A 41,896-nucleotide genomic window follows, 5' to 3' on the forward strand; every position below is an offset into this window, starting at 1 on the left:
TCGCCTATGGGGCAAGCTTCATCGAATGGTTCGCCGAGGAAGCCCGTCGCGTCTATGGCGATATCATTCCCGGTCACCAGAAGGACAAGCGCATTCTGGTGATGAAGCAGCCGATCGGCGTGGTGGCCGCCATCACGCCTTGGAACTTCCCGAATGCCATGATCACCCGCAAGGCCGGTCCTGCCTTTGCCGCCGGCTGCGCCATGGTGCTGAAGCCGGCTTCGCAGACGCCGTTTTCGGCAATTGCGCTCGCGGTTCTGGCCGAACGTGCCGGCCTGCCGAAGGCGCTCTTCAGCGTGCTCACCGGATCGGCCCGTGAAATCGGCGCCGAGATGACGGCAAATCCCGTGGTGCGCAAGCTGACCTTCACCGGATCTACCGAAGTGGGCGCAGAGCTTTACCGCCAGTCGGCCCCGACGATTAAGAAACTCGGGCTGGAACTGGGCGGCAATGCGCCGTTCATCGTGTTCGATGATGCGGATCTTGATGCGGCCGTCGAAGGTGCCCTGATCGCCAAGTTCCGCAACAATGGCCAGACTTGCGTCTGCGCCAACCGGCTTTACGTCCAGGACGGTGTTTATGATGCCTTTGCACAGAAGCTTGCAACCGCTGTCGGCAAGCTGAAGACCGGCAATGGCTTCGATGAAGGCGTGGCGCTCGGTCCGCTGATCGACGAGGCGGCGCTCAAGAAGGTCGGCGAGCATGTGGCGGACGCCGTGTCCAAGGGCGCCACGATCCTGCAGGGCGGCAAGCCGCACGCGCTTGGCGGCACTTTCTATGAAGCGACGGTGCTTGCGAATGTGACGCAGGACATGGCGGTCGCCACCGAGGAAACCTTCGGACCCGTTGCTCCGCTGTTCCGGTTCAAGGATGAGGCCGATGTCATCGCCAAGGCCAATGACACCGAATTTGGCCTCGCCTCCTATTTCTACGCCAAGGATCTTGCCCGCGTGTTCCGCGTGGCGGAGGCGCTCGAATACGGCATGGTCGGCGTCAATACCGGCCTCATCTCAACGGCGGAAGCGCCGTTCGGCGGGGTCAAATCCTCGGGCCTTGGACGAGAAGGTTCCAAATACGGCATCGATGACTTCATCGAGATCAAATACGTTTGCCTCGGCGGTATCCAGTAAAGGAAGCCCATTCATGACCCATCCCCGTTTCGCCAGCTTTTCCACGTCCAAACGGACGGGCTACGGCCTGATCGTAGATGAGGGCGTCATCGATCTGTCCCTGCGCTATGGCGATCGCTATGCGACGCTGCGCGAGGTGATTGAAGCCGGACAGCTTGGCGCCCTTGCAGAGGCTTGCCGTGATCTGCCGGTTGATTATCCCTTGAGCGAGATCACCTATGAAATCCCGGTTCCGGCTCCCGAAAAAATCATCTGCGTTGGCGTGAATTTCCCCGACCGCAACGAGGAATACAAGGACGGGCAGGCAGCACCCAGTAACCCCTCGCTGTTCATTCGCTTTCCGCGCTCCTTTACCGGCCATGACCGGCCACTTATCCGTCCGCCGGAAAGCCACCAACTCGATTACGAAGGCGAAATCACCATCGTCATCGGCAAGGGTGGTCGCCGCATTCCGCAAGCCGAAGCGCTCGACCATATCGCGGCGCTGACGCTGTGCAATGAAGGCACGCTGCGTGACTGGGTGCGTCACGCCAAGTTCAATGTCACGCAGGGCAAGAATTTCGATGCCTCCGGCTCCATCGGCCCCTGGCTTGTTCCTTACACAGACGAAAGCCAGCTTGCCGATATCAAGCTTGAAGCCCGCGTCAATGGCGAGGTGCGCCAGAGCGACCGCACCAGCCGGATGATTTTTTCGTTCCGGAAAATCATCAATTACGTGTCCACTTTCACGACGCTGGTTGCCGGCGATGTCATCGTCTGCGGCACGCCGACGGGCGCCGGCGCGCGCTTCGACCCACCGATCTGGCTGAAGCCGGGCGATGTGGTGGAGGTGGAAGCCGAAGGTATCGGACTGTTGCGCAACACCATTGCCGACGAGGTGCTGTGACATGCTGACGAAGGACCAGATCGCCGCTGCTGCCGGGAGCCTGGATGAGGCCGAGCGGACACGCATTCAGACCGGGCTTCTGTCACTGAAGCACCCGGACATCACTATGGACGACGCCTACGCCATTCAGGCCGCCTGGGTGCAGAGGAAGGTGGCAGCGGGTCGAAAGGTGATCGGCTGGAAAATCGGGCTGACCTCCAAGGCCATGCAATATGCGCTGAACATCAATATCCCGGATTCCGGCGTGTTGTTCGATGACATGGTCTTCGAGGACGGCGCGACCGTGCCGAAGACCCGCTTCATCCAGCCGCGCATCGAGGCGGAAATCGCCTTCGTCATGAAGGCACCGCTGAAAGGACCCGGCGTCACGGTGTTCGATGTGCTGAACGCCACCGATTACGTGACGCCGGCGCTGGAAATCCTCGACACACGTATCCTGCGCATTGATCCCGAAACGAAGAAGGCGCGCAATGTCTTCGACACGATTTCCGACAATGCCGCCAATGCCGGCGTGGTCACCGGTGGCCGCGCCGTGCGGCCGGACCAGCTCGACATGCGCTGGATGGGCGCCATCGTTTCGCGCAATGCGGAAGTGGAAGAGACCGGGCTTGGCGCCGGCGTTCTCAACCAGCCGGCCCGCGGTGTGGCCTGGCTTGCCAACCGGCTTGCCCAGTATGGCGATGGCATAGAGGCCGGGCAGATCGTGCTGGCAGGCTCCTTCATCCGGCCGATCGAGGCGCGTCACGGCGATACGATCACGGCTGATTTCGGGCCTTACGGCTCGGTCAGTCTCTATTTCGAATAGGAGTTTGTTGCATGCCCGCACCCGTCAACCGGTTCAAGCAGACATTGAAGGAAGGGCAGGTGCAGATCGGCCTGTGGCAGGCGCTCGCCAATCCCTATACGGTCGAGATCTGCGCCGGCGCCGGCTATGACTGGCTGCTGCTCGACGCCGAACATGCACCGAACGATATTCCGCTTCTGCTGGCGCAATTGCAGGCCATGCAGGGCTCACCCAGCCATCCAATCATCCGCCCGCCGATCGGCGAGACATGGATCATCAAGCAGTTGCTGGATATCGGCGCCCAGACGCTGCTGATACCCATGGTGGAAAGCGGCGCGCAGGCGGCGGATCTGGTGAAAGCCACCCGATACCCGCCGCATGGCGTGCGGGGCGTTGGCGCAGCGCTCGCGCGTGCCTCGCGCTTCAATCGCATTCCCGATTATCTGCAGACCGCCAATGATGAAATCTGCCTGCTCTTGCAGGTGGAAAGCCGCGCCGGGCTTGCAGCCCTCGATGACATTGCCGAAACCGACGGCGTGGACGGTGTCTTCATCGGGCCCGCCGATCTTGCCGCCGACATGGGTTTTCTTGGGCAACCCGGTGCGCCGGAAGTGCAGGCGGAAGTGGAAAAAGCGCTGGCAAGAATCCAGTCGCATGGCAAGGCCGCCGGCATCCTGATCGGAGATCTGGCGCTGGCCAAACGCTATGTGGAGCTTGGTGCCACCTTCGTCGCCATCGGCAACGACGTCACACTCTTCGCCAATGCCACCAACAAGCTCCTTGCGGATTTCAAGTCCGTGCAGCCGATCGCTGCATCCTGGGCGGGAGGGCAGGTTTACTGACGCATACGGGGTGCCGCAAGCGTCGGCGGCAGACCGGATATCATCTCTGACGGCACTCAAGCATGATGAATTTCTTGACATGTAACATGGTAGTTGTCACAGTTTGAGCCTGGGATATTCAGGGCATTCCGCTTTCTGAGGAGGGGGTGGAAATGTCCAAAGCCGGGTCTCAACACAAAGTTTCACAAGGGAGGAAGACAATGAAGATCATTTCCAGTGTGGTCGCCGCCACAATGCTGATGGTGGCAAGCGCCGCTCAGGCCGCGCCCGTCAAGCTCAAGTTCGCGCATTTCTGGGGTGCAAATTCTGGTCCGCACCAGGATTTTGCACTCGGCTGGGCCGATCAGGTCACGAAGTGCTCGGGTGGCGAGATTACCTTCGAATTTTACACCGCCGGTACGCAGCTCGGCAATGTGACGAAGCTCGAGGACGAGTTGCGCGCCGGCCTCGTGGATCTGGCGCATGGCCTGAACCATTTGCCGCGCAACCGCTTCACGCAGGCGACCATTATCGATACGCCGCTTCTGTCGAAAAGCGCCTATGCCAATTCCATGACGCTCTGGACCCTTTTCAAGGAGGGCGCGATTTCCAAGCCTTATGAAGGTCTGCAGGTGCTGGCGCTGCATGCGCATGCGGCGGGTCTCATCCACACCAAGGGCAAGGCGGTTCGCCTGCCGGAAGATCTGAAGGGCATGCGCATCCGTTCGCCATCGCCTGCCGCTGCATTGATGTTGCAGGAACTGGGGGCCGTGCCGGTTGGCCTGCCGCCGGGCGAGACCTATGAAGCGATTTCCAAGGGCACGGCGGATGGCACGATTTTCCCCTGGGAAGGCGTTGCCGGCTTCAAGCTTGCCGAAGTGCTCGACTATTCGTCGGACCTGAAGCTCAACGCCGCATCCTTCTGGTTTGCGATGAATGAGAACAAATACAAGTCATTGAGCGATACACAGCGCAAATGCGTTGACGAGGCCTCCTATGAGCCGCTGGTGAAAAAGGCCGGCGATTACTGGGCCAAGTGGGACAAGCCCGGTCTGGAGCAGACCAAGGCTGCCGGCAACGAGATCATCGAACCGGATGCCGCAGCCCAGGCTGCCTGGCAGACGGCGATGAAGCCGGTGATTGCGAGCTACCTGGCATCGCTGAAGAAGGACGGCTTTGCCAATGCGGACGAAGTCTACCAGCGGGCGCAGCAGCTCGTGCCGCAATACGAGGCGGAATATCTCTCGCGCAAGTAATGGTCGCCGGCGGCATGGATCCTATCCGTGCCGCCTTTCTCACGCTCCATTGAAGAAGCTGTCCCATGAGGATTTTTGATTCCGTTTTCCGTTATCTCGCCTTGCTCGGCGCGGGTTCGTTTGCTGTTGCCACCTGCATTACCGTTGCCGATGTCGTCTTGCGCCAGTTTGCCAGCGGTGTTCTGGGTGCCGTGGATTATGTCCAGCTTTTCATCATGTCCGGCGCATTTCTGGCCATGCCCTATGCCTTCCGCGTCAATGCGCATGTGACGCTGGATCTGGTCTCGGCGCTGCTGTCGCTGCGCGGCCAATGGCTGCTGGGCATCGTCGCCTTGTTTCTCACACTGGCTTTTTGCGCATTGCTGGCCTTCTATACCTCTGTGTCTGCCGCCGATATGCTGCAAAGCAGCGATATTTCCATGAATATCGGGCTCCCGATGTGGCTTTACTGGGTGCCCTTTGCGCTGGGCATGGTGGCATCGACGCTCGCGGTTGGTTTCAACATCATCGATACGCTTTCCGCGCAGGACGCCGGCAAGGCAGGTGTTGCATGAGCACGCCCGTCATCGGACTTCTCGGCTTTGTCGTTGCCATGGTGCTGACCTTTGCCGGCGTGCCGGTCAGCATTGCCATGGCGATTACCGGCGTTGCGGGCTTTGCGCTCATCAACGGCACGGATGGTGCCATCTATGTGCTTAGCTCCGCACCCTTCGAGGCGGTGTTTCCCTACAGCCTTTCCGTCATTCCGCTGTTTGTCGCCATGGGCGTGTTTTCCTCGCATGCCGGCCTTTCCGCGAGCCTGTTCGGGGCGATGAATGGGTTGTTCGGGCGGTTTCGCGGCGGTCTTGCCATGGCCTCTGTCGGTGCATGCGCGATTTTCGGCGCCATCTGCGGCTCGTCCCTGGCAACGGCGGCCACAATGGGGCGCATCGCCGTGCCGGAAATGATCCGTGCCGGCTATAAGCCAAGCCTTGCCGGCGCTTCCGTGGCGGCTGCCGGCACGCTTGGGGTTCTCATTCCGCCCTCTGTGCTGATGGTGATCTATGCGCTCCTGACGGAAAATTCCATCGGCCAGTTGTTTGCCGCAGCGCTGTTTCCCGGCCTGCTGGCAACCTTTCTTTATATCGCGGCCGTCGTCATCGCCGTCAGGGTCAACCCCGAGCTTGCCCCGGCGGTCAACAGAGGCAAGGATGCGCCAAAGGCCAAGCTCGACAAATCCGTCGTGGCGGCCATCTCGCTGTTTGTCATCGTTATCGGCGGGCTCTATTCCGGCTTTTTCTCGGCCACGGAGGCTGCAGCCGTCGGCGCTTTCTGCGCGGCCATTCTTGCCGTCATCATGAAAACGCCGATGAGCGGCATGATCGAAGCATCGCTGGAAACCGCGAAAACCTCGGCCATGATGTTCATGATCCTGATCGGGGCCGCACTGTTCAACTTCTTTATCGAAGGCACAGGGCTTGCGAGTGTGATTGGCGACTGGATCAGCCAGTCCGGCCTGTCGCCAACGATGATCATGATCCTCATCATCGTCTTCTACCTGATCCTTGGATGCTTCATGGATTCGCTGTCCATGATTCTGCTGACCATCCCGATCGTCTATCCGATCGTCATCAATATCGGCTACGATCCCATCTGGTTCGGCATCATCATCGTTTCGGTTGCCGAAATCGGCCTCATCACGCCACCGATCGGCATGAACCTGTTTGTCGTGCAGAATGTCGCGCCGCAAGTCAGCCAGAGGGACATCATCTTCGGCATTCTGCCATTTGTCATGGCAGACGTGCTGCGAGTGTTCCTGTTCCTGGCTTTCCCGGCCATCGTTCTGTTCCTGCCGATGATGATGCGGTGAGGGCGCAGTGATGATGCACAATCCGCCGCCCGTCCTGGAGCATGCCTGCGATCTCACCGTCGAACTCGGCCCCATCCGCGAGATGGGCCGGGGACGCGATGGCATGCGGCGGATTGTGCCGATCATCGGCGGGCATTTCGAGGGGCCTCTGCTCAACGGCCAGGTGCTAGGCATCGGCGCCGACTGGCAGACCGGTTGGGCGGATGGTCTGTCGGAACTCGATACCCGCTACGGGCTGGAAACCCATGACGGGGCAGTGATCGAGATCCGCAATTACGGCTATCGCCATGGCTCGCCGGACGTGCTTGCAGCACTTGCGCGTGGCGATGCCGTCGATCCATCATCCTATTACATGCGAACGCAGGCGCGGCTGGAAACCGGCGACGACCGCTATCGCTGGGTCAATCGCACAATCTTCATCGGCAGTGGCCGGCGTCTCGCCTCGGCGGTCGTCGTCTCGCTGTTTGCTCTTCGGTAACCGGGTGCCGGTTTTCAACCGCCGTCCGCACTGCCGCCCGTCCATTTTGGGAGAATGACCATGAGCTATCACCTGTATATCGGCGGAAAGCCGGTCGCGACGGCCCGGAGTTTCGATGTGATCAATCCGGCAACCGGTGCCGTCGTCGCTGCATGCCCGCTGGGTACACCGGACGATGTGGACGCGGCTGTTTCTGCCGCCAAGGCGGCATTTCCCCTCTGGTCCGGCCTTGCCGACGAAGCACGCCGGGACGCGCTTGGCCGGCTTGCCGATCTGATCGAGACCCATAGCGCTGAGCTTGCCGCTCTCGTCACCGCCGAACAGGGCAAGCCGCAATCAGGTCCCGGTGCGCCTTTCGAGCTGGGCGGTTGCGTCGCCTGGACGCGTGTGACGCAGGCGCTCGATCTGCCGGTGGAAACCCTGATCGATACGGCCGAGGAGCGGGTTGAGCTTCACCGCGTGCCGCTTGGCGTGGTGGCCTCCATCACGCCATGGAACTGGCCGCTGATGATTGCCATCTGGCACATCATGCCGGCCATCCGTTCCGGCTGCACCGTGGTGATGAAGCCATCGCCCTTCACGCCGCTCTCGACACTCAGGCTCGTTGAGTTGATCCATGAGGCGGGCATCCTGCCGCCCGGCGTGCTGAATGTGGTGACGGGCGATCAGGATGTGGGCGACCGCATGTCCAGCCATCCCGATATCGCCAAGATCGCCTTTACCGGGTCCACAGCCACCGGCAGGCGGATCATGGAGCGTGCGGGCTCGACGCTGAAGCGCCTGACACTGGAGCTTGGCGGCAATGATGCAGGCATCATCCTGCCGGGCACGGATCTGTCGAAGCTGATGGACTCGCTGTTCTGGGGCATTTTCATCAATGCCGGGCAGACCTGCTCCTGCCTGAAACGCCTCTATGTGCATGAGGACGATTACGACGCGGTGGCAAGCGCATTGGCCGCCTATGTCTCAAGCATTCCCGTCGGCGATGGCGCAGATCCCAAGACCCTGATCGGGCCGCTGTCCAACCGCATGCAATATGACAAGGTCTGCGCTCTGGTGGAGGATGCGCGTGAAAAGGGCGCCCGTATCCTGACCGGGGGCATGCCGAGCCACGGTCCCGGCTATATCTACCCGCTGACGGTGATCGCGGATGCCACGCCGGATATGCGGGTTGTTGCCGAGGAGCAGTTCGGGCCGGTTATCCCGCTCATCCGCTATAGCGATCTCGAAGAGGCCATCGCGGCTGCAAACGGGCTGGAGGTTGGGCTTGGCGCCAGTGTCTGGGGCAATGATCCCATGCAGGCAGCTGCCGTGGCAAAACGTCTGGATGCCGGCACGCGCTGGGTCAACCGGCATGGCGTGCTGAACCCGACTGTGCCGATGGGCGGCGTCAAGCAGTCAGGCATCGGCGTCGAATTCGGATCGGAAGGCTTGAAGGAATATACCAGCGTCCAGATCCTCAGCATTGCAAAGTAAGCGCCCGATTGTAGGGCAAGGAGATATCATGGCCAGACTGACAACCGGAGACCTGATGGCCAGGTCGTTGATTGCCAATGGTGTGGATACCGTGTTCGGCATTCCCGGCGCACATATGTATGATTTCAACGATGCGTTGGCGCGCGAGGGCGACAAGATCCGCTTCATCCATACCCGCCATGAGCAGGGCGCCGGCTACATGGCCTATGGCTATGCCAAATCCACCGGTCGCACAGGTGTCTATACGGTTGTGCCGGGGCCGGGGCTGCTGAATTCGGGTGCTGCCCTCTGCACGGCTTACGGCGGCAATGCGCCAGTGCTCTGCGTCACCGGCAATATCATGTCGCATCTCATCGGTCAGGGCCGCGGCCAGTTGCACGAGCTTCCCGATCATCTGGGCACGCTGCGCGGCCTGACGAAATGGGCCGAGCGCATCAACCATCCCAGCGAAGCGGCTGACATCATGCGCCAGGCGTTTTCCGTCATGCATTCCGGGCGCAAGCGCCCCGTTGGCGTGGAAGCGCCCTGGGATGTGTTCGGCATGAGCATCGAGGCGGATGAGCCTGTGGCCGCCGAGCCTCTGGCGCCGCCGCGTCCTGATCCGGATCTGGTGGAAAAGGCCGCGCAGATGATCGCCGGCGCCAAAAACCCGCTGATCATGGTCGGTTCCGGCGCCATTGATGCCAGTGCCGAGGTTCTGCGGCTGGCCGAACTGCTGCAGGCGCCGGTTACGGCCCATCGCAGCGGCAAGGGTATCGTCAGCGATGACAATGACCTGGCGATGCTGCCGCCGGCCGCGTGGAAATTCTGGCCGCAATGCGATTTGTTGATCGGCATCGGCAGCCGGCTGGAGCTGCAATATTTCCGCTGGCGCTGGTTCCCCAAGGGGCTGAAAGTGCTGCGGATGGATATCGATCCGACCGAAATGGTGCGCTTGAAGCCGGATCTCGGGCTGGTGACCGATTCCAAGGCCGGGCTCACGGCCCTCATTGCCGCACTCGAACCGAAGCTTGCCAGGCGCGAGAGCCGCACAGGCGAGTATCGAGGCTTGAAGCAAAAGGCTGAAGAAGCGCTGGCGACCGTGCAGCCGCAGGAAGGCTATCTGAAGGCCATCCGCCGGGCGCTGCCCCGCGACGGGTTCTTTGTCGAGGAAGTCTCGCAGGTGGGTTTCACCGCGCGGATGTGCTTTCCCGTCTATGAGCCGCGCCAGTATGTGACCTGTGGCTATCAGGACAATCTCGGCTTCGGCTTCAACACGGCGCTCGGCGTCAAAGTAGCTCATCCCGACAAAGCGGTTGTCTCGATTTCCGGCGATGGCGGCTTTCTGTTCGGCGTGCAGGAACTGGCGACCGCGCGACAGTTCGGCATCAATGTTGTCGCTGTCGTGTTCAACAATAATGCCTATGGCAATGTGCGACGCGACCAGCAACAGGTCTATGGCAACAGGCTGCTCGGCGCCGATCTCGTCAACCCGGATTTCGTGGCGCTGGCGCAGAGTTTCGGCGTCGAAGCCATTCGTGTGGAGACGCCCGACGAATTGGAAGCGGCATTGACTGCCGCATTTGCATCCAATGCGCCGGCGTTGATCGAGGTACCTGTTGCAACGGGAACCGATACATCGCCCTGGCCGTTCATCCATCCGGCTGCGCCTGAATAATGCACAATTCATAATCAAAGGAGATTTGACATGCTGTTTGGCAGAAAACCCACATCCTCCGGCTTTAAGGCCGAGGAGGTCACGCTTGACCGGCGAAAATTCCTGACGCTGGGCTGCGCATGCTGCGCCATGCTGGCGCTTAACGTGCCGGACACAGCCCTTGCCCAGACACCGGCGGCCCAGGCGCATATTCAGGCGGCCAAGACTGCGGCTGGACAGGATCTCATGTCTTATCTGCGGCTGGTCGATGTCGTGGCCCCGGTTTCGGGCCTGCCGCCCGTCTCGCCGGAAGATCTGATGAAAATGCCGACGCCAGCCCCGGCCAAGGTGTTCGACAACCTGTATTTCGTGGGCAACAAGTGGGTGAGCTCCTGGGCGATCACCACATCCGACGGTATCATCCTCATTGACGCCATGGACAATGGCGAAGAGGCAAAAACCATAATCGAAGCCGGGCTGAAGACGCTCGGGCTTGATCCCTCGACCATCAAGACGATCATCGTCACGCATGGCCATGGCGATCATTACGGTGGTGTCGGCTATCTGAAAGGCAAATATGGCAGCCGCGTCGTCCTGTCGGAAGCCGACTGGATGATGATGGAAACCGGTCTGGAATTCGACCGGCCGGATTGGGGCCGCCCGCCCACCCGCGATATCTCCGTCGTGGATGGCAGCGTGGTCGCGCTCGGCGACACGAAGATCGACATTCTGCTGACCCCCGGCCATACGCCCGGAACCATTTCGCTGGCCTTTGACGTGATGGACAAGGGCAAGGTTCATCGTGCAATGCTCTGGGGTGGAACCGCCTTCAACTTTGGTCGGCGCCCGGATCGCCTGCCGCGCCTCCAGACCTATATCGATGCCACGGAGCGGGTCCGCGAGCTTGCCCGCCAGCAATCGGTCGATGTGTTCATTTCCAACCACGATTTGTTCGATGGTGCTGTCGCCAAGATCGATCGCCTCAAGGCGGGTGGTGCCAATCCCTTCGTCATCGGCACCGATACGACGGTGCGAGCCCTGACTGTGATGAACGAAAGCGCCAAGGCGACGTTCGAGGTCTGGAAGGCCTAAAGACTATTGTGATCGACCAGCCCGGACCCTTTTGGTCCGGGTTGGTCCTGTGCCGCTTCAGATGAACATCTTGCCCGGATTGAGAATGTTCTTCGGGTCAAGCGCCTGTTTGATTGTGCGCATCATGGCAAGCTGCGTCGGCTCCTTGCGGGCCTTCAGAAGCGCTGCCTTGCTCTGGCCGATCCCGTGTTCGGCGCTGAAGGAACCATTCAGTTCACCCAGCAGGTCAAAGGCAAATTCCGTCATCTGCGCAAGCGGCAGGCTGTCCCAGGTAGCCGGGTCGGCCGCACTGATGGCGTAGTGCAGGTTGCCATCTCCCAGATGCCCGATGGTCAGCGGGCGAAAGCCAAGCTCAGCGGCCTTCTCGTCCATGATGCGCACGAAATCGGCAACACGCGAGAGCGGCAGCGACACGTCGAGATGGTAGGCCGGGCCATGGGCATTGATCGATTCCAGAACGGATTCGCGCAGTTTCCACAGGGCGGCACGCTGGCTGTCGGAGGTGGCAAACATGGCATCCAGCACCAGGCCTGTTTCCATGAGATCGGAGAGAACGGTCATCAGCCCTTCCTGCAGGGCCTTGCCGCCATCGCTTGCCTCCTGCGCATCGTCCATGCGGCTGGAAGCGACTTCAAGCAGAATGCCGACTTCTGCCGCATCGGTCAGGGGTTGGCGGATTTGTGGTGCATGCTTGAGGATGACCTCGACCACCGGCTGTGGCACATATTCGAAGGCTTCCACCGTATTGCCCAGCCGGTCCTGCACGATATTGAGGATCTCAAGTGCCGCCGACAGCGATGCCGCCGACAGGAAGGCCGTGGCGCGTACTTTCGGCTGCGGGTAAAGCTTCAGCACGGCGCCGGTGATGATGCCAAGCGTGCCTTCGGCGCCGATCATGAGATTCTTGAGATCATAGCCGGTATTGTCCTTGCGAAGCCCGGTCAACCCGTTGACGATACTGCCATCGGCCAGAACCGCTTCGATGCCCAGGCACAGATCGCGCGTATTACCATAGCGCACGACATTCGAGCCGCCGGCATTGGTCGACAGATTGCCGCCGATCATGGCGCTGCCGCGCGCACCAAACATCAGCGGGAAGATCAGGTCATGCTCCTGAACCGTGTTTTGCAGTGCCTCCAGAATGACGCCGGCATCCACCGTTGCCGTGCGCGCGCCGATATCGATGGCGCGGATCTGGTTCATGCGCGACAGGGAGAGGATGATCGAGGGTGTGCCATCGATCGGCACGCCGCCGCCGCAAATGCCGGTATTGCCGCTTTGCGGCACGATGGCGATGGTGCGTGCGCTGCACAGCTTGACGATCTCAGCCACGTCCAATGTGGTCGAGGGCCGGATGACGGCCAGCGTTTCGCCCCGATATTTGCCTGTCCAGTCCGTGGTATAGCTTGCGGTGGACTGTTCTGTGGTTAAGACGTTACTGTCGCCGACGATCTGCCGGCAGGCATTGAGGAATTCGGCGTGATCTGTCTGGTGGTCGTCGGACTGTCGGGCAGCGGTCATGGAAAGCCTCTTGTTCCGGCACTTGTCAGCCGGGTGATCGTCGCGGTAATGTAACATGTTACATGGCAGTTTCACTGTCAAGGCAACCCCGTGCAGGGGTGGGGGAATGATGAAGGCAATCGAGATTCCAAAGTCGCTGATCGAGGAAACGATCGCCCGTATTCGCGAGGCGATCCTGAGCGGAGAATTGCCGCTGGGCTCGAAGCTTTCCGAACAGCGGCTGGCCGATATGCTGGGCGTCAGCCGCTCGCCGGTTGCCCAGGCGCTGGCCATCCTGAAGACGGAAGGCCTCGTGGAAATCTATCCGAAGCGCGGCAGTTATGTGTATCTGCCTGATGCTCGCGATGTGAGCGAGATGTGCGAATACCGGTCCATTCTGGAAACGGCGGCACTGACGCTTTCGCTGGAACGCCAAAAGGCTGGTTTGCTTTCCAGTCTGCGTGGCGCAATGCAGGCCATGGAAACGGCATTGCAGGCAAAGGATCTGAAGGCCTATTCCCAGCATGACATGGCCTTTCACCTGGCGTTTCTGGCGCATTGCGAAAACAGGCGTCTGGAGGCGGCCTATGCCCGGACGATCAGTTCAGTGATTGGCGTGCGCACCCATGTCTTCCTCAGCGGAAGCTCACATTCTGAGCGTTCCATGGCGGAGCACCGCCAGATTTTTGCTGCCTGCGAAGCGGGGAAGGCGGTCGATGCCTGTCGCCTGCTGAAGGCGCATATTCATCGGCTGGATGAGGATTTCGGCGCATCCTTGGGCGGTGCGGACAGTATCGGCTGACCGTGTGGATGACTGCGCGGGTTCTCCGACGGCGCAAATGTCGGGCGGCGGAGTGCTTTCCTCTATTGCAATGGACGCTTTCAGGCAAACTCATTGCTCATTTTTTACTTCAATTCAAAAGAAGTTGCTTCCTATACGTTCTCTTCCAGAATGAATTTTAAATTTTCAAGATATTTCTTTGAATATTTTATTTTTAGTCCCATATATCGATCAGGATACACTCGTTTTTTAGTTTTAGAGCGCCTTGGGGCGCAGACAATCACTTCCTGCAGGCATTGATATTCGGTGTGGCGTCGCCAGCAAAAGCTGACGTCCGCAGTAGGGGCGGGTGCAGGTTCACTCAGGGCAGATCTCTGCGGCTTTTTCGGCCGTCAGCGCCCGACCATGGCTTTGACCAATCGAGCCGGAAAGCAGGATGACTATGGCAGCGTTCGACTATACCGCAGGCGCGGGGCTTTTCCCCTGCAAGGCGAACAACCGCACCACCCGCATTCGCTACAAGCGTTTTGATTCGGCGGCAGAAGCGGTGCGCTTTGCCATTGAAGACATGCCCGGCGCACAGTTGCGCGGATGCGTTCTCGAAGTCGACAATGCCCGTTTCGAAGGTGCCGATATCCGCGTCCTCTATGATGCACGCGACTATCCTTTGCTGCGTCGAGAGCAGTAGGGGCCTTGCCTATACATCGGCATAGACTGCCACCGCACGCAGACCTTTGCAAAGGGGGCGCGTCATGACGCTCTTTGCCGTCCGCCACCTCACATCCTATCGCTACAAGCGCGACGTCCTGTTTGGCGAGCATCGCCTGATGTTTCGCCCGCGCGACAGCTTTGACCAGACGCTGCTATCGTCGGAACTGATCGTCCGGCCGACGCCAAGCTCCATCCGCTGGATCCATGATGTGTTCGGCAATTGCGTGGCGCTGGTCGATTTTGCCAAGCCGGCGCGGGAACTCTATTTCGAAACGACCATTCATGTGGACCATTCGGCGCATGTGCCGATCCATCTGGAAATTGACGAAGCGGCACTGACCTATCCGTTCCAATACGATCCCGATGAAGCCGTCGATCTTGAGCCAACCATGAAGCGGCATTATCCGGATCCTGATGACAAGGTGGGGCGATGGGCCCGCCATTTCCTGCGTCCCGGTGATCAGGAGATTGAAACCGGCCGCCTGCTCATGACGCTCTGCTATGCGATCCAGGAAAGCTTCACCTATGCGCGCCGCCATGAGCATGGAACCCAGTCGCCGGTGGAAACGTTAAAGCTGCGGCGTGGAACATGCCGCGATTTTGCACTGCTGATGATGGAAGCGGTGCGGGCGCTCGGAATGGCTGCCCGTTTCGTGACTGGCTATGTCTATGTGAAGGATCGCGACGGTTCCACGACACTTGGCGGCGGCTCGACCCATGCCTGGTGTCAAGTCTATCTACCGGGGGCCGGATGGGTGGAATTCGATCCGACCAACGGCATTGTCGGCAATCAGGATCTCATTCGTGTGGGTGTGGCTCGTGATCCGCGCCAGGCCGTTCCCCTGTCGGGGAGCTTTGACGGCAAGGCCGCGGATTTTGCCGGCATGTCCGTGCAGGTCAATGTCACGACCGAAGACTTTATCAGCCTACGCCAGGGATCAGCCGAGAGCCTGTGAGCATTCGACTATCCGCAATTTCAGACCAATGTCCCGCTTCATTGTTTTCAGAAGGATATGCAGATCATGAAAATTCGCGCCGGTTTTCGGCTGAGCTATGAGTGCCAGCAGGATACTGCAATGCTTCTGGTTTTGAACACCCACCCGTCACGCCGTGCGGATCTTCTGAGCGCCGATACGCTGAGCTTTGACCGCCCCATCGAGGCCTGGGGTTATATCGATGGCTTTGGCAATGCCTGTAGCCGCATTGTCGCCCCGGCCGGCGTGACCACCATCAGTTCCGATTTCGAGATCTTCGATAGCGGCAATCCCGATCCGGTGCCCTACGGCGCCTATCAGCACGAAATCAAGGACCTGCCCAATGACGTGCTGGTCTTTCTTCTGGGCAGCCGCTACTGCGAAACCGATCGCCTGGCCGATTTTGCCTGGAGCACGTTTTCATCCACGCCGCTCGGTTGGCCGCGCGTTCAGGCCATCCTGGATTTTGCCCATAACCACATTGCCTTCGATTACCAGAAGGCCAATCCGCTGCGCACAGCCTTTGGCGGCTTTACCGATCGCGTCGGCGTCTGCCGCGACTACGCGCATCTGGCCGTCACGCTCTGCCGCTGCATGAACATTCCTGCCCGCTATTGCACAGGCTATCTCGGCGATATCGGCGTGCCGACGGATGTCAATCCGATGGATTTCAGCGCCTGGTTCCAGGTCTATCTGGGTGGCAACTGGCACACGGTGGATGCCCGCCACAACCGGCCCCGCATTGGTCGTATCCTGATGGGCATCGGCCGTGATGCAACCGATGTTGCCATGTCGACCGCCTTCGGTCCGGCCAATCTCGTGCATTTCGAGGTTATTACCGACGAAATCGCCTGATCGGACTTAAAACTCCCTCTCAACAAACTTCTCACCTGCAACCTCTGCCCTGTGCTTGACAGGGCAGGAAAAACACCGATAGTGGAAATTGGTCAGACAATCTGACCGCCTGCGCATCAGGGGAGTGATGCGCCTGGGGGAGTTTTCATGTTCGTGGCTTTGGAGCCGCGCCGGCTTTATCGCCAGGTTGCGGATCAGATTCGTGCGCTGATCGAAACGGGTGAGTTGAAGCCCGGTTCGCGGCTTCCGCCTGAGCGGGAGCTTTCAGAGCGCTTTTCTGTATCGCGGCCAACGGTGCGCGAGGCCCTGATCGTGCTGGAGGTCGAAGGCCATATCCAGATCCGCATGGGGTCCGGCGTCTATATCAGCACCCGCCCGGCGCCAAGCCAGGATGTGTTGCCGAGCCATGACAGCGATGGCCCGCTGGAAATCCTGCAGGCCCGCTGCCTCATCGAAAGCGGTATTGCGGAAGAGGCGGCAAGGCTTGTAACGCCAGAAAGCCTGGCGCGGATCGATGCCATTTTGCAGCGCATGGAACAGTCGCTGGACGATTCGGCCACAGCACTCATATGCGATCGCGATTTCCACACGGCGATTGCCGATATCATCGGAAATTCCGCGCTGAAGCACTTTACCGGGCTGATCTACGATTCTCGCATGTCGCCCTATTTCAAAAAACTCGCCAGCTATTTCGAGGGGCCGCACACCTGGAGGCTGGCGCTGGAGGAACACCGTATCATTCGCGATGCCATTGCTGTTGGCGATCCCGGCGGCGCGCGCGAAGCCATGCGCCGGCACCTGACGCTGGCACAAAAGAGATTCTCGGAGAGCTTCGGGGAGGAGCCGACCAGAGAAGACTGATCGCGTCGCGGAGGTGGCGCGGTCATCCATGCAGTTCTGTTTCACCTGGGAGGAATGAATGAAACTGACACTGAAAACGCTTCTCGGAGCAGCGGCGGTCATCGTCGTCTCAACGGTTGCGGCCCATGCCGAAACCGCCTTGAAATGGGCCCATGTCTACGAGACATCCGAGCCCTTCCACACAGATTCCGTCTGGGCGGCGCAGGAGATCGCCAAGCGGACCAATGGCCGCTACAAGATAGACGTGTTTCCGGCATCGCAGCTTGGCAAGGAAGCCGATATCAACCAGGGCCTCAAGCTAGGCACTGTTGATATCATCATTTCCGGCTCCAGCTTTGCCGCACGCGATCACAAGCCGATCGGCGTCACCTATTATCCCTATATCTTCCGCGATCCGAGCCATCTTCTGGCCTATACCAAGAGCGATGTGTTCAAGAAGCTTGCGGCCGGCTACGAGGAAAAGACCGGCAACCACATTGTTGCCGTCAGCTATTATGGGACGCGCCACACCACATCCAACCGCCCCATCGGCAAATGCGCCGATATGGCCGGCCTGAAGATGCGCGTGCCGGATGTTCCTGCCTATCTGGCCATGCCGCGCGCCTGCGGTGCCAACACCACGCCGATTGCCTTTGCCGAAGTCTATCTCGCCTTGCAGAACGGCACCGTGGAAGCCCAGGAAAACCCGCTGACCACTATCGAGGCCAAGAAGTTCTACGAGGTTCAAAAGCATATCGTGCTGACCGGCCATATTGTCGATCACCTGAACACGGTCGTCTCCAAGACCCGCTGGGCCAGCCTTTCGGACGAGGACAAGAAGATCTTCACCGATGTGATGCTCGAGGCCGCTGCCCGCACGACCAAGACCATTGAGGGCCGCGAAAAGGCGCTTGTCTATGAGTTCAAGAAGAAGGGCATTTCGGTGACCGAGGTCGACAAAGCCGATTTCGAGAAGAACGTCGTCGCCAAGGCGAAGTTTGAGGACTTCGGCTACGACAAGGCCGATTGGGAAGCCATCCGCGCCATCAAGTGATGACGCCAGCCCCGGTGCAGCTTGCGCCGGGGCATCCTTTGCCAAGCCCTTATCCATGGAGCCGTTCAATGACGGAGCACACGCACGCGCCGATCAGCGTGGACGAGATGGCGCATGCCTTCGAGGAAGATGCAGCGCCGGTCGATCTTTCCCCTTATGCCATCGAAGACTGGCTGACGCTGATTGTCTTCTGGGGCATGGGACTGTCTGTTTTCCTGCAGTTTTTCACCCGCTATGTGCTGAACGACAGTTTCGCCTGGACGGAAGAAATCGCCGCCAACTGTCTCGTTGTCGTCGTTTTCCTCGGCTCGGTCATGTGCGTGCGCACCATGCGCCACATTCAGGTCGATCTTCTCTATCGCTTCCTGCCCAGGCGCGCCGTGCGGCCGCTGGAACTGCTGGTCGATATGATCGGCATCGTCTTCTTCGCCTATATTGCCTGGCTGATGTGGCGCTATCTGGAGATTGTCGGCGAAGAGCGCATGGTCACTGTCGACCTGCCGCGCGGTATCGTTTTCTACACGGTGTTTGCTGCTTTCGCGCTGATGTTCGCGCGCTCCGTCCAGAACCTTGTGAAGGACCTGAAAGGTCCAAAGACCGTGCGCGAACTGGCGCAGGACGAACTTCATGCCGGAGGAATTTAAGCCATGCTGCTTCTAATTGGTGCATTTCTTGTGCTGCTGGCCATCGGTACGCCGGTTGCGGTTTCCATGGCTGTCGCGTCGCTTGCCTACCTGATCATCTATGGCGTGGCACCTGATATCATTGCCGCACAGCGCATGATTGCCGGTGTCGAAAGCTTTCCGCTGATTGCTGTGCCCTTCTTCATCCTGGCCGGCAACCTGATGAACATTGCCGGCGTGACCGGTCGCATCTACAAATTCGCGCTGTCGCTCGTTGGCTGGATGAAGGGCGGGCTGGCGCAGGTCAATATCATCGGCTCGGTCATCTTTTCCGGCATGTCCGGCACCGCACTTGCCGATGCGGCCGGCATCGGCACCATCGAAATCAAGGCGATGAAGGATCACGGTTATCCGGTGGAGGCCGCCGTCGGCGTCACCGCCGCCTCAGCCACGCTCGGCCCGATCTTCCCGCCATCGCTGCCCTTCGTGATCTACGGCATGATGGCCAATGCCTCGATCGGCGCGCTGTTCATGGCCGGTATTATTCCAGGCGTCGTGATGACCGGACTGCTGATGGCAACGGTCTATATCATTGCCAGACGCAAGGGTTGGGGCTCCGATACGCCCTTTGAACTGAGCAAGATGCTCGCCGCGTCGCTGGAAGTCATCATCGTTCTGGCCTTCCCGGTTGCCATTTACCTTCTGATCCTGGCCGGGTTGTCGGTGAATATCGCGGTGCTGATCGGCCTTGCGGTTCTGGTGGCGCTCGACTGGTATTTCGATTTCTCCGCCGTCATGGCGCTGATGACGCCGGTGCTTCTGATCGGTGGCATGACCATGGGCTGGTTCACGCCGACCGAGGCTGCGGTGGCAGCCGTTCTCTGGTCGCTGTTCCTTGGTCTTGTACGCTATCGTACAATGACGATGCGCACGCTCGCCAAGGCCTCCTTCGATACGATCGAAACCACGGCATCGGTGCTGTTCATCGTCACCGCCGCCTCGATCTTTGCCTGGCTCCTGACGGTCAGCCAGGCCGCCCAGCTGTTTTCCGATTTCATGTTTGGCCTGACCGACAACTGGTGGACCTTCCTGATCATCGTCAACATTCTGCTGCTGATCGTCGGCGCTTTTCTCGATACGATTGCGGCGATCAGCATCCTGGTGCCGATCCTGATGCCGGTTGCCGCGCGCTATGGCATTGATCCGGTGCATCTTGGCCTGATCATCACGCTCAACCTGATGATCGGCCTTCTGACGCCGCCGGTCGGCATGGTGCTCTTCGTCCTGTCGCGTATCTCCAAACTGTCGGTGGAGAAAACGACACTGGCCATCCTGCCCTGGACGATCCCGCTCTTCATCGCGCTTGGCCTCATCACCTTCATCCCGGCCATCACGCTCTGGCTTCCAACGCAACTGGGCCTCATCCGCTAACCGAAAGATGAAAAGGGATATCCGCGTGATGCAGACCCGTGTTGCCCGCCTGCACGCCGAGCGTGATCTGAGACTGGAAATGCTGGATATACCGGACCTGCGCCCCGGCGAGGTGCGGCTTGCCATGGCGGCAGGCGGCATCTGCGGCTCCGACCTGCATTATTATCAGGATGGCGGCTTCGGCCCGGTGCGCGTTCGCGAACCGATCGTGGCCGGTCATGAGGCTTCGGGCTTTGTTGAGGCTCTGGGTGAAGGTGTGTCAGGGCTTGTGCTCGGGCAATTGGTGGCGGTCAATCCGTCGCAGCCTTGCGGCCAGTGCCAGTATTGCCGGATCGGCCAGCCGATCCATTGCCTCGACATGCGCTTCATGGGATCGGCCATGCGCCTGCCGCATGAAAACGGCATGTTCCGCGAAAAGCTGGTGGTGCCCGCCATCCAGTGCCATCCGGTGGGGCCGGGTGTGACAGCGGGCGAGGCGGCCTGCGCTGAACCGCTGGCGGTCTGCCTGCATGCGGTTGCCCAGGCTGGCGATCTTGCGGGCAAGGCGGTGCTTATTACCGGTGCTGGCCCGATCGGTCTTTTGACAGTGGCGGCTGCCCGCCATGCCGGCGCCGGCCAGATTGTCGTCACGGATCTCGCGGATGCCGCTCTGTCGCGGGCGCCAGCGATGGGCGCGACCCAGATGATCAATGTTGCGAGCAATCCGGACGGGCTTTCACCCTTCCAGGAAAACAAGGGCCATTTCGATGTCGTGTTCGATTGCTCGGCGGCAGGGCCGGCCCTGCGCGCAGCCTTTGCCGCCATCAAACCGCGCGGTACGCTGGTGCAAGTGGGCGTAACCGGCGACGTGACCATTCCGCTCAATGCGCTGGTGGGCAAGGAAATCGTCTGGCGCGGTTCGCAGCGCTTCCATGAGGAATTCGCCCCGGCGGTGGCGCTGATCTCTGCCCGAAAGATTGATGTGCGACCGATCATTTCGCACAGTTTCCCGCTTGATGCGGTGGTGGAAGCCTTCGAGCAGGCGGGAGACCGATCCATTGCCTGCAAGGTGCAGATTGCATTTCAACAGACAGACAAAGCCTGAAGGACGAGAGATGAGACATACGTGGCGCTGGTTCGGCCCGATCGACAAGGTAAGCGTGCGCGATGCGGCGCAGGCGGGCGCGCAAGGCATCGTGTCGGCACTGCACCATATCGCCACCGGCGAGGTCTGGCCGGTGGACGAAATAGACAAGCGACATGCGCAAATCCGTGCCGGCGGCCTCGTCTGGGACGTGGTGGAAAGCGTGCCCGTGTCGGAAGATATCAAGACGCAGACCGGCGACTGGAAGCGCCATATCGCCAATTGGCAGGAAACGCTGCGGCGTCTTTCGGCCTCTGGCATCCGCACCGTCTGCTATAATTTCATGCCGGTACTGGACTGGACGCGTACGGACCTGCGCGCAGATGCCCGCCATGGCGCCAAGGCGATGCGGTTCGATCTTGTGGATTTCGCAGCCTTCGACATCCATATCCTGAAGCGTCCAGACGCAGGGCATGATTATCCGGACTGGCTCAAAAAGGATGCCGAGAGGCGCTTTGCGGCCATGGCGGATGGCAAGATCACCGCGCTCGGCCGCAATATCGGCGCCGGCTTGCCGGGGTCTGCGGATGGCTATTCGCTGGAGCAATTGCTGGAAAAGCTGCGCTCCTACCAGGGTATCAACCGTGAGCGACTTCAGCAGAACCTCATCGATTTTCTCGCCGAAGTCACGCCGGTTGCGCAAGACGTCGGCATCAATATCTGCGCCCATGGCGATGATCCACCCTGGCCGCTGCTTGGCCTGCCGCGTATCCTGTCGACCGAGGCGGACTATGCCCATATGCTGGATCAGGTCGATATCCGGGAAAATGGCGTGACGCTCTGCACCGGCTCGCTGGGTGCGCGTGCCGACAATGACCTACCCTTCATTGCCACCCGCTTTGCAGAGCGCATCCACTTTGTTCACCTGCGCAATGTGACGCGCGACACCGATACCGTTCCCTGCTCCTTCTTCGAGGACGAGCATCTGGAAGGGGCAACAGACATGGTGGCCGTGATTGCCGCACTTGTCTCGGAAGAGGCGCGGCGGCTGAAAGAGGGGCGCGCGGATCACCAGATCCCCATGCGGCCAGACCATGGCCAGGAAATTCTCGATGATCTGGCGCGCGGCGCGCAGCCCGGTTACCCGGCCATCGGGCGGCTGAAGGGCCTGGCCGAGCTTCGCGGCATCGAGCGGGCGCTGACGCATGCCCGTTACGGATTGGGAGCATGAGCATGAAGCGACTGTCGAGCGGAACCGAACTGTCAGCCGGGGTTCGCCAACCTTCCTATGACCGGCGAGAGCTGAAGCCCGGCATCGTGCATATCGGGCTTGGTGCCTTTCACCGGGCGCATCAGGCTGTGTTTACCCAGCGCGCGCTGGAGGCGGAATTTGGCCCCTGGGGCATTGTCGCCGTCAACCTGCGTTCGCCTGAACCGGTCGAAGCGCTTGCCGCGCAGGACGGGCTCTATTCGATCACGACCCGCAGCGAGGAGGGTGACCGGTCGGAGGTGATCGGCGCAACCATCGACTGGATATGCGCCGCCAATGACAGGGCCCGCGTGCTCGCAGCTCTTGCCGATCCGGCGATCCGCATTGTCACGCTCACCGTCTCGGAAAAGGCCTATGGGCTTGATCCGGCAACGGGTGGGTTGGACCGCAACCACCCTTCCGTTGCGGCAGATCTTACAGCGCCGCAGGCGCCAATAGGCGTGCTCGGCTTTCTGATTGAAGGCCTTGCCCTGCGCCGGGCCGCCGGCATCCAGCCCTTTGCCGTGCTCTGCTGCGACAATCTTCCGTCGAATGGCAAGGTCGTGCGCCGCCTCGTTCTGGAAATGGCTGCCATCCGTGACCCGTCGCTTGCCGTCTGGATCGCGGCAGAAGGCGCCTTTCCCTGCTCGATGGTGGACCGTATCGTGCCCGCCGCCACCGATGCGACACGTACGCGCGCCGAAACGCTGCTTGGATGCCATGATGCACTGGCGCTCGATACGGAACCCTTCCTGCAATGGGTGATCGAGGATCACTTCGTGTCCGGCCGTCCCCGCTGGGAAGCCGGCGGTGCGATCTTTGCCGAAAATGTCGAGCCCTATGAGAAGATGAAGCTGCGGCTTTTGAACGGCGCGCATACGCTTCTGGCGCATCTCGGCATTCTGGCAGACCTCGATTACATCCGCGAGGTGATGGCGGTGCCGGAACTTGCGGCAAAGGCCCGCGCGCATATGGAAGAGGTGGTGACGACGCTTGATCCGGTGCCGGGCATCGACCTGCCGGCCTATATCGATGACCTTCTGGCACGGTTTGCCAACCCGACCATCGACCACCGCAACATCCAGATCTCGCTTGATACGACGCAAAAGCTGCCGCAGCGTCTGCTCGCCCCCGCTGTCGATGCACTTGCGCGGGGCCAATCGGGGGCGGCATCCGCCTATGCTGTCGGCATCTGGATCGCAGCGGTGAAGAAACGCGGCACCTGCGACGATCCACGCCGTGATGCGGTGCTTGCAGCCGCAGCCGGCATGCAGGCAGCCGATCCCTCGGCCTCCTTCTTTGCGATACCGGGTCTGTTTGCGCCCGAACTGGTCAGTGACCGTGCCTGGCGCGACAGGGTCAATGCGGCAATCGGGTTTCGACCCAAGGCATGAGTAAAACGAATAGATGCGTGAATTTTGTGCATGCTCTATTCTTGTGCTTGAAATCGCAGGCCTGCTGTCTAGTATGGGCTTTCTGAAGGGGTGGCGCTTGTCCGTTCCCCAAACCATCCCCGAAGAAGGAATGATGATATGACGAAAACACCACGCCTGCGCGTCTCGGCCGTGGCGATTGCCGTTGCCATGGCAGCTGCGGCATCCTCGGCCGCGCAGGCCAAGACCCTGACGATTTCATGGTGGGGCTTCAACGGCGATAAGCTGAACGCCAATATCGTCGAGCCCTTCAAGAAAATCTGCGGCTGCGAAATCGTGTTCGAAACCGGCAACAATGCCGACCGCCTGAACAAGCTGAAGCTGCGCGATGGCAAGGGCGTCGATGTCATCTATCTGAGCGACAGCTTCTCGCAGGCCGGCATTGCCGGCGGCATGTTCCAGAAGGTGGATGCTGCAAAACTGCCCAATCTGGCCGATGTCTATGATCTCGCCAAGGATCCGCAGGGCGGCTATGGCCCGGCCTATACGATCGGCCGCGTCGGCATCGTCTACGATTCCGCCAAGGTCAATCCGCCGATCACCGCCTGGAAGGATCTGTGGCGCGCAGACCTGAAGAGTGCCGTCACGCTGCCGGGCATCACCACCACGGCTGGCCCGATGGTCGTGCTGCAGGCTGGCAAGCAGGCCGGCGCCGATGCATTTGCCGATGCCGACAAGGCCTTCAAATCCGTCGAAGCGCTGAAGGTGAATGTTGCCAAGAACTACAATACCGGTTCTGAAATGGTGAACCTCATCTCCACCGGCGAAGCCAAGGTTGCCGTTGCGCAGGATTTCACGCTGGCCTCGATGAAGGCTGCCGTGCCGACCATGACCTGGGCGAGCCTGTCGGATGGCGATATCGCCACGCTGAATACCGTCAACATCCCGAAGGGCTCGGAAAATGTTGAGCTGGCCCACCAGTTCATCAACTTCATCCTGTCGAAGGATGTGCAGCAGATCAATGCCGAGCAGGGCGTCGATGCCCCGGTTTCCACCAAGGTTCAGCTGACGCCGGATCAGGCCAAGGTCTGGACCTATGGCCCCGACATGATAGCCAAGCTCAACCGTCTCGACTATGTGAAGCTCAACGACGCCAAGACCGATTGGATCGATCGCTGGAACGAGATCTTCAGCCGCTGAGTAACATTCGACGGTAAGATCCGCATCGGCCCGGCGTCAATCCGGGCCGATGCTCTTGAATGATCCGCCCCTATGCGGCATTCTGTCCCTGGCTGACCACGGTTCTGGTCTGCATTACCATTCACGCGACAGCGAAATTCCGGCCCCATTCGGCTGCTGACGAGCACCGGTTCGGCCTCTTGGGCATGATATGATGAAACGTTTAACCCCCTGGATTCTGGTCGGTCCCGCAAGCCTTCTCGTGCTTGCCTTTCTCATTTTGCCGGTCGGCGCGACGCTGGTGGAAACCTTTGCCGATCCGAAGGGATGGCTTGCTCCTTACGCGGCGTTTTTCAACAGTGGCTTTCGCCGCACCGTGCTTTACCGCACGATCGAGGTCTCGCTGATCACCACCATTCTATCGGTCATCCTGGGCTTTATCGCAGCCTATGTCGTGGCGCAGATGCCGGCCCGCTGGAAAAGCATCATGATCATTGCAGCGGTGTTTCCGCTGCTGACCGGTGTCGTGGTGCGCTCCTTTGCCTGGCTGATCCTGCTTGGCAAGAACGGTATCCTGAACAACCTGCTTCTATCGCTGGGCGCCATATCCGAGCCGCTCACCATGCTCTATACCAAGGGTGCGGTGATTGCGGCCATGGTCTATCTCTTTGTGCCGCTGATGATCCTGACGCTTGCCGGCGTGCTGGAAGGCATTCCCAAGGACGTAACGGAGGCGGCCAGTTCGCTCGGCGCACCTCCCTTTGCCGTGTTCCGCCAGGTCATCCTGCCGCTCGCCATGCCGGGCCTCATCGTCGGTGCCGTGCTCGTCTTTACCGGCAGCTTTACCTCCTATGCCACACCGCAATTGCTGGGCGGCGAAAGCCAGATGATGATGGGTACCTTCCTCTACCAGCGCGCCATGGTGACCTTTGACTGGACCGGCGCCTCGACGGTTGCCGCAATCATGGTGGTCGTGACCATTACCATCGTTGTCCTGATGACGCGGCTTGCTCGCCGCATGAACCCGATGGCGGCTTGATCCCATGCGCACCACACTTCACCCCGCCCTCCTGATGATCGCCTCGCTGATTTTCGCGATCCTGATTGCGCCCCTTTTCATCATTCTGGGCGCATCGGTTAGCGATACGAGCTATCTCACCTTTCCGCCGCAGGGCTTTACGCTGCAGTGGTATTCCAACATTTTCGAGATCACGGCCTTCCGCACCACGGCCATTACCAGCCTGCAGATCGCCTTTTTCGGTACGTTCCTGGCGCTTCTCATCGGCATTCCAGCCGCCTATGCGCTCAACCGGTTTCGCGTGCGCCTGCCGTCCTTTCTCTCCAATGTCTTCGTGCTGCCCATTCTCGTGCCGGAAATCGTGCTCGGCTTCTCGCTGATGAAATCGATCACCATAGGGCTCGATCTTCCGGTCTATACGACGCTTCTGATGGGCCATACGCTGCTTGTCCTGCCCTATGCGGTGCGTGTTGTCGGGGCGAGCCTTGCCTCCTTCGATTTCTCGGTGGAAGAGGCAGCCATCAGCCTCGGCTGCCCGCCGCTCAAGGCCTTTCTCACCGTGGTTCTGCCCAATATCAGCGCCGGCGTGATCGCTGCCTTCATCCTCGCCTTCATCACATCGGTGAATGATGTCTCCATCTCGCTCTTCCTCACCGGTCCTGGCGTCTCAACCCTGCCGATCCAGATTCTGGCGCATATGGAACAGTTCTTCGATCCGACGATTGCGTCGGTATCGGTGCTTCTGATGCTGCTGACGGTGGGCGTAATGGCCATCGTCGAAGCCACCCTTGGCCTCACCTTCCTGACAAAGTGAAACATCCGTGACCGTATCGCTGACCCTTGACAATGTTACCGCCCATTATGGGTCCACGCAGGTTCTGCAGGACCTTTCCCTTGCTATTGCTGCTGGAGAACTGGTCTCGCTGCTGGGCGCCTCCGGCTGTGGCAAGACCACGACGCTGCGCCTCGTGGCAGGCTTTCTCGAGCCGACATCCGGCTCAATCCGGCTGGGCGATCGTGACCTCACCCGCATGCCGGCGCACCAGCGCGATATCGGCCTGGTCTTCCAGAACTATGCCCTGTTTCCGCATCTCTCGGTGCGCGACAATGTCGCATTCGGCCTGAAGCAGCGCGGGCTCGGCAGCGTGGAGCGCAAGGCCAAGGCCGACACGATGCTGGAGCGTGTCGGGCTTTCTGCCTTTGCCGAGCGTATGCCGGCGGCCCTGTCCGGTGGGCAGAAACAGCGCGTGGCGCTTGCCCGCGCACTGGTCATCGAACCACCGCTCCTGATGTTCGATGAGCCGCTGTCCAATCTCGATGCCAAGTTGCGCGTCGATATGCGCGTCGAAATCCGTCGCCTGCAGCGCGCCAATGGCACGACCTCGCTCTATGTCACGCATGACCAGGAAGAGGCCTTTTCGATTTCCGATCGCGTGGCCATCATGAATGCCGGCCGCATCATGCAGCTGGATCGGCCGGAAGTGCTCTACCAGCGCCCGGCCAACAGTTTCGTTGCCCGCTTCGTCGGCTTCGAGAACCTGATCGACATGACGGTGACGGAGCGCAATGGCGCATCCGTGAAGGCAACGACCCCGGCAGGTGCCTCGGTTTTCCTGTCGCAGGATGTGTTTGGCGCCATTCCTGACCGTTTCGTGCTGGCTGCCCGCCCGGATGGACTTGCCGTGACGCGCAGCGAGGATGGCATTCCTGTGACGCTCGGCATTCGCACCTATCTCGGCCGCGCCTACCAGTATCAGTGCATGGCGCAGTCGGGCACCTATCTTGGCAATGGCCCGCTGACCGAACCGCTGGAGCCGGGAACGGCAGCCAGCCTGGTTCCCGTGCCGGAACAATGCTGCATCCTGCCCTCCGACGCATGAGGAACTCCCATGTCGCTCTCCCCCACCGAACTCGACGCAGTTCTGGCGCAGGTAGATGCCGCGCTGCCGCAGGCGCTTGACCGCCTGTTTGCGTTGATCCGCATTCCGAGCGTTTCCACTGATCGGGCCTATGCTGCCGATTGCCGGCGTGCGGCAGAATGGCTGGCACAGGATCTCGCCAATATCGGCTTTGACGCTTCGGTACGCGACACGACGGGCCATCCAATGGTGGTTGGCCATGCGCGAAAAGGCGAGGGCGCCAATATCCTCTTTTACGGCCACTACGATGTGCAGCCGGTCGATCCGCTGGCACTGTGGGAGACCGATCCCTTCGAGCCGGTGATGAAGCCGCTCGCCAATGGCGATACGGCCATCGTTGCGCGCGGTGCCTCCGACGACAAGGGGCAGATGATGACCTTTGTCGAAGCCTGCCGCGCCTTCAAGGTGGTCACCGGCGGGCTTCCGGTCGGCATCAGCATTCTCTTTGAAGGGGAAGAGGAGGCCGGGAGCCCAAGCCTTGCGCCCTTTATGGAAGAGGCTGCAGATGAGTTGAAAAGCGATGTGGTCTTCGTCTGCGATACCGACATGTGGGACCGCGAGACGCCGGCGATCACCACCATGCTGCGCGGCCTTGTCAGCCAGGAAATCGAAATCACCTGCGCCGACCGCGACCTGCATTCGGGAATGTTCGGCAATGCCGCGCGCAATGCACTGCAGGTGCTGGGCGATGTGGTGGCAAGCCTGCGCAGGCCTGACGGCAGCGTCGCTGTCGACGGCTTCTATGAGGGCGTGACGGAGCTTTCCGATGAGGTAAGGGCGCTCTGGCAGCGGCTGCCGTTTGACGAGCAGGCGTTCCTGAGCGATGTCGGCCTGTCGATCCCGGCAGGGGAGGAGGGCCGCTCCATCCTTGAACAGGTCTGGGCACGGCCCAGCTGCGAGATCAACGGCATGATGGGCGGCTATACCGGGGAGGGGTTCAAGACCGTTATTCCCGCCAAGGCGTCTGCCAAGATTTCCTTCCGCCTCGTGGCCGGCCAGGACCCGGAAAAGATCCGCGACGCATTTCGGGCGCATGTGCTGGCAAGGGTGCCGGCCGATTGCAGCGTCACCTTCAAGACCTATGGTCTGGCGCCTGCCATCACCATGCCGCTGGACAGCGAATTTCTGCGGGCGACAAGCGGAGCACTGACAGCGGAATGGGGCCGTGAAACTGCACTGGCTGGGACCGGCGGTTCCATTCCGATCGTCGGCGCCTTCAAGGAGAAATTGGGGGCCGATACGCTTCTCGTCGGCTTTGCCCGCTTCGACAACCGGGTCCACAGCCCGAACGAGAAATACGACCTGTCGAGCTTCCGTCACGGCATCCGCTCATGGATCCGTATTCTGGCGGCCCTTTCGACCTGACGTGCAAAAAAGCCATCCGGCAGTGGATAACCTGCCGGAACTTTCCAATCGAGACCTGTCAGAACACAATCTTCTGCACTGCCCCGGTCTGGACATTGACCAGCCCTTGGGGCGCGTAGTCGCTGGGGGCCACCAGAACCCAGCGCCAGGGCGCGCAGGTCAGCGTTGCAAAGGCAAGCCGCTCGGGAAATCCCGGAAACCAGCGCGGGCTGAAGGTCGGCTCATACATCCAGTCGATCTTGTCACCTTCGGCGTAGAGCGCCTGCATTTCCTCATGCAGGATTTCCGGCGCCCGGCAGGTCATCAGACCGGCCACTTCATAGCGCACGGTTGCCACAAGTTTCCCCTCGCGCACCAGCGCCCAACCGCCATCGTTCTCCGCAATGGCATTGACGGCCAGCGCCATTGCCTCATCGGATGAGCCGACGCACCAGATATTGTGCTTGTCATGCGCCATGGAGCAGGCAAGTGCTGTATCTGGCGTGCGCGGGCCGCAGCCGAGCCAGAACATTTTCGAGACCGCACCCTTGCCGGAAAACCGGTCGATGACGGAAAACTTGGTGATATTGCGCGCTTCGTCACGCTGCACCAGCCCGCCTTCGACGGGAAGTTCGAAGGTCAGCATATCATCGGCCCAGTGGAAAGGCCGCAAGACCGCTGCCTGCATGGTTTCCCGTCCGGGCTCGGCGAAGATGGCGAAATCGGCATCCGTCAGCGGCCGGCCAATGTTGATCGTCTTGGTTGCCCAGTCCGGCCAGTCGATCTTCGGCACCTCGGGAAGATAGCGCGTGCCTTCCGAGACCTGTCGCCCATCCGCCCAGACCTTGGCAATCTCGAATGCCTGAACATCGGAAAGCAGAACCATGTCGGCGTAGCGACCCGGCGCAATCGAGCCGACATAAGGGGTGAGCCGCATATGGCGGGCCGGGTTGATGGTGGCGCATTGGATGGCGATTTCCGGCGCGAGACCGGACTGGATGGCAAGCCGGACATTGTAATCGGTGGCGCCGAGTTTCAGCGTGTCGGAGGCGCTTCGATCATCGGTGGTGAAGGCGATCTGCGACCAGTCGGCAAGCCCTTTTTCGATGAGCCCCTTGATCACCTCGGGAAGGCTGTGGGGACGAAGCTCCATGAAGAGGCCATGGGTTAGCTTGTCCCAGAATTCTTCCAGCGTCCAGGCCTCGTGGTCCGAGGCCAAACCGGCGCTGGCAAAGGCATTGATGGTCGGCAGGTCGCGAATGCCGGCGGCATGGCCTTCCACGACGCCGCGCTGTTCGAATGTGGCGCGGATCATGCCCCAGAGCCGGTCATAGGATGGGTTGTCGCGGTTCCACACCGCCGGCCAGTCCATCACCTCATCCAGGCCGGCCACCATCAGGCTTTCCTTCAGAAACGCCCTCTGTTCGTCATAGCCCAGATAGCCGCCGCCATGCTCATAGCCGGTGGGCGGCACGGCGGAGCCGGGCAGGGGGAAGATCTTGAGAGGCGAGCCCGCCTCGCGCGCCTTCAGCCAGAATTCCAGCGTCTTTGCGCCATTGACGTTGGAAAATTCATGGCTTGCCTCGCAGGTCCAGGTATTGCCGCGCGGCAGAACCAGCGCGGCCTCCCATTCCGGCGTCAGATGCGAGCTTTCGATATGCTTGTGAACCTCGCCAAGTCCCGGCACGGCGGCAAGATCCGGCTCATGCACGCGCATTGCCACTTCGCCCGGATAGGAGCCTGCCGGGCCGACATAGGCAATGCGCCGGCCCTTGATGATGATCTCCTGATCATCGGCCCAGGTGCGTGTCGATACATCCAGCAGCCGCCCGACGCGAAGCGCCACATCCGCCGGCTCCTTGCCCAGCGCCACCAGCGTCAACTGCTGGCGGATGGCTATTTCGTCTGCGGCGGTCGGATTGATGTCGGCGGGGGCGGGGCGCGTCACGGGCCTCTCCATGTCAGGGCAAATGTGCGGGAACACTCAAAGCAAATCGAGCATTGCCAATGGCATAGACCCGCAGAGGGCGGATCGCAACCGATCTTGTGGCCCGCGCTTGCCCCTTGTGTGTCAATACTATTCCGTCTCGACGTCTTCGTCGCCAAGCAGGCTGCTGAGCACATCTTTCTGGATGTGGTGGCGGCTGAGAAGGCCGGCATCCTCCAGCATTTCGAGATCCGGCAGGTCGCGCAGCGTGGCAAAGCCGAAGGCGGTCAGAAAGGCGGATGTCGTGATATAGGTATAGGGTGCGCCGGGCGACGGGCTGCGCGGCCCAAAGCTGATGAAGCCGCCGCGCTTGATGCTGCCGATCGTGTCGCGGCTCACTTCCCTACCAAAGATGCGTGAGATTTCGCTGCGGGTGACCGGCTGGAAATAACCGATCACCATCAACACCATCGCTTCGTGCTGGCTAAGGCCGGGCGGCAGATCGACCGGCGCGCCGGAGGCCTTGATCACATCGGCATAGGCCGGCTTGGTGCGGAACTGGTAGCCGCCGCCGACCAGCGCCAGTTCGAAGGGCTTTGTAGCCAGTTCCGCCTGGATGTCGCTGATGATCAGATCCAGATTGCAATCATGCCCGATGACCGAGGAGAGAATGTCCCGGCTGACCGGTTCGCGCGCGGCAAATACTACGGCCTCGACCCGGTTCATCCATTCGCGCCAACGTGCCGAAGCCGGCAAAGCGTCCAAATTGCGATCGATAACCGGGGGCTGCTTGGGGCTTCTTGCCATGCTCAGAGCCCGAAGATGCGAAAGTTCGGCCGGCCCGAAAGCTCGCGAATGACGCCGAAGGAAAGCAGGCGTTCAAACAGCCGGCGGGAGGCAAAGCGTGACAGGCGGCTTGTGGCAAGCGATCCGGACACGGCATCGTCCGATAAAAGCAGATCGATGACATCGCCGGCGCCCTTGGCGCGCAGTTTCGGCACAACGGCAGACAGATCGCTCGCGCGCCGGTCGATTTCGGCAGCCAGTCGCAAGGCACCAGTTGCGGCATCGGCAAGCGCTAGCGCCACGGCCCGCGGGAAGGTATCCGCATCGGGGCTCAAGCGTTTCTGGCTTTTTTCGGCGCGAAAATAGACTGCGTTGCGCTCGGCCATCAACAGTGGAACAGTTGCCGGCCATTGCATCATGTCGCGCAACAGCTGATCGGCCACCCACCAGGCCAGAAGCTCGTATTGCGGGCCAAGCGTGATGATGCGCTGCAGGATGGTGGCGAGTGCAAGCGATGGCGCTATGCCCTTGCGCCTTGCCGCATCGCACCACAAAGGCAGCTCGTCCAGTTCTTCGCGCCAGGAAAGCCCGAGCAGCAGAGCCACGTTCTTCAGCGTCTCGGTTTCCAGAAACATCGGGCGGGCTGCGGACTTTTTCCATACGCCATAGATATCGCCGGCGGGGCCTGCATCATCACCCGGCTTGCGTAGCACCCAGGCATCGCGCAGCTCCGTTTCCGCCTCGCGCCGGCCAACCAGCCGCACGGCAATCAGCGCGGATTTCAACGCCAGCCGCTGTCTCCAGGCGCCGGCCCAGATGGGTTCGGCGCGCACGATGCGGTCAAGCGCCAGAAGCGCTGCGCCGCAGAGAAATACGGCATCCGCTTCACTTTCGACCGCCACCCGACGGGTGGCCCAGGCCGGAAGCAGAAAGGCGGGATCGGTCATTGACCGGGATGCGCGTTGAGGGTTCATGCCGCTCAACATAAAGGCTTTGCGCGCTTGCGCCAGACCAGGTGAAGCGAACCGCACAGGTCTTTCCGTCTCAATGGGTCTCTGGACGACTTTCCAGCCGGCGCGACAGGAGCGGATAGACCACCTGTCCATCCTCTTCGCCGCGCGGAAACTGACCGTCGCGGTGGCGCCGTTCGGCGGCCTTGTAGCCCGCCGGGCTGACGCCAATGTAGTGCTTGAACATGCGGGAGAAATAATAGCTGTCGCTATAGCCGATGAAGGCCGCCGTCTGTTTGACGGAACGCCCGCCGGCGAGCAGGCCCATGGCCCGCTCCATCCGCTTGAATTCCTGGTATTTTGTCGGCGTGAGGCCGACCTGCCGGCGAAAGACACGGCGGAAATAATCGAGATTATAGGGGATGGAGGAGAGAACCTTGGCGACGATGTCATCGTCCAGCGGATCGGCGGCGATGCGGCTTGCCGCCACCATCACCGCCAGCGACAGCGCGTCAGGATTGTCGACCGAGGCTTCCTGCTGCTGGCGCCAGCCGAGAAAGGCCGCCTCAATGAAATCGATCAGCAGCACCATGAACAGATGGTGCTGCGCCAGTGTTGTGGACGACATTGGCACGCTTTCGCGGTAGTGCCGCACAAGCGGCTGCAGCATGTCCCATCGCGGCAGCTTCACGGCCCGGCGCATATCCATTTGCGACATCATGTCCATACGCCCGAAGACGTCGAGCGTGAAATGCTGGGCAACGCCGGTGTAAAGCTCCTGCGAGGTCGTGCGCCCGACAAAGCGGGTATTGGCCTCGATCAGCATGGCGCAGCCGGGCTCGATATCGATCGTCTCGCCAGCGATTTCATATTGCGCAGTTCCTGTAAGACATATGACAAGATCGTGCACGCTGTTGCGTTTGTCGATGCTCCAGCTCTGCGAGTGCTGCATCTTGATGGTCGAGCGAGTGAGTGCCAGGCTCAAGGCCTGCACGGGAATGGCGGCCAGAGGTCCTTGTTCGTTTTTATCCATCTTTTTGTCCGGAAGCCTCTATTCTCTTCTTGCTGCCTCAAGATGATAGTAGCCGCCATCGATGGAGTTGACCAGATCCATCGCCTGTTCAAAGGGAGGAGCGGGGCCGTGGTGACGGAATAGAGCGCTTTTGCGCCGCCCGTCCAACTATGCCTCGAAATCAAGATGCAGAATTCGGAATACCATAGTATGCCCCTCTTCGATCCGTCATGGAACGAGGCGCGCAACTGTGCGGTGAAGTCAGCGGCTGATGTCGCCCAAGCTGGCACAGCCGCCACCATCGCAAATCTGTATGACATCAGGACGATGGCAAGCCCAACTGGCGCTGCCACCGGTGCTGTGCGCCCGCTGTCATCGAAGCGCCTTGCCTGCGGAGTTGCCGCATGAGCGGAGATAGCCGTATCCTGGGACTGTTTTATCTGTCCCCTTACATCATCGGGCTCCTGGTGTTTACCGCGCTGCCATTTGCGGCGTCTTTCTACCTGAGCTTTACCGACTATAATTTGATGAGCGCGCCGGTGTTTACCGGTCTCGACAATTACTGGAAGCTGTTCACCGGCGACCGCACCTTCCGCAAGTCCCTGTGGGTCACGCTCGTCTATGTGTTTACGACGGTGCCGCTGAAGCTTGCCTTTGCGCTCTTCATTGCTGTGATCCTGAACTACAAGCTGAAGTTCATCAATTTCTTCCGCACCGCCTTTTATGTTCCTTCCATCCTCGGTGGCTCCATCGCCATCGCGGTCATGTGGCGCTACCTGTTTGCCGATGTCGGCATCGTCAATATGGGGCTTGCCACGCTCGGCATCGAGCCGGTCAACTGGTTCGGCGATCCGACGAATGCGCTGTTCACCATCACGCTTCTGCGTCTGTGGCAGTTCGGTTCGGCCATGGTGATTTTCCTGGCAGCGCTCCAGAGCATCGACAAGTCGCTCTATGAGGCCGCCTCGATCGATGGTGCCGGCAAGTTCGCCACCTTCTGGCATATCACCATGCCGCTGATTACCCCGGTCATCTTCTTCAACCTGATCATGCAGATGGTCCAGGCCTTCCAGGAATTCAACGGTCCCTACATCATCACCCAGGGCGGTCCGCTGAAATCCACCTATCTCCTGCCGCTCTATATCTATGAGGAAGCCTTCAAGCGCTTTGACATGGGCTATGCCTCGGCCATTGCCTGGGTGCTGTTCGTGATCATCATGGTGCTTACCCTCATCGCCTTCTGGTCCTCGCGCCATTGGGTCTACTACGCCGGCGACAAGAGGAGCTAATCCCATGGCTGACCATATCCTTACCCAGAACCTCGCACTCGACCAGGAAGCCGATCGTGTCCTGAAGGCCCAGCGCCGTCGCCAGATCATCGGTGCAACCCTTCGATATGGCGTGCTGACCGTCGTCGGCCTCTTCATGCTCTATCCGCTGATCTGGCTGGTCGGGGCGTCGTTCAAGCCGAATTCCGAGATCTTTGCCGGTGCCGGCTTCATCCCCGACGAAGCCACTGTGGCCGGCTACGTCCAGGGCTGGCAGACATCGACGCCCTATACGTTCGGGCGGTTCTTCTGGAACACGTTCCTGATTGTCGTGCCGAAAATGATCGGCACGGTCATCTCCTGCACGGCGGTTGCCTATGGTTTTGCGCGCTTTGATTTTCCCGGCAAGAAGATCCTGTTTGCCTCGCTGATCGCCACGCTGCTCCTGCCGAATGTCGTCACCCGCATTCCCCAGTATCTGCTGTTTCGCGATCTCGGCTGGCTGGATACGTTCTTGCCGCTCTGGGTGCCGTCTGCCTTTGCCGGAGATGCCTTCTTCGTCTTCATGCTGGTGCAGTTCCTGCGCGCCATTCCGCGCGACATGGAAGAGGCCGCCCGCGTCGATGGCGCCAATACCTGGCAGGTTCTGCTGTTCATCGTCGTGCCGCTTCTGACGCCGGCGCTCATCTCGGTCTGCCTCTTCCAGTTCATGTGGACCATGAACGACTTCCTCGGACCGCTCATCTATCTCTCGTCCGTCGACAAGTTCCCCGTGTCGCTGGCCCTCAAACTGTCGATCGACACCACCGAAGCCTTCGAATGGAACCGCATTCTCGCGATGTCCGTGCTGACCATCATGCCGGCGCTCATCGTGTTCTTTGTGGCCCAGAAATACTTCATCGAAGGCATCTCCGCCGGTGGCGTGAAAGGATAAGACCATGGCTCGCTTGCAGCTTAGAAACCTCGAAAAAGACTATGGCGGCTTCAAAGCCGTGCACGGGATCAACCTGGAAGTCGCAGATGGCGAGTTCATGGTTCTGGTCGGCCCTTCCGGCTGCGCCAAATCCACGACGCTGCGCATGATTGCCGGCCTCGAACGTATCACCGGCGGCGAGATCCGCATCGGCGATGACCTCGTCAATGACAAGGCACCCGGCGAGCGCGGCATTGCCATGGTGTTCCAGAACTATGCGCTTTATCCGCATATGAAGGTGCGCAAGAACCTGTCCTTCGGCCTGCGCCTGAAGCGGCGTCCGGCAGAAGAAATCGAGCAGGCGACCCGCGACGTCTCCAATATCCTGGAGATTGGTGACTATTTGGAACGCCTGCCCAAGCAGCTTTCCGGCGGCCAGGCGCAGCGCGTCGCTGTCGGTCGCGCCCTCATCAAAAAGCCGCAGGTCTTCCTGTTTGACGAGCCGCTGTCAAACCTCGATGCCAAGCTGCGTGCGTCCATGCGCGTGCGCATCACCGATCTGCACAAACAGCTCAAAGCCGACGGGCTACAGTCCACCGTCGTCTATGTCACGCATGACCAGACGGAAGCCATGACCATGGGCGACCGCATCTGCGTGATGAAGGAAGGCCGCATCATGCAGGTGGCCGATCCGGTAACGCTCTACAATCGCCCGGCCAATGCCTTCGTTGCCGGCTTTATCGGCAGCCCGGAAATGAACCTCATCGATGCGGAACTGTCCGGCAACCGGCTGGTGATCGGCACGCAGACCTATGATCTATCGCCGGACATCATGGCCCGTCTCAGCCCGAAAACGCCGAAGGGCGTGACGCTGGGCGTGCGCCCGCAGCATTTCGCCGTTGTGGGTCCGGACGCTGAGAACGCGCTCGAGGGCCGTGTCTCGCATGTCGAGTTCATGGGCCACGAAGTCTATCTCTACATCCGCATCGAGGGCCAGCAGATCATCGCCGTCGTATCGGCCAGCAATTACGACCGCAGCAAGATCAATGGCGACCTGATCCGTCTCGCGCCGCAGCCGCAATCGGCGCATCTGTTCGACCGCCAATCCGGGGAAAATGTTTCCCTGGCTGATATCCAGTAACCAACGTTCGGGGAGGAACGACATGAAACTGACCAAACTTCTTCTGGCCACGGCATTTGCCGCCACCAGTCTCGCACCGCTTGCCCACTCTGCCGATCTGCGCATGTCCTGGTGGGGTGGCGACAGCCGCCACAAGGCAACCCAGGTGGCTTTGAAAGCCTGTGGCGACAAGTATGGCCACACGATTGCAGCCGAATTTACCGGCTGGGATGGCCATCTGGAAAAGGTGACGACGCAGATTGCCGGCGGCACCGAAGCCGACATCATGCAGATCAACTGGCCCTGGCTGCCACTGTTCTCGATCAAGGGCGATGGCTTTGCCGACCTCAACCAGTACAAGGACGTGATCGACCTTAGCCAGTGGGCCCCGGAGGAACTGGATGCCGGTTCGATGAACGGCAAGCTGAACGGCCTGTCCGTTTCCACCACCGGCCGCGTCTTCATGTTTAACAAGACGGCGCTCGACAAGGCAGGCGTTCCCGTGCCGAAAACCTGGGACGAGCTGTTTGCCGCGGCAAAGCAGCTGAAGACGAAGGTTGGCCCGGACGCCTATCCGATGAATGCGGTCAAGGAAACGGCCGTCCTGCTGATCTCGCTCTATGCAACGCAGAAGACCGGCAAGGATCTGGTTGATCCTGCAGCAAAGAAGGTTGCCTGGACGCAGGAAGAGCTGGCCGCTGCCATCGATTTCTACGGCAAGCTTGTGTCTGAAGGCGTGGTTGTTTCGCAGAAGAACAATGCGGCAGAAGGCAATCTCAACCTGTTTGAAAGCCCGAAATGGGCCGATGGCCGGATTTCCGGTTCTTATGAGTGGGATTCGACCTTCTCCAAATATGCCGATCCGCTGAAGGGCCAGGTGCTGCAACCGGTTGGCATGCTGAAGAATGCCGTTGCCAAGACAGAAGGTGTCTATCGCAAGCCCTCCATGGTGTTTTCGATCTCCAAGCGCTCCAAGAACCCGAAGGCTGCAGCCCAGATCGTCAATTGCCTGCTGAACGAGCCGGAAGGCATCACGGCCCTTGGCACCTCGCGCGGCCTGCCGGCCAGCAAGATCGCCGCCAAGATGCTGACGGATGCCGGTAAGATCGAGCCACAGATCGTTGCAGCGCATGACATCATCATGAAAGCCAAGGGCCCGACTGTCTCGCCGCTCAACGAGCATCCAGAAGTGCGCGCCGTCTTCCTCGATACGCTTGAGGAATATTCCTACGAGCAGTTGGATTCGAAAGAAGCTGCCGAGCAGATCATCGAAGGCGTCAACGACGTTCTGAAGAAGTTCTGATGCCCGCTGCGGCCCCTCGTTCCGCGTGGCGAGGGGCCGCAACCGACTGACCAACAGGACAATGCCTATGCCGACCCTTTTGCTGCTGGCCGCATCGTCGCGGACGGCGACTTTCAGCCTCAATGCTGTCGATCACCTCTATGCGTTTGAGACGCCGCAGCCCTGGCGCCTTCTGCGGCGCGACGGAACGATGGTCAGAGACGGCATGACGCAGACGGTGGTTTTTACCCTGCATGACCTTCTGCCGGGCGAGGCCTATGATCTCGAGGCGGATGGCGCAGTCCTATCCTTTAACTTGCCGGTTGAAACCGCGCTTTTCGATATCACTGATTTTGGCGCTGACTGCGGAAGTGACAACAATGCGCCCTTCATCCAGAAGGCGATCGATGCGCTTGCCCCCGGTGCCACGCTGAAAGTTCCCGCCGGTCTATTCCAGACTGGCCCGCTATTTTTGAAGAGCGATATGACGCTGCTTCTGGAAGAGGGTGCCGTTCTGTCCGGGCACCCGGACCGGCAGCATTATCCTATACTTGCTGCCCGTCATGAGGATGGCCGGGTGCTTGGCACCTGGGAAGGTGTGTGCGAGCCCTGCTATGCTAGCTTGATCTCGGCGCTCGATTGCCAAAACCTGACGATCACCGGTGCCGGCACGATCGATGGCGGCGGCGATCGCGGTGACTGGTGGACATGGCCGAAGGAAACGCGTGATGGTGCTCGTCGTCCGCGCACACTGTTTCTGTCGCATGGTCACAACATCACGCTCACCGGCTTTACCGTACGCAATTCACCGGCCTGGACCGTGCATCCGGTGTTCTGCCGCGACCTTCTGGCCGCCGGCCTCACGATTCTCAACGATCCCTTGTCGCCCAATACCGATGGGCTGAACCCGGAATGCTGCCGGGATGTGCAATTGACCGGCCTGTTCTTTTCCGTCGGCGATGATTGCATCGCCATCAAGGCCGGCAAGCGCGATCCGAAAGGTGGCCTCGATGAGGCTTGCGAGCGCATCACCATCGAAAACTGCCGCATGGAACGCGGCCATGGCGGGCTTGTCATCGGCAGCGAGATGAGCGGCAGCGTGCGCGACATTGCCGTGCGGCGCTGCATGCTGTCTGAAACCGATCGGGGCCTGCGCGTTAAAACGCGGCGCGGGCGCGGCGGAGAGGTGGAAAACATCACGCTGGAAGATTGCCGGATGGACCGCGTGGCCATGCCGCTCGTCATCAACAGCTTCTACTTTTGCGACGCGGACGGAAGGTCCGATTACGTCCAGTCCCGCGAGGCTCTACCGGTGACGGATGCCACGCCGCAGATTGCCGGCATCACCATCCGCAATGTCGTGGCCGACAATGTCGCCATTGCGGCTGCGGCCTTTTATGGCCTGCCGGAAGCCCCGATCCGCGACATTACCATCGAAAACTATCACGTGACCTATGATCCGCTGGCCAAGCCGGACGTGCCGGATATGGCCTGCCAGTTCGAGCCGCTGCGGCATGGCGGAATCATTGCTGAAAACGCATTTTTCGCCAGCCCTGCCGGTATTCACATTGTCTCGCCCCTCAAGAGTATCGCCGTATGACCATCAGCTTGACCGATTATTTCGACGCCTATGCCCGTGACTATGTTTACTACAAGGGCGGCAGCTGGTGCTACGAGGATGGCTGTCTCTATCGCGGGCTGATCGCTCTTCATGAGGCGACGGGCGACGGGCGCTGGTATCAGCACTTGAAGCGGCTTGTCGATGGCCAGGTGAGCGATAGCGGCAAGCTCGCCGGTTATGCTGTAACCGAATATAATATCGACAATGTGCTGGCGGGCCGCGCGCTGGTCTATCTGGCCGAGAGGACGGGCGAGGTCCGCTATCGCAAGGCTGCCGACCTGCTGGCCAGCCAGTTTCGCACCCATCCGCGCATTTCGGTGGGGCCGCATTGGCATAAGCTGCGCTATCCGCATCAGGTCTGGCTGGACGGGCTTTACATGGCGCTGCCCTTCAAGGCTGAGTATGCTGCTCTTGGCGGCCAGCCCGATCTTGCTACAGAAGCCTTGGTGGAAATGCTGACCGCGCTCGACCTGACCTATGATGCGGGCGCCGGCCTTTACCGGCATGGCTATGACGAAGAGCGGCTTCAGGCCTGGGCCGATCAGCAGACCGGCCTCTCGCCTGCCCATTGGGGACGTTCGATCGGCTGGCTTGCCATGGCCATGGTCGATCTTGTCGAAGTGCTGCCGGCAAGCACCGAGCGTGATGATCTTAGCGCACGTCTCTCAGCCCTGCTAACAAGGCTTGCGGCCCTGCGCACCGCCGATGGACGCTGGCTGCAGGTTCTCGACCAGCCCGATCTGGATGGCAATTACGCAGAAAGCTCGGCAACGGCGATGTTTGCCTATGCTTTCCAGAAGGCGGCAAGGCTCGGGATCACCGGGGCCGAGGCCGAGGTGGGTTCGACGGCACTTCAGAGTCTCATCCGCCATGCGCTGCTTCCCAATGCGGATAAGCGTCCGGTCCTCAAGCAGATCTGCTGCGTGGCGGGCCTGGGTGGCTTTGACGGCAATTATCGCGATGGCTCACCCGCCTATTACCTGTCGGAAGTGCTGCGTGACGACGATATCAAGGGTGTGGCGCCACTGATGATGGCCGAGGCTGAACGGGCGAGAGCCGATGCCGCATCCCCTGCCAAAGCCAGAGCCGCTGTCGCCTAACCTGCTACCCTGCCGTCACCTGCCATCTTGATGGCAGGTGACGTTCTGACTATAGTCTAGGCCAATAGGAGATCATCCGATGGCCGAACCTCAGCTTTCTGTTCGCAGTGCCAAGGCGCGTGACATTGCTCATCGGCTGGCCCGGCGTGAAAATCGCTCGATTGCCGAAATTGTCGAGCGGGCTTTGGAATCCTATGAAGTCCGCGAGGCTGGACGTGAGCCGGTCGCAGATTTTTATGCACGTCTGAAGGAAGCCTGCAGCTCTGATATTGACCTTGAGGAGATTATTCGCGCAGGACGAGTGCCGTATTCAGGACCAGATCTTTGATATTCATCGATACGAATGTAATATCGGAGACGCTGAAAACTGCTCCAGCGCCCGCAGGCAGCACCTGGCTGGTGCGTCACGACGCCGAAATCGCCCTTTCCTCCGTTGTGATCGCTGAGATTGCCTTTGGCATCCAGAAAATTCGACCGGACGAACGTGCCTATCGGCTGGAGAAAGGACTAATACGCGTCCTCATTGATCAGAACCCATTGGCCCATTCTCTGCGTCCGATAGACATGATCCGCCATGGCTGGCTTTCGAGTTTGC

At 60.3% G+C, this 41,896-nt stretch carries 40 protein-coding genes (1 of these 40 only partly in view); 35 read left to right on the forward strand and 5 right to left on the reverse strand.

Annotated elements, in window-relative coordinates:
- From gabD to E8M77_RS13025, 11 genes are all read left to right on the forward strand, one after another.
- Positions 1-1,130: the 3' portion of an NADP-dependent succinate-semialdehyde dehydrogenase gene (gene gabD, locus E8M77_RS12975; protein WP_137131040.1), read on the forward strand. Its footprint begins 325 nt before the window's first position; 1,130 of the gene's 1,455 nt are visible here — the last part of the coding sequence; its start codon lies beyond the left edge, outside the window; the stop codon is at positions 1,128-1,130.
- Between the two features lie 13 nt (positions 1,131-1,143).
- On the forward strand, positions 1,144-2,016 hold the full coding sequence (locus tag E8M77_RS12980; RefSeq protein ID WP_137131041.1) for a fumarylacetoacetate hydrolase family protein: 873 nt from the start codon (positions 1,144-1,146) through the stop codon (positions 2,014-2,016).
- Between the two features lies 1 nt (position 2,017).
- The gene (gene hpaH, locus E8M77_RS12985) at positions 2,018-2,821 is read left to right on the forward strand and encodes a 2-oxo-hept-4-ene-1,7-dioate hydratase (RefSeq protein WP_137131042.1); all 804 of its coding nucleotides are present in this window, start codon (positions 2,018-2,020) and stop codon (positions 2,819-2,821) included.
- A gap of 11 nt (positions 2,822-2,832) precedes the next feature.
- Entirely contained in the window at positions 2,833-3,642 is an 810-nt protein-coding gene (gene hpaI / locus E8M77_RS12990) for a 4-hydroxy-2-oxoheptanedioate aldolase (protein ID WP_137131043.1), read from the forward strand.
- Positions 3,643-3,842: 200 nt separating this feature from the next.
- Entirely contained in the window at positions 3,843-4,877 is a 1,035-nt protein-coding gene (locus E8M77_RS12995; RefSeq protein ID WP_170975846.1) for a TRAP transporter substrate-binding protein, read from the forward strand.
- A 65-nt stretch (positions 4,878-4,942) separates the two neighbouring features.
- A complete protein-coding gene (locus tag E8M77_RS13000; RefSeq protein WP_137131045.1) occupies positions 4,943-5,431 on the forward strand; it encodes a TRAP transporter small permease in 489 nt (162 codons plus the stop codon).
- Positions 5,428-6,726, forward strand: coding sequence for a TRAP transporter large permease (locus tag E8M77_RS13005; RefSeq protein WP_137131046.1), 1,299 nt, complete (start codon positions 5,428-5,430; stop codon positions 6,724-6,726). Before E8M77_RS13000 ends, E8M77_RS13005 begins: the two co-directional genes overlap by 4 nt.
- Before the next feature lie 10 nt (positions 6,727-6,736).
- On the forward strand, positions 6,737-7,204 hold the full coding sequence (locus E8M77_RS13010; protein ID WP_246659238.1) for a DUF3237 domain-containing protein: 468 nt from the start codon (positions 6,737-6,739) through the stop codon (positions 7,202-7,204).
- A gap of 60 nt (positions 7,205-7,264) precedes the next feature.
- Positions 7,265-8,680 carry an aldehyde dehydrogenase family protein gene (locus E8M77_RS13015; protein ID WP_137131047.1) on the forward strand — a complete coding sequence of 472 codons (1,416 nt, stop codon included), beginning with the start codon at positions 7,265-7,267 and terminating at the stop codon, positions 8,678-8,680.
- A 25-nt stretch (positions 8,681-8,705) separates the two neighbouring features.
- Positions 8,706-10,337: a thiamine pyrophosphate-dependent enzyme gene (locus tag E8M77_RS13020; protein ID WP_137131111.1), complete on the forward strand. Its 1,632-nt coding sequence runs from the start codon at positions 8,706-8,708 to the stop codon at positions 10,335-10,337.
- Positions 10,338-10,367: 30 nt separating this feature from the next.
- Complete coding sequence (locus E8M77_RS13025; RefSeq protein WP_137131048.1) at positions 10,368-11,408, forward strand: MBL fold metallo-hydrolase; 1,041 nt, start codon at positions 10,368-10,370, stop codon at positions 11,406-11,408.
- A 57-nt stretch (positions 11,409-11,465) separates the two neighbouring features.
- Here the strand turns inward: E8M77_RS13025 and E8M77_RS13030 are convergent, their stop codons facing one another.
- Positions 11,466-12,929: an FAD-binding oxidoreductase gene (locus tag E8M77_RS13030; RefSeq protein ID WP_137131049.1), complete on the reverse strand. Its 1,464-nt coding sequence runs from the start codon at positions 12,927-12,929 to the stop codon at positions 11,466-11,468.
- A 106-nt stretch (positions 12,930-13,035) separates the two neighbouring features.
- On the opposite strand from E8M77_RS13030, the gene E8M77_RS13035 reads away from it, so the two are divergent.
- The 16 genes from E8M77_RS13035 to E8M77_RS13110 all read left to right on the forward strand — a co-directional run bounded on the left by E8M77_RS13035 (position 13,036) and on the right by E8M77_RS13110 (position 29,343).
- Positions 13,036-13,710, forward strand: coding sequence for a GntR family transcriptional regulator (locus tag E8M77_RS13035; protein WP_170975848.1), 675 nt, complete (start codon positions 13,036-13,038; stop codon positions 13,708-13,710).
- A gap of 415 nt (positions 13,711-14,125) precedes the next feature.
- On the forward strand, positions 14,126-14,377 hold the full coding sequence (locus E8M77_RS13040; RefSeq protein WP_246659239.1) for a hypothetical protein: 252 nt from the start codon (positions 14,126-14,128) through the stop codon (positions 14,375-14,377).
- Between the two features lie 64 nt (positions 14,378-14,441).
- Complete coding sequence (locus E8M77_RS13045; RefSeq protein ID WP_137131051.1) at positions 14,442-15,356, forward strand: transglutaminase family protein; 915 nt, start codon at positions 14,442-14,444, stop codon at positions 15,354-15,356.
- 66 nt (positions 15,357-15,422) lie between these two features.
- Positions 15,423-16,229, forward strand: coding sequence for a transglutaminase family protein (locus E8M77_RS13050; protein ID WP_137131052.1), 807 nt, complete (start codon positions 15,423-15,425; stop codon positions 16,227-16,229).
- 147 nt (positions 16,230-16,376) lie between these two features.
- Positions 16,377-17,090 carry a FadR/GntR family transcriptional regulator gene (locus E8M77_RS13055; RefSeq protein ID WP_137131053.1) on the forward strand — a complete coding sequence of 238 codons (714 nt, stop codon included), beginning with the start codon at positions 16,377-16,379 and terminating at the stop codon, positions 17,088-17,090.
- 58 nt (positions 17,091-17,148) lie between these two features.
- A complete protein-coding gene (locus E8M77_RS13060; protein ID WP_137131054.1) occupies positions 17,149-18,123 on the forward strand; it encodes a sialic acid TRAP transporter substrate-binding protein SiaP in 975 nt (324 codons plus the stop codon).
- 68 nt (positions 18,124-18,191) lie between these two features.
- Positions 18,192-18,767 carry a TRAP transporter small permease gene (locus tag E8M77_RS13065; protein ID WP_137131055.1) on the forward strand — a complete coding sequence of 192 codons (576 nt, stop codon included), beginning with the start codon at positions 18,192-18,194 and terminating at the stop codon, positions 18,765-18,767.
- A 3-nt stretch (positions 18,768-18,770) separates the two neighbouring features.
- Positions 18,771-20,177 carry a TRAP transporter large permease gene (locus E8M77_RS13070; protein WP_137131056.1) on the forward strand — a complete coding sequence of 469 codons (1,407 nt, stop codon included), beginning with the start codon at positions 18,771-18,773 and terminating at the stop codon, positions 20,175-20,177.
- A gap of 28 nt (positions 20,178-20,205) precedes the next feature.
- On the forward strand, positions 20,206-21,261 hold the full coding sequence (locus E8M77_RS13075; RefSeq protein ID WP_137131113.1) for an L-idonate 5-dehydrogenase: 1,056 nt from the start codon (positions 20,206-20,208) through the stop codon (positions 21,259-21,261).
- 10 nt (positions 21,262-21,271) lie between these two features.
- Positions 21,272-22,471, forward strand: coding sequence for a mannonate dehydratase (gene uxuA, locus E8M77_RS13080; protein WP_137131057.1), 1,200 nt, complete (start codon positions 21,272-21,274; stop codon positions 22,469-22,471).
- On the forward strand, positions 22,468-23,883 hold the full coding sequence (locus E8M77_RS13085) for a mannitol dehydrogenase family protein (RefSeq protein ID WP_246659240.1): 1,416 nt from the start codon (positions 22,468-22,470) through the stop codon (positions 23,881-23,883). Before uxuA ends, E8M77_RS13085 begins: the two co-directional genes overlap by 4 nt.
- Before the next feature lie 138 nt (positions 23,884-24,021).
- The gene (locus tag E8M77_RS13090; protein WP_137131058.1) at positions 24,022-25,062 is read left to right on the forward strand and encodes an extracellular solute-binding protein; all 1,041 of its coding nucleotides are present in this window, start codon (positions 24,022-24,024) and stop codon (positions 25,060-25,062) included.
- 193 nt (positions 25,063-25,255) lie between these two features.
- Positions 25,256-26,080 carry an ABC transporter permease gene (locus E8M77_RS13095; protein ID WP_137131059.1) on the forward strand — a complete coding sequence of 275 codons (825 nt, stop codon included), beginning with the start codon at positions 25,256-25,258 and terminating at the stop codon, positions 26,078-26,080.
- A gap of 4 nt (positions 26,081-26,084) precedes the next feature.
- Positions 26,085-26,873 (forward strand): ABC transporter permease, encoded by a 789-nt coding sequence (locus E8M77_RS13100; RefSeq protein WP_137131060.1) that lies wholly within the window; start codon positions 26,085-26,087, stop codon positions 26,871-26,873.
- A 7-nt stretch (positions 26,874-26,880) separates the two neighbouring features.
- A complete protein-coding gene (locus E8M77_RS13105; protein ID WP_137131061.1) occupies positions 26,881-27,939 on the forward strand; it encodes an ABC transporter ATP-binding protein in 1,059 nt (352 codons plus the stop codon).
- 9 nt (positions 27,940-27,948) lie between these two features.
- The gene (locus tag E8M77_RS13110; RefSeq protein WP_137131062.1) at positions 27,949-29,343 is read left to right on the forward strand and encodes a dipeptidase; all 1,395 of its coding nucleotides are present in this window, start codon (positions 27,949-27,951) and stop codon (positions 29,341-29,343) included.
- 58 nt (positions 29,344-29,401) lie between these two features.
- On the opposite strand, the gene E8M77_RS13115 is transcribed toward E8M77_RS13110, so the two are convergent.
- From E8M77_RS13115 to E8M77_RS13130, 4 genes are all read right to left on the reverse strand, one after another.
- Positions 29,402-31,270 (reverse strand): adenine deaminase C-terminal domain-containing protein, encoded by a 1,869-nt coding sequence (locus E8M77_RS13115; protein WP_246659241.1) that lies wholly within the window; start codon positions 31,268-31,270, stop codon positions 29,402-29,404.
- A 129-nt stretch (positions 31,271-31,399) separates the two neighbouring features.
- Positions 31,400-32,056 (reverse strand): SMC-Scp complex subunit ScpB, encoded by a 657-nt coding sequence (locus tag E8M77_RS13120; RefSeq protein WP_137131064.1) that lies wholly within the window; start codon positions 32,054-32,056, stop codon positions 31,400-31,402.
- Between the two features lie 2 nt (positions 32,057-32,058).
- The gene (locus E8M77_RS13125) at positions 32,059-32,982 is read right to left on the reverse strand and encodes a DUF1403 family protein (RefSeq protein WP_246659242.1); all 924 of its coding nucleotides are present in this window, start codon (positions 32,980-32,982) and stop codon (positions 32,059-32,061) included.
- 97 nt (positions 32,983-33,079) lie between these two features.
- Positions 33,080-34,018: an AraC family transcriptional regulator gene (locus tag E8M77_RS13130; RefSeq protein ID WP_137131065.1), complete on the reverse strand. Its 939-nt coding sequence runs from the start codon at positions 34,016-34,018 to the stop codon at positions 33,080-33,082.
- Positions 34,019-34,401: 383 nt separating this feature from the next.
- Between E8M77_RS13130 and E8M77_RS13135 the strand changes: the two genes are divergently transcribed.
- The 8 genes from E8M77_RS13135 to E8M77_RS13170 form a co-directional block, all read left to right on the forward strand.
- Entirely contained in the window at positions 34,402-35,286 is an 885-nt protein-coding gene (locus E8M77_RS13135) for a sugar ABC transporter permease (protein ID WP_137131066.1), read from the forward strand.
- Between the two features lie 4 nt (positions 35,287-35,290).
- Complete coding sequence (locus E8M77_RS13140) at positions 35,291-36,199, forward strand: carbohydrate ABC transporter permease (protein WP_137131067.1); 909 nt, start codon at positions 35,291-35,293, stop codon at positions 36,197-36,199.
- A 4-nt stretch (positions 36,200-36,203) separates the two neighbouring features.
- Positions 36,204-37,319, forward strand: coding sequence for an ABC transporter ATP-binding protein (locus E8M77_RS13145; RefSeq protein ID WP_137131068.1), 1,116 nt, complete (start codon positions 36,204-36,206; stop codon positions 37,317-37,319).
- Positions 37,320-37,341: 22 nt separating this feature from the next.
- Entirely contained in the window at positions 37,342-38,601 is a 1,260-nt protein-coding gene (locus E8M77_RS13150; protein ID WP_137131069.1) for an ABC transporter substrate-binding protein, read from the forward strand.
- A 67-nt stretch (positions 38,602-38,668) separates the two neighbouring features.
- The gene (locus E8M77_RS13155) at positions 38,669-40,180 is read left to right on the forward strand and encodes a glycoside hydrolase family 28 protein (protein ID WP_246659243.1); all 1,512 of its coding nucleotides are present in this window, start codon (positions 38,669-38,671) and stop codon (positions 40,178-40,180) included.
- 2 nt (positions 40,181-40,182) lie between these two features.
- Complete coding sequence (locus E8M77_RS13160) at positions 40,183-41,301, forward strand: glycoside hydrolase family 88 protein (RefSeq protein ID WP_170975860.1); 1,119 nt, start codon at positions 40,183-40,185, stop codon at positions 41,299-41,301.
- A 79-nt stretch (positions 41,302-41,380) separates the two neighbouring features.
- Positions 41,381-41,629, forward strand: a complete 249-nt coding sequence (locus tag E8M77_RS13165; protein ID WP_137131072.1) for a plasmid stabilization protein — start codon at positions 41,381-41,383, stop codon at positions 41,627-41,629.
- Positions 41,626-41,896: PIN domain-containing protein (locus E8M77_RS13170; protein ID WP_137131073.1), on the forward strand; the 271-nt coding region annotated here is incomplete at its 3' end. The genes E8M77_RS13165 and E8M77_RS13170, both read left to right, overlap by 4 nt.

This window comes from Rhizobium sp. FY34 (assembly GCF_005222845.1).
Taxonomy (GTDB): domain Bacteria; phylum Pseudomonadota; class Alphaproteobacteria; order Rhizobiales; family Rhizobiaceae; genus Neorhizobium.

Excerpts from the sequence above, each read along its gene's own strand:
- E8M77_RS13125 (WP_246659242.1), bottom strand. The coding sequence starts at position 32,982 with ATGACCGATCCCGCCTTTCTGCTTCCGGCCTGGGCCACCCGTCGGGTG.
- E8M77_RS13135 (WP_137131066.1), top strand. The coding sequence starts at position 34,402 with ATGAGCGGAGATAGCCGTATCCTGGGACTGTTTTATCTGTCCCCTTAC.
- E8M77_RS13005 (WP_137131046.1), top strand. The coding sequence starts at position 5,428 with ATGAGCACGCCCGTCATCGGACTTCTCGGCTTTGTCGTTGCCATGGTG.
- E8M77_RS13000 (WP_137131045.1), top strand. The coding sequence starts at position 4,943 with ATGAGGATTTTTGATTCCGTTTTCCGTTATCTCGCCTTGCTCGGCGCG.
- E8M77_RS13010 (WP_246659238.1), top strand. The coding sequence starts at position 6,737 with ATGATGCACAATCCGCCGCCCGTCCTGGAGCATGCCTGCGATCTCACC.
- E8M77_RS13140 (WP_137131067.1), top strand. The coding sequence starts at position 35,291 with ATGGCTGACCATATCCTTACCCAGAACCTCGCACTCGACCAGGAAGCC.
- E8M77_RS13040 (WP_246659239.1), top strand. The coding sequence starts at position 14,126 with ATGACTATGGCAGCGTTCGACTATACCGCAGGCGCGGGGCTTTTCCCC.
- E8M77_RS13015 (WP_137131047.1), top strand. The coding sequence starts at position 7,265 with ATGAGCTATCACCTGTATATCGGCGGAAAGCCGGTCGCGACGGCCCGG.
- E8M77_RS13145 (WP_137131068.1), top strand. The coding sequence starts at position 36,204 with ATGGCTCGCTTGCAGCTTAGAAACCTCGAAAAAGACTATGGCGGCTTC.
- E8M77_RS13055 (WP_137131053.1), top strand. The coding sequence starts at position 16,377 with ATGTTCGTGGCTTTGGAGCCGCGCCGGCTTTATCGCCAGGTTGCGGAT.
- E8M77_RS13070 (WP_137131056.1), top strand. The coding sequence starts at position 18,771 with ATGCTGCTTCTAATTGGTGCATTTCTTGTGCTGCTGGCCATCGGTACG.
- E8M77_RS13155 (WP_246659243.1), top strand. The coding sequence starts at position 38,669 with ATGCCGACCCTTTTGCTGCTGGCCGCATCGTCGCGGACGGCGACTTTC.
- E8M77_RS13150 (WP_137131069.1), top strand. The coding sequence starts at position 37,342 with ATGAAACTGACCAAACTTCTTCTGGCCACGGCATTTGCCGCCACCAGT.
- E8M77_RS13065 (WP_137131055.1), top strand. The coding sequence starts at position 18,192 with ATGACGGAGCACACGCACGCGCCGATCAGCGTGGACGAGATGGCGCAT.
- E8M77_RS13095 (WP_137131059.1), top strand. The coding sequence starts at position 25,256 with ATGAAACGTTTAACCCCCTGGATTCTGGTCGGTCCCGCAAGCCTTCTC.
- hpaH (WP_137131042.1), top strand. The coding sequence starts at position 2,018 with ATGCTGACGAAGGACCAGATCGCCGCTGCTGCCGGGAGCCTGGATGAG.
- E8M77_RS12995 (WP_170975846.1), top strand. The coding sequence starts at position 3,843 with ATGAAGATCATTTCCAGTGTGGTCGCCGCCACAATGCTGATGGTGGCA.
- E8M77_RS13030 (WP_137131049.1), bottom strand. The coding sequence starts at position 12,929 with ATGACCGCTGCCCGACAGTCCGACGACCACCAGACAGATCACGCCGAA.
- E8M77_RS13100 (WP_137131060.1), top strand. The coding sequence starts at position 26,085 with ATGCGCACCACACTTCACCCCGCCCTCCTGATGATCGCCTCGCTGATT.
- E8M77_RS13050 (WP_137131052.1), top strand. The coding sequence starts at position 15,423 with ATGAAAATTCGCGCCGGTTTTCGGCTGAGCTATGAGTGCCAGCAGGAT.
- E8M77_RS13025 (WP_137131048.1), top strand. The coding sequence starts at position 10,368 with ATGCTGTTTGGCAGAAAACCCACATCCTCCGGCTTTAAGGCCGAGGAG.
- E8M77_RS13130 (WP_137131065.1), bottom strand. The coding sequence starts at position 34,018 with ATGGATAAAAACGAACAAGGACCTCTGGCCGCCATTCCCGTGCAGGCC.
- E8M77_RS13075 (WP_137131113.1), top strand. The coding sequence starts at position 20,206 with ATGCAGACCCGTGTTGCCCGCCTGCACGCCGAGCGTGATCTGAGACTG.
- E8M77_RS13090 (WP_137131058.1), top strand. The coding sequence starts at position 24,022 with ATGACGAAAACACCACGCCTGCGCGTCTCGGCCGTGGCGATTGCCGTT.
- hpaI (WP_137131043.1), top strand. The coding sequence starts at position 2,833 with ATGCCCGCACCCGTCAACCGGTTCAAGCAGACATTGAAGGAAGGGCAG.
- E8M77_RS13035 (WP_170975848.1), top strand. The coding sequence starts at position 13,036 with ATGATGAAGGCAATCGAGATTCCAAAGTCGCTGATCGAGGAAACGATC.
- E8M77_RS13085 (WP_246659240.1), top strand. The coding sequence starts at position 22,468 with ATGAGCATGAAGCGACTGTCGAGCGGAACCGAACTGTCAGCCGGGGTT.
- E8M77_RS13165 (WP_137131072.1), top strand. The coding sequence starts at position 41,381 with ATGGCCGAACCTCAGCTTTCTGTTCGCAGTGCCAAGGCGCGTGACATT.
- E8M77_RS13045 (WP_137131051.1), top strand. The coding sequence starts at position 14,442 with ATGACGCTCTTTGCCGTCCGCCACCTCACATCCTATCGCTACAAGCGC.
- E8M77_RS13060 (WP_137131054.1), top strand. The coding sequence starts at position 17,149 with ATGAAACTGACACTGAAAACGCTTCTCGGAGCAGCGGCGGTCATCGTC.
- E8M77_RS13120 (WP_137131064.1), bottom strand. The coding sequence starts at position 32,056 with ATGGCAAGAAGCCCCAAGCAGCCCCCGGTTATCGATCGCAATTTGGAC.
- E8M77_RS13110 (WP_137131062.1), top strand. The coding sequence starts at position 27,949 with ATGTCGCTCTCCCCCACCGAACTCGACGCAGTTCTGGCGCAGGTAGAT.
- uxuA (WP_137131057.1), top strand. The coding sequence starts at position 21,272 with ATGAGACATACGTGGCGCTGGTTCGGCCCGATCGACAAGGTAAGCGTG.
- E8M77_RS12980 (WP_137131041.1), top strand. The coding sequence starts at position 1,144 with ATGACCCATCCCCGTTTCGCCAGCTTTTCCACGTCCAAACGGACGGGC.